The sequence below is a fragment of the Microcoleus sp. K1-B1 genome (assembly GCF_036704705.1).
Lineage (GTDB): Bacteria > Cyanobacteriota > Cyanobacteriia > Cyanobacteriales > Microcoleaceae > Microcoleus.
The window spans coordinates 1-46,465 of record NZ_JAUBSH010000052.1 but is presented as its reverse complement, the minus strand read 5'-3'; the positions used below and the strand labels follow the sequence as shown (position 1 = coordinate 46,465).

Here is a 46,465-nt window from a genome sequence, read left to right as displayed (position 1 = left end):
GCTATTTTTACCAACGGGGGATGAGGGCTATAAGTCAGATTCAGTCTAGCTCTTAGCCATCTTGTCACCCCCCCAGGTCATGACTAGAAACTAATTTTAGCGCGATCGTTATTTAGAGAATTTCTTTCAAAGTTTTAACTAAGATTTGATTCTGTTCCTCCGTACCTACACTAATCCGCAATTTGTCTTCTAATCGCGGCTGATTGAAGTATCGAATCAAGATTCCCCGTACTTTGAGTGTTTGATAAATTTTTTCTGCATCGCCGTTTGGTGGCCTAACTAACAAAAAGTTGGTTTGCGAGGGCCAAACGTCAAAGCCTAATTCCTTGAAGCTAACGGCTAGTTTTGCTCTGGAAGCCTTAATCTTTTCGGCGTTGGCTATTTTGTGGTCTCGATCGGCGATCGCAGCCGCCCCCACTGCATAGGCTAAAGCATCCACATTATAGCTGTCTTTGATTTTATTTAATTCTGCCAGTAGCGCCGGATTTGCTATGCCAAAACCCAGCCTCAATCCTGCGAGGGAATAACCTTTTGAAAGCGTTCTCAATACTATAACATTACTGTATTTTTTTGTCAATTCCAAAGCATTATTTTCTGCGAAATCTACATAAGCTTCGTCGATGACCAGAATCCCCGATAACTCTTTAGCCAGCTTCTCCAAATCAGCAACAGATATGGCTGTTCCCGATGGACTGTTTGGCGAAGCTACAAATGTCACTGCACCCTGGGCTGCTATTAGCAAATCGACTGGTAACTTGTAGTCGTCGGGATAAGGAACTTCAACAAATTCTGCATCTTGAATTGCTGCCAAAGTGCGGTACAATACATAGGTAGGCGCTGGACAAACAATCTGTTTTCCCGATTCGCCCACAGCGCGAACTATCAAGTTTAATAAATCGTCGCTGCCGTTACCTACAACAATCCAATCGTCAGCAACTCCCAAAACTTTACTAGCAGCAATGCGGAAAACTTTGCCAGTTGGATCTGGATAGCGCCGCAGCATTTCTCCGTCTATTTCCTGAAGCACTTTTAAGGCTTTGGGAGAAGGCGGATAGGGATTTTCATTAGAATTTAGTTTAATAATTTTTGTGCCTAGCGGTGGCTGTTCCCCCGGCACATAGCCAGACATTTCGTGGATGCTTTTGCGAAAGTAATTCATCTATATAATTGAGTTTTGTGGAACGGGCATCTTGCCCGTTCTTGATAATGGTGCAAGATATCAAGTTAAACAAATTATATCAAACAATTAGTGACTATCCGCGTTATACCCAAATCAAGTAACTTTTGCATATCCGCTCGATCGTCCACCGTCCAGGCCACAATGTCAACTCCCTGACTCCGGCTTTCTTGAATTAGTGCGGGGTTTTCCAGCAACACGCCGTACTGGCTGCTAATCAAATTATCCCCATGCGCCACAGCTTGAGCAAATTGAGTTTTGTATGCTTCTAGATTAGCAACAATGTGTCCGATCGCCAAATCGGCAGATAGCCGCCGCACTTGTTCCAGAAATCCATCGTTAAAAGAGGTAATAACGCATTTGTGTTGGATGTCTTCGCCCTTCAAAGTGTTGACAATATCCGCGACATCTGCATCCGACCACTCGCAGTGAGGTTTGACATCAAAGTAAAGAAATTTGTCAACATTTTTGAGGATAGCTAATGATTCTTTTAAGGTAGGAATTTTTTCGTATGAAAATTCATCGCTAAACCATTTTCCCGCATTAAGTGCCTGCAATTGAGAGAGAGTGTTTTCCCTAACTTTGCCAGAAACTCCAGTGATTCTATCTAATGTGGCGTCGTGAAAAATCACTGGTACGTTGTCAGCAGATAGCTGGATGTCAAATTCGATCGAATGAGCTCCACGGGCGATCGCCAGTTCAAAAGCTGCTAAAGTATTCTCCGGGGCGATCGCCGAAAATCCCCGATGTGCAATAATTTCTAAATTCACTGTCTTGTGCCCTCTAAAAAATCTGCCACAGTTTGATTAAAAGTTTCCGGTTGAGTCAAAAAAGACCAGTGATTCCCCGGTACTTTTGCAACAGTAAGATTTTTCAAGTATCTCTTGTATGGCTGCATTTGCCAAGCCATGCGATTTACGCCTTTTTCCGGCTGTACAAACAAAGTCGGGATCTCAATATTTTCAGTTAAACCGGCAACTTTCATCACTTCTGTAAATATCGGATTTCTGGCTGCAATCGCAAATTTACTGCCCCAATTTCCGTCGGATTTTTGTTCGATTTGCTGTTGGAATACCATTTGCTGCACATCACTCCAATCTGCGTATTCTCCCGATTGTTTTGCCGCTGCTTCTGCTTGGGCTAAAGTCGCAAACGGGCCCACACATTTGAGACAGTCTAATTTTCGGTAAACAATTGGCAGGGTGAGTTTCATCGCGGCGGGTAGTTTGGTGATGAAGATGGGGTCTACTAAAATCATACTGCAAAAGCGATCGGGATTTTGCTTCGCCCAAATCGGTGCTAGTTTTCCCGTCCAAGAATGTCCTAAAATGTGTGCGTCTGGCCAGTTGAGATGTGCCATCAAAGCTTCTAAATCTGCGATCGCACTTTCAAAAGTATAGCCGGTTTTTGGTTTGCTACTTTCTCCGTGACCGCGCATATCGGGCGCTACAATATGATAGCGGTTGGACAAGTAATTGCCCAAGTTAGTCCAGACACACGCACTATCTGCTAAACCGTGCAGCAGCAGCAAACGGGGAGATTTTTCGGACACACTTTCTGGCTGCCATTCTAGGTATGAAAGTTCGATTTCTGGTAAGTGCAAAGTCTTACGAGTTGGCATAATTAGGGTATTTTATATTTGGAGAAATGTGATTTAACTTTTTTAGGAACAGGCAAGATGCCTGTTCCACAAAGAGTGAATTTTCTTCTACTGTTTTCATCAACAGGCAAGATGCCTGTTCCACAAAAAATAAATCTTCTTGTGGGGTGGGCTTCTAGCCCGCCCTTCTGACTTAACCTTTGCCCTTCAAACTCAACAAGATAAACTGAGTTTTCTGCGCTTCATCAAAATTGTCATCGCTGACCAAAACTAGACTCTGGCTGCCATCTGGCAAGCGCGGGCCGAGGGTCATCCCCTCTAAATTGTACAGCGGAATTCCGAGTTCGCTTAAGTCTAGCAGCAACTTTTTCTTAACAGGTTCGACGGCCACTCGTCCTTTAAAACTCTGGATTCTCGAAGTATCTGTAGCCGCCCCAACTGCTACTTGATAAATCCTAGCGCTGTATCCTGACAGCCCAAAAGAACGTTCTAAACTCAGAATCTGACCGCCACCGACAGTTACTAATTCTGTTAAACCGTTCAAAATAGTCATAGGAACTTGGTCGAGCTTGTAAAGATTTTCTGAGACTAATTGCGGCGTTTTATCGACGATGACATAATGTAAAATACGGAGTTTATTTTCCTCTTCCGGGTCTAAATCTTGCATTAACGGCGCTTCCGTAGCTGCGAACAAACGAAACGGATCGAGACCGCCCGGACTAAAGGTTTCTGGGTCGATGGTTAAAGATTCAAAACCTAAATTGTCCACGACTCCTTGCTGCTGTTTTTCATCGCTGGCATCGGGAATATAGCGCTTTGGTATCGGCAAATTTCCCCGCATTTGCCCGGTTTTGAGGTCGAATTCTCCGAGAAAAGGAGGGATGCCCACATGAGTAACGCCTTCGCTGGCGACAAATACTGAGTTGCGGGGAGAAAGGGCGATGCCTTCGGGATTGATGGAACCCCAAGAGAAGGTTTCACCGTCTGCTTTTTTGAGGGAGGTAACGCCGTCAACGGTAACTTTTTTCAGGCGAATATTGCCGGGGTCACTTGATGTGAGGTCGAGTCGGAGACTGTAAAATCTCGCTTCTCCGTTTTCGCTGGGGTCGTCGGAAAGAGCGTAAAAGCGATAAGCTTTGGAAGTGACTGCACTAATACCTTTGGGATCGTAGGTAATTCCTGACAAACCGCCGACTGGTACTCCTTCAAAATTCATTTTTGGCAATTCGTACTCGCCCAAAAATTCTAGGGACATTTCTGGAAAAGAGCGGTCTTTTGCAACTGCGGGAGGGGGGGCGCAAGCTGTGCAAACAGTTAAGAGAATGAGGGCGAGACTGAATAAGCGTAAAATACGTTGGCGAAGCCCTCGAAGAGGATCGCCCAGCGTCTTTAAATCCCAATAATTGCTCAGTGCGGTAAAATTTATTTTGTTGCTCTTGTTGAACAGTTTGCTTTTGTGCCATCTTTGTGACATAATTTATACCGTTTTGTAGATATGCAAAACTTGATGTTTCCAGAAAAGATGCCGAATCGCGGCAAGCAAATGTTGAGAATGAGAAGTTCTGCGCCAATTGGGTGCTTGCTTTTCCTGTGGCTGTGTGCTGGTTCTATTGCTAGCGCCCAAACTAATCCACCACCCCTCGATCAATTTTCTCCTAATCCTCTAGAAATTACCACACCCGATCCCCTAACTCCCGCTAATGAATCTTTGAGCAGCACTCAGCGGGAGGAACTGACAGCGGCTTTGGAGGAGTTAAACTTAGAAGCAGCGACTAAACTGCAAGCTGGAGACGGCGCGGGTGCTTTTGAAATTTGGTTCCGAGAATTGCGGCTGCGGAGGTATCTGGGCCCGGCGGCGGAAATTGCTGCTTTGAGTCGGGTGGGAAGTGTTGCTTGGAGTAACGGTAAAAACCTCGAACTACAGCTTATTACCAAACGGTTGCAAACAATTCAAAAAGAAGTCAAATCCCAAGTACCACTTAATACTGAGTTGCTACCCGCCTTCGCTGCGGCTTTTCAGCAGGTGCGCGCTAAAGGCCCGACTGTAGAAGTTTACCAAGAAATTCTCGAAAATGCGCGCCAAAACCAAGATATATTGGCTGAAGGTCAGATTTTGAAGGCGATCGGGCTTATTCACATCAATTGGTTGAGTTACGATAAAGCTGCTCCCGTGTATGAGGAATTGGCTACTTTAATTCAGGAAAACCGCGATTTATTTGCTGCTAATTCTGCTGTGCAAAATTCTGCTGTTGTGGCGGGAAACGGTGCGCCGCCGCAGCCTGTAACTCCTCCAACTGAGGTAGATACCCTGAGACAGTTGGCCTATGTTTACCAACAGTCGAAACAACCCCTAAAGGCGATCGCAGCTAGGGAAAAGCTAGCATCGGTGTATCTTAACTTACAAAATCCCAGCGCTATACCACCGCTCAAAATTGCGATCGCCAGTGATTACCAAACCATAGGTCAAATCAATTTAGCCGCTCAATACTATCAGGAAGCCTACAATTTAGCCGTCCCCATTCAACAGTATGCCCAAGCTAGCGAAGCTTTGGATAAATTAGCATTACTTTATCGATCGCAAAAGCAATGGGAGCCGACTTTGCGGATTTATCAAATGCAGTTGCTGTTAGAAGAGCGGGCTTACAATTTCTACGGATTGATGAACACTTATGACAATATCGGTCAAGTTTATCAGGAGATGAAGGCTTACGATAAGGCTTTGGAATCCTATCAAAAAGGGTTGGACGTGGCTAAAAAATTGGGACACAGACAAGAGTATTTTGCTAAGAAAATTCAAAAAGTTAACAAGCAGTTGCAAAGGACTTCGTAGTTGTCAGCAGGAAATAATGACAAATTGCAATGTGAGTAATTTAAATGCAGTAAGGTGCGCCTAGCGCACCCTACAAAACTACTTTTGCCTGGTAACTTTCTCGCGAGATAGAATAATATACTACATCAGTTTCGTAATAATGAGCATTTTTTTCATATTTCATGCCAACTTTCTGCATCAGCCGCTGGGAGGTTATATTTTCTGGGAGGGCGATCGCAACTATTCTCTCCAAATTTAATATTTGAAATCCATAGTTAAGACTAGCCAAAGATGCTTCTGTCGCCAATCCTTGATTCCAATAAACTTTGTCGAGGGCATAGCCTAGCTGAACTTCCGGTGTCTTTTCCAGAAAATTCAGTCCGCAGCGACCAATCATTTTACCGTCTATTTTATGTACTAAAGCCCACAGTCCGAAGTTGTTTTCTGCCCAATGTTTGAGCATGGTATGAATGGCGATTTCTGTTTCTTCTCTAGTTTTAACTCCTCTCAAGTATTTCATTGTTTCTGCATCACTGTAGATGCGGTACAGCTCATCTAAGTCGTCTGGCGTAAATTGTCTCAGATACAATCTGGCTGTCTCTATTTCTCGCATGATTAATATAATTTTTACCACTAGATTATGATACCAGTTTTGATAAGTCTTGCTACAAACATTTAGGTTTAATTTCCTTCGTCAACTCAACTACTTTTGACTGGTAGATTTTTCGCGAGATTGAATAATATACTACATCTGTTTCGTAGTAATGAGCATTTTTTTCATATTTCATGCCAACTTTCTGTATCACCCGCTGAGAGGCGATATTTTCTGGTCTGGCGATCGCAACTATTCTCTCCAAGTTTAATATTTTAAATCCATAATTTAGACTAGCAAAAGATGCTTCTGTAACCAATCCTTGATTCCAATAAACTTTGTCTAGCGCATAGCCCAGCTCTACTTCCGGTGTCTGATCCAGAAAAGCCAATCCGCAGCGACCAATCATTTTACGGTCTATTTTATGTACTAAAGCCCACATTCCAAAGTTGTTTTCTGCCCAACGTTTGAGCATGGTATGAATGGCGATTTGTGTTTCTTCTCTAGTTTTAACTCCTCTCAAGTATTTCATTGTTTCTGCATCACTGTAGATGCGGTACAGCTCATCTAAGTCGTCTGGCGTAAATTGTCTCAGATACAATCTGGCTGTCTCTATTTCTTGCATGATGACAGTATAACCTTTAACATTAGATTATAGTACCACTTTGGCGGGCAACAAACATTTTAGTTGGGTTTCGTTCCTCAACCCAACCTGCTGTTACAAGAAAACACTCTTTGTGAAACAGGCATCTTGCCTGTTAGTGATAGTAGTGCCAAATATTCATTTTATTTGTTACAATTATTAATTAGATATCTTGTACAGTTTTTGCCATCAATGACTATTTCCTCACCAGTAGCAGACACCAAAAACAAATCCGGCCAGGAAACAGACTGGCGGTTATTCATGAGGTTGGCATCTTACGCAACCCGCAGCAAACGCTTGCTGATTATTTCGATCGCACTATTAGTACCGCTAGCAGTCTCAGGAGCAATTCAACCCATTCTCATCGGACAGGCAATTTCGGTAATTCGCTCGGAACCTACCTACGAATTCTTGCGGGGATTGTCTCTATCTGCTGCCTTGAATATTTTGGCTATTTTGCTCATGCTAACTATAACACTTAGATTAGCACTGCAATCAGTTCAAGGCTATTTAGTCACGAAAGTAGGGCAAATAATTACTACAGATATTAGAAATGATTTGTTCGCCCACGTCACATCGCTAGCAGTGAGATTTTTCGATCGCACTCCTGTCGGTAAACTGATGACTCGCCTCACCAGCGATGTAGAAGCTTTGGGAGAGGTTTTTTCTTCAGGGGCGATCGGCATTGTCAGCGACTTATTTTCAATTTTAGTAATTGCCATTTTCATGTTTACCATGCAGTGGCAACTAGCTTTAATGTTGGTGCTGATGATGATACCAATTACCGCAGTCATAGTTTATTTCCAGTACCAATATCGCATAGCAAATTACAATACCAGAGAAGAACTTTCCGATCTCAACGCACAACTGCAAGAAAACTTGACCGGTATTGGCGTAGTGCAGCTATTCCGCCGCGAAAGGTTCAATTCACAATTGTTTCGTGTCACCAATAAACGCTACATTAAAGCAGTTGACAAAACTATATTTTACGACTCAGCCGTATCTGCGACATTAGAATGGATTGCTTTAGTAGCGATTGCAGCAGTTTTGTGGATGGGCGGCCAAAGAGTTTTAGCCGGTAATCTTAACTTCGGTACTCTGTCGGCATTTATTTTATTTGCTCAGCGTCTCTTCGATCCGCTGCGGCAATTTGCTGAGAAATTCACTGCAATTCAAGCAGGATTTACCGCTGTCGAACGCATTAGCGATATTCTCAACGAACCGATCGAAATTAAAGATCCAACTAGCGGGAAGAAGGAAGAGGGAAGAGGGAAGAAGGAAGAAGGAAGAGGGAAGAGGGAAGAAGGAAGAAGGGCAGGTTATTCACCGTTGTTGATAACTGGACATCCAGAGGCCACGGCTTACAACTTGTCTCCGTTCGATCGAGAATTGGCAGATAATCATCAAAATCCCGCAAGTTCCGAATATCGTTTAGTGCCTAACAATCCCCAATCACCCCCCGCCAACCCCACCTTGCTAAGGGGAGGAGAAAATGCCAAATCGCAGAATTCTGAATCGGGAGAAATCCAATTTGAAAACGTGTGGTTTGCTTACAAACAAGACGAATATGTCCTGCAAAACCTCAATTTCACCATCAAATCTGGCGAAAAAGTAGCATTAGTTGGCCCCACTGGTGCGGGCAAAAGTTCGATTATCCGTCTTCTCTGCCGCCTTTACGAACCTAGCCGAGGACGGATTCTGGTTAATCATGTGGATATTCGGGATTTGCCTCAAGCAGAGTTACGCAGGCACATAGGCGTGATTATCCAAGATGGCTTTCTATTTGCTGGTGACGTGAAGAGCAATATCAGCCTGGGAGAAAGTTACTCGATTGAGGAAATTCAAGCAGCAGCAGAAAAGACAAATGTTGCCCGTTTAATCGAACAGTTGCCTCAAGGTTATGATACGCAATTGCGGGAACGGGGGACGAATCTTTCGGGGGGACAAAAGCAATTATTAGCGTTTGCTCGCGCCGCCATTCGCAATCCCAGTATTTTAGTTCTAGACGAGGCAACTGCTAGTTTGGATGTGGGGACGGAAGCTTTAATTCAAGAAGCTCTAGAGCGTTTGATGGTGGATAGAACGGCGATAATTATTGCCCACAGGCTCTCGACTATCCGAAATGTCGATCGTATTTTAGTTCTCAAACGCGGGCAGTTAGTAGAATCTGGTAGCCACGAAGAGTTGTTGCAGCTAGAAGGTTTGTATGCCAGTTTGTACAAGTTGCAAATGCTGGGAAGTTAATATCTGAAGTCAGGCACGACACGGATTTTGACACGGATACACGGATGAATTATCGATAAGAGGGAAAATTTTGGGAATACCCAGATACCCGACTTCTTCAAGAATTTGGGTATCTCAAAGAATCTAAAATCTAAAATCGCAAATCTCTAATCGGATCACTTGCCCGAAATCATTTTCCCCAGGGTTTCTGGCAAGTTAATTATATGTTGAAACAACTGATTTGGGCCGATGCCAAACAATAACTGCATCGTCAGCACAATTGCTGCTAAACCAATCGCTGTCCCGATGCTGGCTTTCAACACTTTAAACGCCCAATTAAAGACTAGCCAAGATACAAGTAACGAAGCAATTAAGATAATTAGTTCTATTGGCATATAACATTTTTAACTCTATTTTAACTCAACATAACTTACGCAGCAATACCACAGCAACCGGCTTTTTTATCTGTGTTAAAGGCTCAATTTCAGTATTTCCGTAAAAAACCCGTTTCTGCGTCCAAGACTACTCTACTTATTACTTTAAGCAATACTGCCGCGCTTCCGTGTTTCCTTATAAGAAATTCCGACATTTTTTAAGCCTGCCTTAATCATTTGCTGCTCTAACAAAGCGAAAAAGCGACTTCGATCGCCCCCCGTGACTACCGCTTGATTGTGAGCTTCTGCTAGCGTCACCGGATACCCGCCGCCTTTGTGTACTTGAGCCAGCATCATTCCTAATGCTAAATCTAGCTGTGCTGTATCTTGTGCTACCCATTCCGGCACTTCTATTCTAGCAATTTCTGTGCCAACGTGAACGTAACAGAAATAGACGGAATTAAGACCGTACAAATCTAAAATTCGAGCTTGGGATTTCCACAAAGGGCTTCTTTGTCCGGGCGACAGGATTGTTGCCCACAAGATGGCATCCCGTAGAGGTTCAAATTCTTGGCAAGGTGCTTTTTCGGCGAAAGAAATTGTGGCGGCAAATCCGACGTTCGGGCAATTTGTCATGCAGTCTGGTACTTCGTGGGTGCAAGCTTCAAATCGTAAAAAAGATAAGCTTTCGCTGCTGCGAGAAGCGCTTAAGTATCCTAAGAGGGGAATTCCTGCTAAACGCAACTTGTCCCAAGCTTCTAAAATTGGCAGCAAAATTTGATCGCGCGCTTCGCTGGGTAACTGTTCCAAAAACCAATAAATCAGGGAACCGTCTACCATTGCTAAAGCTGGCGCGGGCAATTTATTGTCGTTAACTTTTGCCCAATTGCAGCCCATTTCTGCTAAGGCAATTGCTTCGGAAACTGCCCGCCGGTATCCCATCCATTCTTCAGTTCTAATTCCCCACTGTCGCGAACCGTACAAGTCTTCGGGTTTGTAGAAAACCTCCGGCACGCTGTCTAAAACTGGGTGGCGGCTTTGCCCGTAGTGCAGCATGACGGTGCCGACGTTTAGGAGATAGCAGTAAGCTATTTCGTGATGGTTGGGGGAAATTTGCGATCCGTCTGTGGCAAAGACTGTGTGAGAGGCGGGGGGTGCGGTGATGTAGGTGCGATCGGACAATGGCTCGATCGGCGTGGCAGCATTGAATAAAGTGCGATCGCGCCAATTCTCTTGCAATTCCACCAATTTTTCCTGTTCCGCTGCCGCCTTTAGCAGCAAGTTATGAGCCACTTCCAAACGTTGGCGAGCCGCGTGAGCTTCCACATTCAAATGTTGGCTCATTCCCTGCATTGCCTTAGCTGCTTTAGTTAAATCGAGCATAGGTTTTAAGTCTCAATATTAGAAAGCTTGAAAGCTGAAAAATTATCAAAACACTTTTCAATTTTTTGATGCCGAAGCTTGTTTTTTTGTCAGACACGCGGTTTGATAAACTAAAATACTTCGTACCATCCCGCATAAATAGTAAACAAACCCTGTTTTTGAGGTCAAGAGTACCTGCAATAGTCTATTAAAAAAAAAAGTTTTTTTTTGTCGATATCCTTGCTTTTTTGAGGGATTTCTGTTATATTTATCTTATAATGGGATGGTGGCAAAAATAATATTTTTGCCACCATCCCATTATATTAAAATACCATATCTACGCCGCAAAAGTCAACAAAAAAGATGTAAAATTTTGTGATTTTTTTTGACTCTGAAAAGCGAAAAAAAAAATCACACCTGTCAACAAATCTAACATCAACAGTCGATCGGCAGCCAATCGGCAAAATCTCCGGCAAACTGCGATAGAGAAAGCAATTGAACTGGTGGATTTTGAGCCACAGATTCCCGTTCTGGCAAAGTATTGTAACCCCAATCAGCCAAAAATAACCTCACCTGAGATAAATCCGGCTGCTGCTTCACCGACAGCAAAGTTTTTAACCGATCTTCCACAAACCAAATAGTCGAATCTTTGCCAGACGCGGCCAAAAATTCCCGCAAAATTTGGTGTTTCGGCTTGTTGTATTCCTTACCAAAAATCAACTCTGACGGCATTTGTACGCCTGCTAGCTGCAAAAGTTCCCGCACAAAACGACCTTCCTTTGTAGTGACGATCGCCACTTTCACCGAACTATTCTGCAACGAGTGTAACCGATCGGCAACCCCTGGATAAAAGCGGTGCAAAGACAGCCACCCAGATAAATCCTCAGCAATCCAATTATCGCGCAATCCGTCTAACATAGCGCCTACCGACTGCGCTTTCAAATTATTTTCGGTCAACAAATACGGTACTATATTGGGCCACTCTAGCAAAATTTGCTCTGGAGAAATTCCTGTCAGTAGTGCGCGGATCAGCAGCGGCATTTCCCAACCAGTTTCGATGGCGGGCCGCACTCGGTAAAAACTCAAAGCTAAATCTGGATCTGGTACTGTTTCGACTGGTTTCCATATTTGACAGTAGGCACGCCAAGCGGTTTGGAAATATTCGATTAGTCCGTCACAAATCACACCGTCAAAATCAAGAGCTAGAATTGTCGGAAAGTTATTAGCCATCAATCGATTTTAGATTTTAGATTTTGGATTTTGGATTGAAGAATTGAAGAATTTGAGAATTGAAGAAAGTGATATCATATCATTTCCGGTAACACCGGAATGATGTTAACGGTTGACTGTTGACGCCGTGAACACTCAACCGTCAACAGTCAACCGTCAACTCGAATTTACTATTCCGATGCTAACGGATTTGATATCACTGATGAATCCGGGGACTGGTTATCGGATACTATTTTTGGGTTGTGCCAGGATAAAAACGGGGGCTTGTACCCTGGCTGCTTTCGGTCACTGAATTGAATAATTGAAGAATTGACTATGCAAACACTCAGCAATGATTGGTCAAGAGTCGTTATTAAAAAGACTGAACTAGCGGTTGAGCGGCAATCGATTCTAGTCCTTGGGACTGCAACAATTGCGTCCACTCGGTCGTCAGCCGCGAATCATCGGGTGCGAGGCGTCGCATTTCGGCGAGAGTAGCAAGAGTCTCGTACCAAATCCCATTTCTAGCATAAGCAATCACCTTAGCCATAGGGTCGGGATTTGCCAAATCGTTCTTGAGATTTGCCTGGGGTTCAATTCGCTGCATCCATCCTTTAACAATATAATCTCCCGAACGCTCCAGAGGATCGCAGGCTAGTGCAAACGACCACACATATCGCTTACCAACCTCAATATTTTTTGTCTGGTCTTTCTCAGAAAGGCTAACTCCAACTATTCCGGCTTTGTCATTTTTTAAGGTAGTTTCGTAAACTACTTCGGATTCATCTTCGTTTAGCAAAATAAACTCTACTTGAGCCGCCGGTTGAGAAACATATACAAAAAATGTTGGCGACTCTGTTAGCGTTAAGCCAATATTGCTTTCAGGTACTAAGGGAGTAATGAATAAACCATCCCGTAACTTACAGCCTCGATGCGTCCCCCCTTGCCGGTTGTCGGGGGCTGTTACATCTGGAGGTTTGAAATTAACATTCTGACTCAGCAGAATGGGTGCAGGCACAGCCTGCATCGGTGTCAGCAAACTCGGGAGAGTAACGACGATCGCCAATACAGTCATCACCAGTGCAGTAAAATGTATAAAACGTTTCATTTTTCCACCCACTTGTAAAAATATTTATAGAGCGCATCTCTAAAGGTTAACCCGGAGTTTTAGCCCCGGGCGCGATCGAGTAAATGGGTCAATTTTCACATCGCCATCGGCAGACCGACAAAATTTTCAGAAATAGCGAGATTTAAAGAGGCGCAACCAGTGGTTGAGCTGCAACTGATTCCAGTCCTTGGGACTGCAATAATTGCGTCCACTTGGCTGTCAGCTTCACATCCCCCGGTGTCTGGCGCCGCATTTGGGCTAAAGTAGCGATAGTTTCGTACCAAATCCCATTTTGAGCATAAACGTTGAGCCTAGTCATCGGGTCGGGATTTGCCAAATCGCTCTTGAGATTTGCCTGCGGTTCAATTCGCTGCACGAACCCTTTAACAACTAAATCCGCAGCTCGGTCTTCGGGGTCGCAAACTAGCGAAAATGACCACACGTATCGCTTACCAACTTCAAGGGATTTGTTGTTGTCAACGGTAGCAGGAATGGTAACTCCAACAATCCCAGATTTGTCTAGTTTAAATGTTTTTTCGTAGACCACTTCCTCTTCCTTGTCGTTGAGCACAGTAAACTCTATTTTTGCAGAGGTTTGAGGAACATAGACAAAAATTGTGGGAGACTCTGTTAGGGTTAAACCGATATTAGTTGGAGGTACTAAAGGAGTAATAGATAAACCCGCTGGACAAAGCTTGTTGCCGCGATGTGTTCCTCCTTGTCGGTTGGCGGGGGCTGTTACGTCGGGAGGCTTGAAATTAACATTTTGACTCAGCAGAAGCGGCTGGGATTGTGCGCGCATCGGTGCCAGTGAACTGGGTACGGTAGCTGCGATCGCAGATACGGCGACCGCCAGTGTAGCCCGATGTAGAAAACGTTTCATTTGGTTGTACCTTTCACTATAATTGCAAACACAGGCATTCGCTGATGGCGACAAATATTTTTGAGCTGTTAGTCGAGGGCGCAGATACACAATTTAAACCTTGACATATCATCAATAACATTTATTAATTCGAGCGGCAAGTGGATTCTCTGTCGGAAAAATCAGGTTGCCTAGGCCGCAAGTATCATTGGATACAGTTGCTCGTCACGCACTGTAAATTTTTGTAACAAAGTGGTCGGAGTTTCCGAGTGTTCTAAGATGGAGGAAGTCTCCAGCAGGGGGGAAATGTGAAACAACTGCTGTTCCAGGAACGAGTCAAACTTTTATGCTGGGATAGTCAATCACCGGCGCTGCTCGGAGTACCGAGACAGCGCGGGCACATAAATTGCCTAGTTGACCAGTCTAAGTGGTTCGCCCACTACGTTTAAGGTAAGTGTTGAAGTACCTACCGGAGGATGCGTGCTAGTCTTCCGCTCTAGAACTTAAAAGTTAAACAGGTGTAAGGGTTAAGCCAGTGCTTTTAAGATAGTTACCGACCTTAAACATTGACGAAGCAAACATTACCCCGTAAGGGAGGACTTAAATGTCTAATTTGGTTTTTGTACTTGATACCAAAAAACGACCGCTCAATCCAATCCGCCCAGGATTGGCACGTAAATTGCTAACTAATGGCAAAGCTGCTGTCTTCAAAAGGTATCCATTCACCCTAATTCTCAAAGTAGAGGTAACAGTACCGCAAAAACCAATTTCTCTCAAAATAGATCCTGGCTCTCGAACTACTGGAATTGCGTTAATACAAGGAGAAAACGTAATCTTTGGTGCAGAGCTAACACACCGAGGACAAGCTATTAAAGCCAGCCTTGAATCTCGCCGTTCATTGCGTAGAGTCAGGAGAAATCGCCATACCCGCTATCGTCGGGCTAGATTCTCAAACAGGACTCGCCCTAAAGGTTGGCTAGCCCCAAGTTTGCAGCACCGCGTCGAAACAACACTGACATGGGTGACTAGATTGATGAAACTCGCCCCCATTGCTTCTATTGCTCAAGAGCTTGTCCGATTTGATTTACAGCAATTAGAAAACCCAGAAATCTCTGGAATCGAGTACCAACAAGGCGTTTTGCATGGCTATGAGATCCGCGAGTATTTGTTGAACAAATGGGATAGAAAATGCGCTTACTGTGGTGAAATAAATACACCATTACAAGTTGAGCACATTCATCCCAAAGCCAAAGGCGGAGCTAATCGCATTTCTAATCTTTGCCTTGCTTGCGATGCTTGCAACAAAAAGAAAGGTACTCAAGATGTTGAGCAATTTTTGTCTAAAAAGCCAGAAATTTTGAAGCGGATTCTATCTCAAGCAAAACGTCCGTTAAAAGACGCAGCAGCCGTTAACTCAACTCGTTGGACATTATTTAATCGACTCCGTACAACTGGCTTGCCTGTTTCTACAGGTAGTGGTGGCTTAACGAAGTTCAACCGCATTCAATTAAATTTACCTAAAACTCATTGGCTAGATGCAGCTTGTGTCGGAAAGGTTGAGTCATTGAAGATTTTAACAAGCAAGCCACTATCGATCAAAGCAACTGGTCACGGGACACGTCAAATGTGCCGCACTGGCAAATTCGGCTTTCCATCTCGCTATGTTCCCCGGTTTAAGTTTGTTAAAGGTTTTCAAACGGGAGATATTGTCAAAGCGATTGTAACCTCTGGCAAGAAAATTGGTACATACGTTGGACGTGTTGCCGTAAGAACCAGTGGCTCATTCAATATTTCCGCCTCAGAATTAGTGTCAGGGATTAGCCACAAGTATTGTTCAGTTATTCACAGAAAAGATGGTTATTCGTATGCAGCATAAACCTTGCCCCCCTTTTCCTCTCACCGCTGACCTGGGTACAGGTACAGCGGGAGTCTCCAAGGGGGAAGACAGATGAGTAAAATATCTAACAAAATTCGATCGGCAGTGGCTCAATTGAGTCAAAGGTATAAACCATCACTAGCATTGGCTAAGTCTGTATTAATTGCCAGCGCGGCAGTAACATTATCCTTGATGGGGGCCAGACAGCTAGGAATACTCGAACCAGTAGAATTAAGCGCTTACGACCAAATGGTGAGGTGGCGTCCCGATGAACAGCCAGACTCGCGTTTGCTAGTTGTGGGGATTACCGAAGCAGACATTCAGAAACTGAAAGAGTGGCCAATATCCGATCGCACAATAGCTGAAATCTTACAAAAACTTGACAAAATGCAGCCGGCAGTCATCGGTTTAGATGTACTGCGAGACGTACCTTTAGGAGACGGGCGCGAGGAATTAACTAAACTTTTACAAAAAAGCGATCGAATTATCGGGGTATGTTTAGTCACCGACGGAAGCCCGGACAATCCCGGTTCTCCGCCTGCGCCGGGGCTGCCACAAAACCGGGTGGGATTTGCAGATTTCGGAGTCGATCCGGGTGGCATACTCCGCAGGGCTTTATTATTTATGAAACCACCGACAATAGAGGGCAAATCCTCGGTTCAAAAACATCTTTGCAATGACGATTCTCAAGTTTTAGCTTCCTTCAACCTCCAGCTAGCACTCCGCTACCTGCAAGGGCAAAAAATCTATCCCAAACTGGCACCCGATCAATCTTTATGGCTGGGAAAAACCCAATTAAAACAACTAGCCAGCAATGACGGAGGATACAAAAATATCGATGTCAGGGGATATCAAATATTAATTAACTATCGTTCCAAGCAGCAAGTCGCAAACCAAGTCAGAATCACCGATGTTTTAGAAGGGAAAGTTGACCCGAATTTAGTTAAAGATAAAATAGTGCTCATCGGTTACACCACAGAAACCGTTAAAGATTTCTTTTATACTCCTTACAGTGCGCGACAGCAAAAAAACCAATTCATGCCGGGGATCGTGGCACACGCACAAGTAGTCAGCCAAATTTTGAGTGCAGTTTTAGACAACAGACCGATGTTTTGGTTTTGGCCGGAATGGGCAGAAATATTGTGGATTTCGGGATGGTCAATTGTGGGAGGAACCTTGGCATCGCGGATGGCTCACCCAGCAAAGTTGACAGTGACATTCGCAGCACTGCTGTCCGGGTGCTGCGCGATTAGTTTTGGGATTTTTCTGTTGGGAGGGTGGGTGCCTGTGGCAGCGCCAGCCTTAGCATTAATCTTAACTGGCGGTAGCATTGTATCAGCAGAAAGATTTAATAAAGCCGGATACGGGAAAGCAATTAGCGATCGAGTAAAACAAGTCTTCAAAATCGAAATAGACCAAGCCAAAAAAGAGCAGCAAGTCGCAGAAATCACAGAATCTGATTTCTTTAAAGAATTGCAGCAAAAGAAAGATAAACTGAGGATTAGCAAACAAGAAACCTCTGAAAAAGCACCTTCCGAACCCCAAGAAATAATTGCCATTACCCCAGAGCTTCCCAAGGTCGAAAGTCAGAAAGACGAATACCTAGCTCAGTTGCAGGAAAAATCCAAACAGCATCAGCAGCGCGCCGCCGTGACTGAATCGGAAAGCGGCTCTCAAACAGGTGTCCCCATCAATGGGGGCGGCGGTGCTAGTTCAGCCGAAACCAAACCTGATGACGAGTTCAGCGATTTGCAAGCCAAAGCCAAACAGATGCGGCAGCGCAGGGGCGGCCAAAAGAGTATAAAAGATGAAAAAATTGATAGTTTAGCAGACAAGGAGGATTTGAGGGACAAGGAAGAATGACCGACAACTCGACTTTATCATCGAGAATTGCATCATAATGGGTTCTCCCCGTTTCTTACCCTCATACGCAGATCATGTCCAAAATCATCTCTGTCCACTCTTACCGGGGCGGAACTGGCAAATCGAACACGACAGCAAACCTGGCATCTATTATCGCTCGCGGCGGAAATCGAGTCGCCATTGTGGACACAGACATTCAATCACCGGGGATTCACGTGCTGTTCGGTTTCAGCGAGAGCAATATGGATCGCTGCTTGAACGATTACCTGTGGGGCCGATGTCCGATCGCGGATACGGCATACAATGTGAGTTCGCTGCTGCCAAAATTAGCCAGTAACGGCAGCCTCTACCTGATTCCTTCGAGCATTAAAGCAGGGGAGATAGCGCGAGTTTTGCGCGAAGGCTACGATGTGGGACTGCTTACCGACGGCTTTCAAGAACTGATCGAGGTTTTGAACTTAGACTACCTATTTATAGACACGCACCCGGGGCTCAACGAAGAAACCCTCCTCAGCATCACCATTTCCGACATCCTGCTGCTGATTCTGCGTCCGGATCAGCAAGATTTTCAGGGAACTGCTGTCACGGTAGATGTGGCCCGCAAATTAGAAGTTCCCAAGATTTTGATGACGATCAACAAAGCCCCAGAATCCCTGGATTTCCAGGATTTGAAGCAGCAAGTAGAGAGTATTTACAACATCCCAGTGGCAGGGGTACTGCCCCACAGCGACCAGATGATGCTGCTCGCCAGCAAGGGAGTGTTTGCGCTGCACTTCCCTAACGACCCTTTAACTAAGGTTGTGGAAGGGATTGCCAAACAGATTGTGGGATAATTGGTGCAGCGAATGCCGATCGCCCGCCCAGGAGTTTCGCTTTCGCTCTCAATTCTTGGGGAGCGATGTCCTCCTGCGTACCCCGAATATTTGCTTAGAGAGTCAGGAGAATGGCGACAAAATGAGATACAAATAGATTATGAGAATTTGTTAAAAAACTTTAGGAGGAGAACTCATGGATTTTGACTTCCGCATACTAATAGTATTGATGCCCGTATTGTTGGCGGGCGGCTGGGCTGCTTACAACATCGGCAGTATAGCTCTCAAACAAGTGCAGAAAATGTTGAACAAGCAAGCATGAACTAAGCATTATCACCAGTAATTTCGCAGCCGGCTGTTTTTTGAAATACAAAACAGCCGGCTGATTTGTGCATTGGCTCTGCTTAAGTGATGGCTGATTTTTTGTGGGCAATTTACGACTGCAGAGAGATGGGGCAAAAACCCAAAAAAAGTTAATTTTAAAGGTTAGGCATAAACCGGCTAGGCTCAAGCAACATAGTTTGTTGCAGCAAACGAGCCTGGGTAAAAAAACCTAGCTGTGAAAGTAGGGCGATCGTGTAAGTTCGGATTTTGATGTTTTGAACTCTACTGAGGATTTATGAGTAGAGTGCCATAAAAATATTGGGTCAGCACGTTATCGCAGAAAATATGAGACAATCACAAAAGTATTTGCCCTAACAATCGCCCTAAAAACTACGAAGTTTAACGGGTAGGGAAGATAGGTCAAATTGTCAATGTTAAATTCCTATATCTTTAGATAGATTATGCTTTTTCCCCGATCAAGTGGCATGCTACTCCACCCCACATCCTTTCCCAGTCGATTTGGCATTGGGGACATGGGAATAGAAGCATATCGCTTTGTTGACTTTTTAGTAGAGAGCGACCAGCAATACTGGCAGGTACTGCCGCTGGGCCCGACAGGATACGGCAATTCTCCTTATTCATGCTATTCAGCAATGGCGGGAAATCCGCTGCTGATCAACCCAGAACTGCTGCGGGACCAGCAATTGCTCGCAGATGAAGACTTCGCTAATTTGCCAGAATTTCCGCTGGATTATGTAGACTTCGATCGAGCGATCGCCCTGAAAGTGCCTTTGCTCAAAAAAGCTTGCGAAAACTTCAAAGCCAAAGCATCCCAGATGCAGCAAAAAGAATTCTCAGGTTTTTGCGAAAGCAAAGAGAATTGGCTGGAAGATTACGCCTTATTTATGGCACTAAAAGATCACTTTGGCGGTGTTAGCTGGAACAATTGGGAACCAGAAATTGCCCGTCGAGAGCCAGAGTCGCTAGAAAAGTGGCGCCAGCAGCTAAATGCTGAGATTTATTACTACAAATACGTCCAGTTTGAGTTTTTTCGCCAGTGGACGGAGTTGAAACGCTATGCTAATATGCGGGACATTAAAATTATTGGCGATATTCCGATTTATGTAGCTCACGACAGCGCGGATGTCTGGTCTCATCGAGAAATATTTTGCTTGGATGAAGCCAGCGGAGAACCAGCTTTAATGGCGGGAGTTCCCCCTGATTACTTCAGCAATACAGGTCAATTGTGGGGCAACCCCGTATACAATTGGGAGAAGTTGCAAGCAACTAATTTCGAGTGGTGGGTGCAGCGTTTTGAAGCGATTTTCTCTTATGTAGACGTGACTCGGATCGACCACTTTCGAGGATTTGACGCTTACTGGGCGGTGAAGCGCGGACAAGAAACTGCGATCGAGGGAGAGTGGATTAAAGCGCCTGGAACAGCTTTGTTGGATCTAATTAACGAGAAGTTTGGCAACTTGCCGATTATCGCTGAGGATTTAGGGGTAATTACTCCAGAAGTGGAAGCTTTGCGCGATCGATACGAGTTTCCAGGAATGAAGATTTTGCAGTTTGCTTTTGCCGGTGGTCCGGGCGATCCTTTTTTGCCTTTTAATTACGATCGCAACTCCGTAGTCTACACCGGCACCCACGACAACGACACGACTGTCGGCTGGTTCAATCAACTGCAAAACTACGAAAGAGATGAGGTTATGCGTTATTTGGGCTGCATCGATCCCCAAGGAATTCACTGGTCTTTAATCCGCATGGGTTGGATTTCTGTTGCTAATATGGCAATTGTGCCGTTTCAAGATTTGTTGGGTTTAGGTACTGACGCGCGGATGAATTTTCCGGGGAAACCAGAGGGAAATTGGGGCTGGCGGTATCGGCCAGAAGCTGTGAATTGGGAAGTGGGCGACCGGCTAAAAACTATGACTTACATCTCCGGGCGCGCTCCTAATAAACATTGATTGTCGGGAAGGGGTAATTGGTAATTGTTAATGGGTAATATCAAATCTTTTAACATCGGAATTATTCCTATCTCTCTTCTCTTTATCTGCGTGAATCAGCGTCAATCCCTTGTCCGGGGCGGTTCAGAAATTCTCTTTTCTTGACCGCAGATGAGGGCCGATCAACAGAGATTAACGCCGATGAATTCTCTTGATTCCGGTTGCACCATCCGTGGTTGACGGTTGACTGGATTTGACTATTCCGATGCAACCGGGTTTGATAGAATGGGTAATTGGTAATTGGTAATGAGTGCATCAAGACGGACATTCTAATTAAAATCTATGGACTGCCCGCTATTACCTATTACCCATTAACAATTACCCATTAACACTCAACCTTCATTCTTGGGCGGTGCTGAAGGCTTAATTTCGCTTGCTTTAAAAATAACTTCTTTAGCAACTCCCGGCTCTCCGAGTTGTTCGGCTTGTCCGTTATTAACAGCAACCATGACGCCGCCGGCGTTACCTGCTACCACTACCAATTGCTTTTGAGCCCCCCAGGTGCGAACAGTCCCGGTCGGCAAAATTCCCTCAAACTCTGTTTTACCATCAACTTCAACCTGCATCCACGATTCTGCTTTAAAAGTGACGCTAACCATTACTGGTTTATTGCCAGATTTATTTAAATTTTGACCGGTTCTTACTGCTTCGACAGCCTCGTAACTATCCGGTTTCTGATTTTGTGAGGCTCTTGATGCCTCAGCAGCGGCGCGAGCTTGTTCTTGCTGCCCAAGCGCTAGTTCTTCGGCTCCCGCACCGTTTTTTGCGGTAACAGAACCGCTCATCAACTGAGATAAGACATTGACAGAAAAGATAATTAGGAATGTGTAAAAGAGGTAGAGGTGCATCGGCCGCAACTGAGGCCCATCTTGCCAGGATAGCTTCGTTCTCGCTCGGGGCGGCGGTTCGATCGGAAAAAATTCGGCAAACTGATTTCCGTCCAAACCCATTGCTTCAGCGTAGCGCTTGATCAAACCCTGAGTGTAGACGGGTTCGGGAAGTTGGTCTAGTTGACCGTCCTCGATTGCTTGCAGCAGATTCCGCCGAATCATTGTTACCACGGCTACTTTGTCTAAACAAATCGACTGCTGTTCGCGGTACTGACGGAGTTGAGATCCTATTTCCGCTAGCTTCTTTTGAGCTGGTTCTGGCTCTTGGGAGTGCAGTTTCTGCTTAGTGGTTTTGAAGAATAAAAACAATAAATTCTTTGTCATATGCTGTGCTCCTGGGAATTTACTGGCACGCTTATTGATGTTAGGTTGACTAGATTCCATAAATAAATAATTTCCGCATCTTCTAGGGGTCGGCAGCAGCCTGGTGGCAATATTGGCGAACCAGACCGCTGCAATTGAATCGGGCCAATGGCTGTGCGGTGCAGGCGCACCACGGGATATCCCAACAGCTCGGCTGTTCGCCGAATCTGTCGGTTTCTGCCTTCTGATAGAATGATTTCTAACAGAGTTTGGTTTTGCGCGCGATCGATAACTTTAACTTTCGCGGGCAAAGTTTTTCTGCCGGACAAGATGATGCCCTGACGCCACGCTTCCAGTATGGGTTCCGGGGGATCGCCGCTCACCCAAACCTGATAAGTTTTGGCGATCAAGTGACGCGGATGGGTCAAACAAAATGTCAGCTTACCATCATTGGTGAGTAAGAGGGCGCCGGTGGAATCTGCATCTAAGCGTCCTACGGGGTGGATGCCTTGACCGGAGCGCAGTTGGGGTGGCAGCAAGTCGAGAACTTTTGATCGGGATCTTGGATCGCTGCAAGTAGAAACTACGCCTGCCGGTTTGTTGAGCAACAGATAGACCTTTGCGGGTCGATCCGTTGGTTTCACCGGGACTCCATCGACTTGGATGAGATCGCGATCGGGATTCGCTTTTTCTCCTAAGCGAACAATATTGCCATTAACTCGGACTCGTCCAGCTACAATCATCTGTTCTGCAAGACGGCGAGAGGCAATGCCCCACTGGGCGAGGATTTTTTGCAGCCTTTCATCAGACATGACGGGAGTGTGGAAATCCCCAACGAGCAAACGGTGGGGAGGAAACACGACACGGTTAATTAATTAACCGTACTACCAATGCTCAATTCCTGATTGGGAATAAATTATAATTCTGACCAATTATTACAGGACGCCCGGCCTGGCACAGATTGTCCTTGTGCCCGGTGCAGATTGTCCTGATGGCATTACCCTGAATGCTGTGCAAAAACTACGACGAAAAGACTCGCGGCAGGCACAGGTTTGCACCGTTGGTTTGCGGCTCGTTTGAAAGGTGTGGGTCTGACCCGACCATAAACCAACACTACCATAAATCCCGTACTGCTGGTTAAATTTATACGCTCGATCGCGAATTTTTCATCGGGATCGCACAACTCGTGAACTCAGGAAAGAGCCCAAGGGGGGAAAAGATGAGAATTTTTCTGCTTCTGGCGTTGCTGAGGCGAGATTTCTGCTTGGTTTTGAAGTTAATAGGAGTTGCGCTCATCAACCCGGTTTCTTATAAAAATATGAGGTTTACGGCAATATATCTGTGAATCAAAGGGGTTTTTGAGGCCGGATGCACAAGTTATAGTTAAATTTCTGTGCTTGAATATTAAGGTTTATATTCTGAAATTGTTTATGACTGTCGATCGAAACTCTCTTCAATTTGACAATAGAGATGGGGCTGCTGGGTCTGGTGGGACTGTTAATCTCGGCGAGGAACCCGGGAGACCTTCGCCGAGTCAAGGCAGCCGGATCGCGAGTGCGGTGCTGTCTCCGGCGGTGCAGTTGTGGCTGCGATCGCAAGTTCAGCAGGTGGACGAGTTGAAGGTGAAAATTGAGGGGAGCGATCGACAAATCTTCAGCGGTGCGATCCCCAAAGTCACGGCTGCCGCGATCGGTGCTGTGTATAAAGGACTACACCTAACTGAAGTTGCCATAGAGGGCTGCGGCATTCGCATCAACCTCGGTCAAGCTCTCAAAGGCCAACCCGTGCGCCTCCTGGAATCCGTTCCCGTGACAGGCGTTTTGAGGCTCAGCCAAGCGGATTTGAATGCGTCGCTGAAAGCGCCTTTGCTGGCTGATGCTTTGAGCGAATTTTTGCTGCCTATGCTGCCGCTGACAGATAGAGAAAAGTCGCTGAAGTTGCAAAATTCGCTGATTGCAATTGAGGCGGGTTTGTTAACGCTTTCGGCGACAATTTTGCGCGCTGGCGGTAGGCAAATTGCTTTGGTATTGCGGACTGGTTTGCGGATAACCAGCGGTCGCGAATTGATGTTTGAATCACCAGAAATTGAAATGGATGGAGAATTAAAGAGCAGTGATTTCAATGGTTTTAAAATTGATTTTGGGCCGGAAGTTGAGATAGAAGAGTTGATTTTGAGTCCGGGGGAGATTGTTTGTCGGGGGGGAATTAGAGTTTTGCCTTAGTTAGTTGACTGTTGACTGTTGGCTGTTGGCTGTTGACTGTTGACTGTTGGCTGTTGGCTGTTGACTGTTGACTGTTGGCTGTTGGCTTTAACCAGGTTCTTCGTTATAGCCTGGGAATACATTCCCAATTCCCAATTCCCAATTCCCAATTCCCAATTCCCAATTCCCAATTCCCAATTCCCACTTACCGATTAATTAAAAAAGAGTCGATCGCGGGCAACAGTAAAGTGACAAAATAGTAGACTAAGGGCGCGGTAAAAACATAACTGTCGGTGCGATCGAGAATGCCGCCGTGACCGGGGATCAACTGTCCCGAATCCTTAACGCCGGCGTCTCGCTTCATCATCGACTCAGTTAAATCTCCCAACAGGCTAGCAACTCCAATCAACAGACCAAAAGCAGCCCCAGTATACTGCCACCCCGGCCAGTGTAAATACCAAGAACCAGCGACTGCCACGGCGATGCTGCCACAAACTCCAAATACGGCACCTTCAACGGTTTTTTTGGGGCTGATGTGGGATAGGCTAGTGCGGCCGAAGAATTTGCCGACAAAATAAGCCCCAATGTCAGCGGCCCAGATGCAGAAGAAAGCCAGCAGCAACGAAGTCAATCCTAAAGATATATGGCTGGAAGTTGTCCAAGACGGCTGCGAGTAAATGTTAACCGGCAAATTGCTTGCTACTGCTTGCGAAAGTTGAGTTGTAGCAAGATTGGCTGGGTCGAGGCCGACTCGCAGCCGTACCCAATAGCTGGGCAAATAACCGCCGTAGAACAATCCTAAAACTGAGGAGGCAATATCGGCGATCGTCGATAATTTAGGTTGGAATAACAGGTAGAAACAGATTAAGGTTCCCGCTAATGGGAACATGGCATCTACGAGTTCCGGTGCTAGGGCGGCAGTAATTAATAGCCCTTGACTGACGGCTAAGGTAGTTTTGGCAGCGGGTGCAATACCTTTAGCCCTGGCTAATTGAAAATATTCCAATTGCCCTAGGTAGACGATGACCCCAAAGCCGACGGTGAAGTACCATCCGCCCATAATAATCATTCCCAAAGCAAGGGCGATCGCAACTATTCCACTCAGGATACGAGACCAAGGCATAAAATGAATTTCTCTTGCAGACGGCGGTGGATCATTCGATTTTGGATTTTGGATTTTGGATTTTGGATTTGAGATTTTGGATTTTTCTAGAGCACGAGTTGATCCCTTGCACAACTAACCCCCATCCCCCATCGGTCATCCAATATCTCAAGTCAGGCGGTCAATCCAGCTATGGTGGCCCCTATTCTTAAGTATGAAGGTTAAGTGAACTTAAAAAAGATTAAGAATTACATTTAGGAATGGGCATAGGGAAGTGGCCAAACAGGGCATTGGGTATGTATTCCCAGGATCTGCCGAGAAACCAGGTTAAAGTCAACTGTCAACTGTCAACTGTCAACTGTCAACTAACTTCTAATCCAGCTTTTCGCCGCTGAGAATAAATATGGGATTGACGGCGGCAAAGGTTTGACTGAGGCCGCGAGTCTCCAAGCGGTTGACGGCGGACTGGACTACTTCTATGTTGCGGACTTGTAACTCGGCGAACCCTTCGGAAAGGGCGTAAAGATTCTCTAAATTCGATGCTGTGGCGACAACTCTACCGTGGGGTTGCAAGTACCGCCAGACTTCTTGGAGAATGGCTTTAATGGGGCGACCTCCTTCGATGCAGACTCGGTGGGGGGGTTGGGGCAGGTTTTCCAGGCATTCCGGGGCACTGCCTTCTATGACTTCTACGTTGTTGAGCTCGAATCGATCGCAATTTCTGCGAATCAAGCTTGCTACTTCTTCGTCCCTTTCGACGGCGATAATCCGACCTTTGGGACACAGCAAACCTGTTTCTACGGCGATCGTACCAGTACCTGCACCGATGTCCCACACGACTGAATCTGCTTGCAGCCGCAGGTGGGAGATTAACAGCAGTCGGACTTCTCGCTTACTCATGGGAATTCCCGGTAAACGTTCAAATAAGTCATCCGGGATGCCTGGAGTGACGTAGGGCCAAAGCATAGTTATATTTTTGATTTTTGATTTTTGATTGAAGCAAGACGGCAGTTGGAACTCGCGGAAGAAGTAGAAATTCTCCCCATTTCCCCCAAGCCTTAATATTTACTGTCGCACAACCTTGAGAGTTTGGAGGCCGGGATCGCTGCAACCTGTGATTTTTCCGCCGGCGGCAAGGATTTGTTGCAGGTAGTCAACGGCTGCTGGGGTAATGATTTCACCGGGCATCAGGACTGGTATTCCTGGGGGATAGGGACAGATGATTTCGGCGCACAGGCGATCGACTGCTTTGTCTGCAGGTACTGTTTCCGCTGGGAAAAAGAAAGCCTCACGGGGGGAGAGGAGAGGGGGAGAGGGGGAGAGTGGGAGAGTGGGAGATTGGGCAAATCTTCCATCGGACATGGGACTTCTTCTCTCGGACTTCTTCTTTCGGACTTCTTCCTTCTTCCTGACATCCGTTACATCCGTTACATCCGTTACAGAATCCGTTGCCGAACTTCCTTCTTCCTTCTTCATTCTTCTTTCTAAAAGAGTACAAGCTTTAACTAAATTGTCAATATCTGATTCTGTATTTCCCAAGCTGATAATAAATGTTAAATGTAGGGGCATGGGAAGTTCTGCGGTGACGGCGAGTTCCGAGTGCAGAATTTCATCGGCGGCAAATCCTGTGATTCCTAAATCTGATACTTTTACTGTTAGCCTGGTGCGGTCTAATGCTGCAAAACCAGGTGTATTTAACGGTTCTAAAACTGATAAGCCGGGAATTTGACTGATGCGCGATCGCGCTTTTTCTGCTAGCTGTAAAGTTTGCGCCATTAACTCTTTGCCGTGGAGTGCGATTTGTTGGCGGGCTGCGTCTAGGGATGCTAATAATAAGTAGCTGGGACTGGTAGATTGTACTAGCTGCAATGCTCTATTTAATTTTTGGAGATCTATACGATCGCCCTTGACGTGCAGCATCGATGCTTGTGTCATTGCACCCAGGGTTTTGTGGATTGATTGTACTGTTAAATCGGCACCGGCTGATAGTGCCGGTTCTGGCAAGTTTGGATGAAAGTTAAAGTGCGCGCCGTGGGCTTCGTCTACTAATAACGGTATGTTGTATTGATGGGTAATTTGGGCGATCGCCCGCAAATCTCCGCAGACGCCGTGATAGGTTGGGTAAAGCATCATTACTGCTTTGGCGTCGGGATGTTGTTCTAATGCGGAGGCTGTGGCTTCTGGGGTGATGCTGTTGGCAATATCCCAATCCGGGTTGTACTCTGGATTGACAAAAATTGGAATTGCACCGGATAAAATTAAACCAGAAATCGCCGATGAGTGGATATTTCGAGGTAGGATAATTTTATCTCCTGGGCCGCAAGTTGCTAAGATGGCGGCGATTATTCCGCAAGTAGAACCGTTTGCCAAAAACCGAGTTGATTGGGCTCCAAATGCTTGGGCGGCCAAGTATTGAGCTTCGGCAATTGCACCTTCTGGGTTAAAGAGATTGTCTAACTCCGGCAATTCGGGCAAATCCGATCTAAATACTGCCGCACCGAATAAGTCAATTAGGGGTTGAGAGATTCCTTGTCCGCCTTTGTGTCCGGGGGCGTAGAATGGGGCGTGCGGGTGATTTGTGCGATCGCGCAAGGCATCTAATAGAGGCGTTTGTTGTTGAGAGTTTGCTGGTGACACGCTTAATCTTGAGTTGATTATTTGGAATTATAGCAACCGCCGAGGTTTTACTGGACGTGATTAATTGCTGAAACCGTTGCTGGAAATTTTGCGATCGCATCGACTGCTTCCTTTTTCCTTGCAATCGCCCACAAGCAACACCGTCTCAATTTCAAACTTCTCTAAAATGACTGAATATGGACTGCTTAAGTATGAAACCCAAACAGTTGACAATCCTGGCTACTGCTTTACTTATGGTTTGTCTAGGGGCTGTGATTTCAGTTAAAGCACAAAATCATACCACAGTCTGCGGCTATTTTTCAGCTTACTGTTGTGAGGAAGTTTTGGGCGATCGCGCACTACTGTCACACACTACCAAGACGCTTTAATAGCTTGATCCAATAGCTATCAAAGTCATGCTTAAATTCAAGGTAGATTGTTGAGTTGCGATCGCCCCAAGTTCTACCCTAATTGGTTTTGCCAATTCATAGCATAACTTTGAACCTTTTCTGCCTGGTCAGTGCCATTGATAATTTTACGGGCTTTCAAGAAATCCATACGGTTGTTTGAAATACAGTCATCCAGTTTGATACCCGTAAACACACCGAATTTCATACCATCAACCAGGATAAAGAGTGCGATATCGGCACGCATGACAAGATCGGGGTCGTTAACCAAATCTAGGCCTAACACATCAGAATATTTCCGATAATTGTAATCCCAGGTCAGTTGCACGTACCCCCGTCCGTAAAACGGATAGTAGCGCAGAGTTTTGCGGTGGTTCTCCCCTTCAGGTTCACCCAAATAATACGATTCCATTACGGGTTGGAAACTATCGGCTGTTTCATGTTCAACGGTTGCGAGAATGTAAGCAATTTGAGCTTGAGACGTAATCCCTTGGCGATGAGCTTCTTTGATAATTGCCTCCACTGTGGCTTGCTTATCACCGCCTTGCCAATCTGGTAACATTCCAACACCTGGTTTTGCATCCAGTAATGCTTTAGCGGTTGTTGGGCCTAACACATCTCCGCCATCAAGTTTACGGCTGGCTTTAAAGTTCCTTAAGGCTTCTTGGGTTTGAGGGCCGTAAATCCCATCAACAACCTCTAAAAGATGATTAGCGCGTAAGATGGTTTGAATTTCTGCACAGAATAGTTGATCTTCAACTAACACTCCAGAGTGAATATTATCAAAACGAATCGATTGCTTTTGGTCAATCACGTCTTGGAGTTTCAGACCCGATGGTTCGCCGGAAACCCCACGAGACTGTCCAGAAATTAATTGTGTCAGTTTAGTTTGCGTTACAAATCCCGCAATTCCATCAACCTGCAAGCCTTGTTCAGCCTGAAATTTTCGGATTGCGGCATCAGTTTGGGTGCCAAAGATACCATCTGTTGTAACTGAAATGCCAACGTTGGCTAAATCTTCTTGAAGTTTGCGGACTCGTTCTCCCTGCATCGGAGGTATCACCAGACGCAAATCCCCGTCTTGGTCGCTGCTATAGGGGGCTGAATCAATTCCAGGGGAAAGGAAACTCACATGAAGGTGATCGTCATGTCCCGCCCAAGGCGCTACTTGTGTAATTTCTGGATCGTTGAAGAGAATTGTCCGAATACCCAAAATTGGATTATTGTAGAATAAATCTACCAATTCTTTAGTGCGTTGGCGAGAGTATTTACTATCGTAATAGGTGAGAGGAATTTCTTCATCAGTGTTAGCAACAGGCGCAATATCAACATCGAGTCCGTGTTGATGAGTGCTATGGGGTGGCATCGGCCCTCCGTCTGGAAGACTAATATTTCCAATGCCAATCCGAGGTCCATTGGGATAGAGTTTTGCCCACTCGGTACAGATGTATTGGAGAGCCTTAAGGACGTTTGAGTGACCATAGCACTTGTCAGGGAGTCCGTAACATTCATAGCCAACTCCACTGGCAGGCATTTGTTCAAAAAGACCTCGCGTTCCCCAACTGAATTGCTCGATTTCTTCTGCGGTGAAACCAATAGGTGCCGTGCAGGCAGTATGGTCATGGTGCAAACTTTCAGAGCGTAAATTGCGATTAATTTCTAATACCATTGTTTATTGCCTTTTTAGAGTGTGTTTTTCTGTTGCAAGATCGCTTTTTAGGAAGGCGATCTTCGCCAATGCCAATGGCAAGGTAACGGAAGGGTTAACATAATGATTCTTGAGTGTTTGGATGTGATTAAAGTGGAATATTTTTTGCTATCGCTTTTACTGGATTCCTAAACGTACCTATTTTGAGGTTTTTGGTTTAGTGACATAGTTTGACCTAGTTGGATTCTCAACGGGAACAAACTCATAGTCATAGCCGGAACGAGATTTAGAAGTAGGCTTAACTATCTTGACGAGTTCGATAAAATTTCCATCGCGATCGCCCGATGGTAAAAACTGTACTGGTTCGATTGCCCCCTGAGCAGGAAAGGTATTGGAATGGAGAATTTTAGCGATTTCTTTGCGGTCGGGATTTTGCTTGATAGCTGCAATCAAAGCTTTTGCTGCATCGTAAGCGGTAACAGTTCGCCAGTTAACATCTCGATCGCCCCAAAGGTTTTTAGAGGCGGCCGAAAAGTGTGACTCACGATTATTTTCAATATGCCAAGGAATTGCAAAAACTATACCGCTCGCCTGTTTTCCAGCTTTTTCTAAGATGGTAGACCCATAGATATCGTCTCCCGCTAAGATAGGCAACTGCCCTTTATTGGCTTTTAAAATTTCAAAAGATTGATTAAATTTGCTGGGATCTGCTAGTAAAACCAGTACGGTATTGTGATCTAGTCCTTCAAGACTCTTTGTAGCATCAAAATCAGGATTGGATAAGTCAATTTCTTTCAATATCTGTCCTTGTCGTTTTTCCGCAGAAGTGGCAGAGCTAGTTCCATACTTGGAGCTGTCACGCTCTAATTGTTTTCCTCTTTCTCCAGAAAAAGCAGTCGTAAATTCGGATGCGAGGGAGCAGCTATACTCGCTTTGGGAATTATAAAACAAGACAGCTTTCTGCTTCTTTAACGAGTTAAGCGTATAATCAGCTAACTTTTCCGCAGCTACTTTGTCATTAGGGACAGTGCGAAAGACGTATTTACCAAGGACATCTGATAATTGCACAGAGGTACTGACTGGAGAAATTGCCACCAATTTTTTATCATTGTAAACTTTGGCTGCTTCCCTGGTGACACTGCTGGAAAAGTGTCCTACTACTCCAAGAACATCGGGATTATTAGCAAGTTGTTTTGCAATTTCTTGGGAGATTTTCGGATCGTTGCGATCGTCAGCAATTAACACTTGTATTGGTATGATACCCTGTTGTGTCTTTGCCCAGTTGTTAAAGTCATCTTGAGCTTGAGCTACTCCCCGCAGGATTTCTAAAGAACCGTTGATATCACTAATAGGAACGGATACTGCGATCGTGTAGGATTTTTGATTGCCAATTCGAGCATTGTTTAAGTAAATTCTGGCTTCTGGGTCGTTAGGGTTTTTCTTCTGGTTCAGGTAGGATGTTAGGGGCGTTATCGCTTGCTCAAAATCACCAGCAGCGATCGCCTCTACTCCAGATTGCTTGTCAGGATCGCTAAGGGTTGATATCAAGATTTTGTCACCCATACTAATTGCTTCAAAATTACAGAGATGGCTCGCGTTGTTTTTCTCATCTAACGTCGCTAGGTAATCACGCGCCCAATTGCAACCAAGCTCTATCAAATCCTCCAATTCTCCAATTTGCCACAATTTAGCAGTACCATCCTCTCCTACAGTTGCCAGTAAGCTGCTATCAGGACTAAAATTAATGCTTTTTATTTGACTTTGATGTCCTTTAAATTGTGACAATAATTTTTCACTTTTCCAGTCCCATAAGTAAATATTACCATCATTATCTGCTAAAGCTAATAAGTTACCATCAGGACTAAAAGTGCCTTCTTCCCCAGCAGTATCTAATGCTTTTAATTCTTTATTATTTGATTCGCTCTTGAAATTGGACACTGTAATTTTTCCACCGCTGGTTTGATCCAGAGAAGCTATTACTAGCGTACCCTCACTAAAAGTAAAATCAAACGCTTCCGTTGGTCCTACTAAAACTCTACCTTTTAAATTCCACAAAAATACTATTCCACTTTTTCCTTCTGATCCATAAGATTCAAAACCAGCCAATTGTTGACTATCTGGGCTGAAAACCACTTTACTTTCACTAAACTTTTGATTAGTTTTGTCTTCATAGATTTTCAAAGTAGAAGTTATATTTTCATGATCTAAGCTCAACAAATAGATACTTTTGTCACCTCGATCGTTTTGTTGTACAACCGCCAGTTGCTTGCTATCGCTATCGGGACTAAAACTAACATTCATAACTTTACCCTGAATCTGTTTTAATTCCTTCAAGGAACTATTATCCCAGTTGTGTAAACGAACAATACCGTCTTCTCCTACAGTTGCTAACTGCTTACCATTAGAGCGAAAACTGATATTTATGACTTTGTTTGGAAGTTGCTTTATTTGATTAAATTCTTGGCCATGATAGTTCCACAAGAAGGTAATACCATCTTTTCCTACAGTTACTAGGTGCTTTCCATCGGGACTAAAACTCAGCTTACTAACTTTCTGAGTAAGCTTGGTTTCTAATCCTTTTAACCGTTTATTCTGCCAGTCCCATAAGCGAATAATGCCATCGGCTCCCTCTGTTTTAAGTTGCTTGCTATCAGCGCTAAAAAGAAGATTGTTTACTACACCTTGATGACCCTGTAACTTTAATAACTCTTGATACTCTACACTTTGATTACCCAGAACACTTTGATTAGTCAGATCTAGTATACGAATCTCGCCTTGAGTGCTTCCTGTTGCTAATAGTTTATTTTTATAAAACCTGCCAGAATTAACAAAATTGAGGGGGTAAGATTTGACTTCATTGCCTACCAATCTCCATAAATGTGAAGTTATAAAATCTCCCTCGCAAGCTTGATTATAAACAACCATTAATGACTTTCCATCAGAACTAACAATCACTTTCATGATGGCCGCCATATATTCCAAGCTTTTTGATTGATTTTTTATGTCTTCAAGCACTTTATTTTTTACTAAAGGAGCGACCGAGAGAAGATTTATCTCTTTATTTAATTTCGGTAGATTTATTGCACACATTTCATTGGAAATAATTAATTGCCTATCATAAATCTTTTCTCTAAAAAAAGAACTTATAATTGTGTTTGAGCTTGATTCGATTTGATTACGTTCTTTGATTTCATAAACTATTTTTCGCAGTGTTTTTAGCACTTGAGGCTGTAGCTCATTATCTGTTTGAAACAAGAAAGGAATCTGAGCATCTGGCTTAAACCAAGACAAATACCAAGGCCAGTCTTTTAGGGTTTTTGCTGCCTGTAAACTGTTTATCAAGGCATTTAATTGTTGATTTGAAATAAAGTTGGCTTCCGAGGCTTGCTGAGAAGCTCTAATTTGACCAATTCGTGCATTTCTCTGACCGATTAGAGAGGCAATCAAACCCGCGCTTAACAATACTATGACCACAACGGCTCCGATCATAAACCGACGAGCGATCAAGGTTTTTCGAGCGATACTAAGCTGCACAAACTCTGTTTCTAACTTGTTGAACCACTTATCATCAGATTTAAGTTCTTTTTTCAACAAATCAAGACGTGGGTTATTATGCCAAAGATAGCCTTTGGCTTGCGATCGCTTAATTTTCCACTCAACAGCCGCAGGTGTTAATTGCCGTTGTAAAATTAAATTTTCCTCCTCCTCTTGTTTCCACTTCAACAACCTTTCCCATCCCCGCACTAAAGCATCATGGGCAGGCTCAACATAAGGTTTCTTTTCTGTATTTTCTCCTTCCACAAGCAAACGTGCATCCACAAATGTCTTAACTACCTTAAGCACTCGTGTATTTTCTGGCTCTGGATATTCTAGTTCAGATTTTAGCACCCGTCGGCGAGCTAATTCACCGCCCCCAACTGCAACCATTCTTAGCATTACACGGCGGATTGTTTGCTCGTAAGCTTTATCCTGGTTAACTAAATTCTCATATTCCTGCTCTGCTTTTTGAGTCAGAGAGCGCCCTACTCCCCCTAGCTTGTTATAATACTCCTCAGTAATCCCCCTATCATCTTTGTCTCCATCGTTAATATCTTCGATAAATAGGCGGTAAAGCTCATTTAACGTAAATGAAAGCAAAGGTAAAGTTCCAGGCATCCCTGCTACCTCATACACCAATTTATCTATCAGCTTGTCCGGCACAAAAAATATTGACCTTTTTGACGCAGGTTCCGTAATTACCTCCCGCAATTCAGCAGTTGTCATTTCTTTAATATGAAATCTGGCTTCCTCTTTCCAATAGTCTTTCAAATCGGTGTCTTGGAATTGAGATTCAAAGTCAGAGCGAATAGTCAATACAATCCGCAACCGCTCTCCATACTGAGACATTACCTGCGGCAACCATTTTAAAACCAGTTCTTGCTGCGTCTTCTCTCTTTGCTTTTCTTCTCTTTTCTTTTTTGGCTTTTGTTTTTTATTTTGTTCTTTTTCTTCCTGGCGAGGTTGGAGAGTGATCAGTTCTTCAAACTGGTCAATTGTAAGCATAAGTGTACTACCTGAGTTCTTGTCAAACCAGTTTTTAAGGTTCTGAGAAAGGAACTCAACTTGTTTCTCAAGCGGTTGGTTTTGTTTTGCTGTGTTCGACTCTCTTCTAATCCCAAACCAACTAAGAATTTTGCTAAATACTTTTGGTTCATTGGCTTGGGGTTGCTCAGAATCCGAGTTGGAATCTATAAAGTTAAGCTCTTGTGAAAGACTATTTGTTAATGCCGTTAGTGGAGATTCACCAAGTCGGATTGGCTTCAAAATCTGCCATGTTTGTAAATTGGAGTTTACCTCTGAGCTCTGCTCTATTATAAATGGAATTAACCCAGCTTTTACCAAGCTAGATTTCCCTGTTCCCGAAGCTCCCAGCACTACTGTCAAGGCTCGGTGATTGGAATTATTGACTTTTTCATATAGCTGTTCAATTTGTTCCTTTCTACCGAAATATAAGTCTTTGTGTTCTTTTTCATAGGATTCTAATCCTCGATAGGGACTATCTTCTACGCGCAGTCGAGGTGCATCCTCTAAATTAGGTTCACTCTGCAATAGAAAAAGATATTCTCCATTCTCGTGTAGTTTAAGCGGACATATACCAGGAGTTTGTGCTTTATATTCTTCTGTTTCTACTGCAACTGCTTTTCGGACAAAGTTAAAGAGATCATTGGCTGTAATAATGCCATCATTATCCAAGTCGGCACCCTTATTTAAAGCATCAAAAAGATGTTTTGCAAAGGGAGAATGAACCTTTGAACCCACTATTACTTTACCTCGGGGAGGAGAATCTATGGCTGTTTGCTTATCAGAGGTTGAGGTAATAACTTGCCAAGCCCGATATTTGATGTAGTGGTCGTAGACTTGTTTATACAGTTTAACTTTCGGAACCACATCTCGATTGATGCTTGACCAGTAAAATGCTCCTGAAAAGCAGCAATCAAGAATGACCAATAGATGCCGACAAGGAAGTTTTAGCAGTGCATCGTGGAAGTCCTGCATTTTCAAGTAAGTATCAGGATTATCAGTAGCATCTTGAGGAATTAAGTAGCCAACTGGCCCCTCTTGTTTTTCTTTAGCGTCAAAGGCTTTTCCATGTCCGGCAAAATAGAGTATGATGCGATCTTTATCATTAATCTCTGGATTTTTTCCAAAAGGTATTTTTTTATTACTGAAGCAGTCAATCAGTTGTTTTAGCTTGTTCAGTGTAGCATCTTCATTAAGTAACAAATGAACTTCATACTGATACCGCTCTTGCATAAGGCGAGCAAATTCTTCAGCATCTGGGACTGCTGTCTCTAAGCGAGGAACTTCATTGATGTAATCATTAATCCCGATAATGATAGCGATATTACGGTGAAAGTCGTGTTGAGACTTAGACATTGATGCACTCCTATTTAAAATAAATGACAAGGTGAGAAAGGCAACAGCCATTGAGAAAATTACTGTACCTTTTTAAAATTTTACTGTTGTTGAGTCAACGCTAAACTCAACGCCTTCAAACCTTCTGAATCATCGAAATAAGTCAAATGATCGCAAGCCACTTCTTGAATCATAGGAGCACTTTTTCTTCCTTCTGGAAGGCTCTTAATGCTCTGCACAGTCACAGCAATATCATTCAACTGACCCAGGAAGGGAAATTCTACAATTTGACTGCATAATTTTTGCATCAGCCGCTTTAATCGACTCGCTTCTTCTCCTTGTCCTTGCATGGCTTTGATAGAAGTATTACCAGCAAGAACTGAATAGGAAATACCTGGATCTTTAGGACTCGCAGCCAAGGATTTCAGAAACTCAGAACCCGGTTTCATCTGATCTAGGGCTACATCCACAGCTTCTATGGCACTGAGTAAACACCCCAATACTTTCACAGGCCAAGCAACGGTGGAAAGACTATTAAGCCCAATTCCCAAAGCGAAAGTAGCCCATTCTTGCACCGTTGGCCAAGGAGAACCTGCATTTGGTGTCCCCAACATGATTAAATGTTGAACCAACTTATTGCCGCCTTCTCGCTCAATCAACCAACGGGAAACTAACCCCCCCATTGAATGAGCAACAATATGCAAAAGTTTGCCGTGATTAGCTTTCAATCCTATTTCTTCTAGGCGTTTTTTTAACTTACGAGCATTATCTTCAATTGAAGTATTAATATTCTCGTAGTCAAAAGCCAAAACTAGATCGTAATGGTCTTTGAGAGGACATAGTTTCCCATTCAATTTAACTTTCGCTCGTTGAACGCTCTTGACCATATTATCGGTATCGCCGAGAATGCCGTGAACATAGAGCAAAATTCGCTTGCTCTTCGCTACCAGTGCTTTTATCTGCGTTTGATCGGTGACATAGGTTATCGTTTCATCTGACGCTACCTTAGCCACTCTCAGAAGCGGATATTCAAACTCTAAACCCAGCGGTTCCAACAACACCTTTTGAAATAGGATTTTGATCGAGCCTTGTACGCTTCTGTCCTGATTGAATGGTTTTGGTAATCGCTGTAGCTGAATTTCCGTTTTGCCGTCTTTAGTTTTTTGACCTCGACCTAACGGTAGGAAAAACTCACCATCATAGCCAACAGGTAAGAGATGTTCATTTTCTCCTAATGTTGTGTCAACTAACAACTTTAAAGGCGAATCAGGGGTAACAACTGTATAGTCTTCAACTTGACTCAATTCCAGTACACTTAAACCTGGATCGGTTCCGCGACTGTTCGTGAATTGAAAAGTTTGAGTGACTTGAGGATCTTCTCGCAAAATAGGAGGCAAGATCACATTTCCTAAATCCCGACTCACTTGAGGAATTGTCGTTAAACGCACATTTGCTTGTAAGCTAGGATGCGCTTGTAACTTGACTCCTGCTGCCAGTTCTTTTTCTGCTGTGGGTGAAACTCGAATAGCATCTAAGGGTCGAACAGTTGTAATTGCGATCGAATCTGTGAACCAATCATCATATTTTCCTTGACTTTTGGGTTTGATAGTACGACTTTGCACTCGATTCATCAAACGATTCAGGGAACTTTGATTTGGGGAGGAAATATCTCTTTCGATAGGTCGGGGAAAATCCAGTTCTTGTTGAGTCAGTAACCGAGCATCAAACTCAGCCGTACAAACAATCAACTTAATAATGTCTTTAAACTCGGTAATTCCTTGCTCCCATAACTCATCAGGTACTTCTACTTCTAATTCTTCTCGATCTAAAGCCCAAGCTTCTTCTCCAGGTTTGAGAGCTACACTTCCTGTGTCAAAAAACGGAGAGCTAATGGCAAAATAATCTGTTAGATTGACTAAAGCGCAGTAAAGTTTTTTCTGACTTTTATTAGTCAGTTTTATCCGAAAACGAGGAGGTTCCCACTGATTATCCTTGTGGTTATATTCCAAACGCATCTGCCCGGATTGAGAAATGTTTGGATCATTAAAGATAAGTTTCATTTCCACATCCCCAACTTTAATTAGACCATTACCTGAACTGGGGAGTTCTGCGATCGCATTCCATCGCGCAATATGCTCTAATCGTTGAATCGCTGTTTCGGCATTCTCTGGCGTATAACCCTCAATTTGAGCTACTAAGGGGCGATCGTCAGCGGGTCGAGCAATCAAATATTGGTCATTCCGACATAGCAAGCGAAATTGAGCTTTGGTGAGTTCCTGTTCTTCGCGAACATAAGCAGAGGGTTGGTTGTTCAGTCCTGCTGACTGTATCGCTTGACGTGCTAACTTTACCCCCGCTTCCTCTCCCTCAAAATAAACACCTAGAGGTGGCAGAGGTAAACTGGTAATAACAGCTTTAAACGTCTTATTCTCGTCGGAATTTAGGTTTTCAATTCCACTGATACTGACCTGACTTAGCTGGGGCAAAACCTGAGTTACTTTGGCTTCACCGACAGACTTTGATGGTTCCCGCAAGTCTTCAGCATGGCTGTCAAAGGGAAAGAGTGCTAGTAAAGTCGTTTCGCCGTTAGAAGGACTTTGAACGCCGTGAACAGCACCCCCATCAATGACCCAACTATACTTTTTATGATAGCTAACTGTGAAGTAGGGAGTCCGTTCTGCGATCGCGCCATCTAAGAAAAATTGATTATCATCTCCTGGATGATTTATTTCAAGTTGGGGAGACTGATCTAAAACTCGACTACCAATTATAGCTTTTGCTCGGTTGAACAAATCCCGATAAGTCAACTTGCCATTAGCTTGTTGCAACGTATCCATCAAAAAGTAGGAAAAAGCACCCCGTTTTTGACCCCCTCCATTATATTCCTTCGCCAGTTGACTATCTTGACAACCCCCTAAGAGAATGTGACGACCTTTAGGAAGCTTCAGGCCAATGGAATTCAGTTCACCGTTACTGGAATTAGAGAGTTTTTCTAACTCTTCAAGTTTAAAGATAAAGCTATCTATTGGGCGCTGGCGCTTGTCTGTGGAAGCGAGACGGACTCCTGTTTCTTGGAATAGATTTTTACTGCCAGAACCGGAATGACAGCAATCAAGAATAATAGTAATGTGTGGGTTTTTAGCTGAGACTTCAGAAATCAGTTTTGCCAATTCTTTATCTGCTAAATCCCAGCCTCCTTCCTGGCGACTGTCATAACAGACCAATGTTTCATTATGTCGGTCTGGCTCTACGTGCCAAAATTCCTCTGGTGCTTCTTCCTGAGCGCCATGACCACTATAGTAGAAAAGAACCACATCATTGCTTTGAGCATTACATAGATGCTTCCGAAATCCATCTATAATCGCTTGACGGGTAGCCTCTTGATCCTTGAGGGTTTGCAAATGTAGTTGATATCCTTCTTTGGCAACCCGTTCATTTAGATACTGCGCGATGGCTGTAAGGTCATTAATACAGCCTTGCAACGGAGGAATTGGATCTTCATATTTGTCAATTCCAACTAATAGTGCGTAGATGTTACGAGTCATAAGCGTTTAGTTTATAGAGGGAAAAAGGGTATCCGCTCAATAATTCGGGGCGGACTACGCACTCAGAAACGATTTTACGTCATTTCAGGTGCATCGTTGAGCGATTTACCCCGGATTATTGAGCGGATACGAAAAAGGCAAAATTGAAAGCTGTTTCGAGTTTAGCTTAAATTTCTCGATCGTCAAATAGTTCGCTGCACATCAGATTGTAGGATTTGACATTCAGCCGCTTGAAGAGACGATCGCCAAAGTTGACATCTGCACGATTGATCGGGACTTCCACCTCTGGGAGTCGCACTTAGAGCCTCATCAAGACTTTCTAAAGAAGCCGATCTAGCCGTTGGAGCTCTCGCTATTTCTTGAACTCTGATTCCAAGCTGCGCCTTTAGACTATCTTCATCAAGCTCTAACAATACTCCGGACAGTTTTTGGAACGAGACTACAAGCTTACGCGGCGCAAGGATCATAAATAAAGTCCAATTAAATGCAACGAGCGGGGTGGAGCTGACATTGATTTAATTATCCACAGTGGCTCAAAGTCCTACAGAATAAGCCATTGGGCCATATAAAAACTGTCCGGACTATTGCTCTAACAGCTTTTGATATAATTTATCACTCTGTGTCATAAAGCTTAATTTTAGTTGTTGAATTTCAACTAAATTTTGGGGCTGGTCGTGGTTTGATTCTAAGAGAGCAACCCCTAAAAAGTTCCTAGCTTTTAGTTGAGTCTTAAATTAGCCAAAAGGCTAGCTCCTAACTAGCCGTAAGTACAGGACAGAACCTGTACTTTTGGCTAGGTGTCGTCCAGAACTACAGGCGGGCAAGGCTTTTCGGAGGGCGATCGATTTTATATTTTAGATTTTAGATTTTAGATTTTAGAATTGCTTCCACGGGCTGTAGCGATCGCACGTGATGAGTACGCTACACTTTTTTCAAGGGTCTACGGCCTGTACCGGGGGGCTGTGACCAAATTGCTTTCGGTCAGCATAAAAAATCAAATACAGATAAATCCGGTTGCTGTCATCTACTCCAAAAAGCTGATTAAAAATGGTGCAAAATATCAAATTTAATAAATTTTAACTATTTAGATAGATGTCGTAGTTTGAGTTTTTTATCTAGCATGAATCTATTGAGTTATTAATAGAATTGCCGTGATTTTTCCCAACCCTACTCCATTTCCAGGCCCGCAGATTCCCAGTACCGAACCGGGGCTGCCGACTATACCCGCATCGCCACCAGTGCCGGGCCCCGTTCCCGAACCAATTCCCGGCATTGTACCAGAACCGGTACCTGCACCAATTCCGCAGCCAATTCCCGAACCGGTGCCGGAAACTGTACCCTCTCCAATTCCTCAGACAGTGCCGGGGCCAATTCCTCAGACAATCCCTGAACCTGTGTAAATTATGTTTTAGTCTATCGCGAAATTTAAGATTGTTTGTCAGGTCGATCGCAAAAACCGGGTTTCTCCAAAGTCCCCAATCTTGTTGATGAATATCAGACTTGAAAAAACTCGGTTTTTGCCTAAATTATCAATTAATTGAAGTTGAGCGCAGTCTCTTTACAAAGGTCAACAGCATCCAAATCAGTGGATTTGCCGTCCTCGTATTCGGCCCTGACATCGAAAATACAGCCCGCATCCGAGCCCCCGTAGTCAGCTTGATTCCACTCAAAATCTGCCTTTCCCCGATCGGCAATCGGGGCCTCTAGCTCGTTTTCTCCCCAAGTATCCTTATCGGGAGGAGACATATAAACGGCTGTCATCGTCTGGCCGCTGTTGTTAATCACGGAAATTTTGACCACCTCAGCGAAAACGCTAGCTGCTGTCAGCGCTAACAGGGGCAGCGACAGCCCCGCAGCTATCGTTACTTTGCTTAACCACTTGTTAACCATTTAGCCATCTACCTCAAGTTAGATATTTATTCAAGCTTAGCTTTAGAAGTTAGAAGGCACAAGTCAGATATATTGCTATTGCTTATGATATTTTGAAACAGTGATATGTTTCTAAATAGCTATGCTTACTGCCGGAATTGTCGGACTGCCTAATGTTGGCAAATCTACTTTGTTTAATGCTCTGGTTGCTAATGCCAAGGCGACTGCTGCTAATTTTCCTTTCTGTACGATCGAGCCAAATACGGGTATCGTGGCAGTGCCAGACGAACGGTTGAAGGTGCTGAGCAATATTTCCAATTCCGCGCAAACTGTGCCGACGCGGATTGAGTTTGTGGATATTGCGGGTTTGGTGAAGGGGGCGAGTCAGGGGGAAGGACTGGGAAATCAGTTTTTGTCTCACATTCGGGCTGTAGATGCGATCGTCCATGTTGTCCGCTGTTTTGAAAATGACGACATCATTCACGTTGCGGGTTCTGTCGATCCGATCCGAGATATTGACATTATCAATCTCGAATTAATTTTAGCAGATTTAGCTCAAATTGAACGCAGGCTCGATCGCACTCGCAAGCTGGCCCGCAACAATAAGGAAGCTCAGGCAGAAGTGGATGTACTCGAAAAATTGGTCGCGGTTTTGAATGCCGGGAAACCAGCGAGGCAGTACAATTTCACAGATGAAGAAGCTGAATTAGTTAAAGGTTTGGAATTACTGACCAACAAACCAATTATCTATGCTGCTAACGTGTCTGATGACGATTTAGGAACAGGAAATAACTATGTCGAACAAGTGCGGGAAGTAGCAGCTAAAGAAAATGCTAAGGTTGTCATAGTTTCGGCGCAAGTTGAGTCAGAATTGGTGGAGTTATCCGAGGAAGAACGAACGGATTTCCTAGAATCTCTGGGGGTCAAAGAAGGTGGCTTGAAATCTCTGATTCGAGCTACTTACGAATTATTGGGTTTGCGGACTTATTTTACTAGCGGGCCAAAAGAAACTCGCGCTTGGACGATTATCGCTGGAATGCTAGCACCGCAAGCTGCGGGGGTGATTCACTCTGATTTTGAACGGGGTTTCATCCGGGCCGAAACTGTAGCATATGAAGATTTGGTTGCTACGGGCGCGATGAATGCAGCTAAGGAAAAAGGCTTAGTTCGCAGTGAAGGAAAAGAGTATGTTGTACAAGAGGGGGATGTGCTGTTGTTCCGATTTAATGTTTAGCTTTTTTAAGGAGATGAACACATGGATATCGTTTCGCTGGCAATTGCTTGGCTAGTTACTTCGGTGAGCTTTTTTATCATTTCCAAGTTGCCCATCGGGGTGGACATTGACACTTTTGGAAAAGCGATGATTTCGGCTGCGGTTTTTGGATTGCTGAATGCTTTGGTGCGGCCGCTTTTTGTGGTTTTGGGTTTTCCATTGGTGTTGGTAACTTTTGGTTTGTGGATAATTGTTATCAACGCGATTATCTTTGGATTGGCGGCTTGGCTAGTGGATGGATTTCGCTTGCGCTGGGGAATTTGGAGTGCTTTGCTGGGGGCTATCGCCCTCGGTTTTATCAACTCTTTGCTCTATGAGCTGTTGCGGACTCTGCCTAGTGTAAGGTAGATCCGGGTAATGCGGGGGGCGGAAGGAAGGGGCGGGTTTATTCATCCTGTTAGTTATCGCAAATATTTCAGGTGAAACCCGCCCCTAGGGCAAATATTTTAGATTTAATTCCTCGATATCAGGTATTTGTTTTTTGGTACTGGTTGAGTTATTAGCCTTCGCAGTAATCGATAAATTGCTCTGGAACTAGGCGCAATTCGCCCGATCGAAAGCGATCGATCGGCATCCAAAATGCAGTATGTTCCCCATCTCCGTCTGCAAAATCCAGACTCTCCAATTCATAAAATTTGGAATCAACAAAATCGCACTGGTATAGTTGTATTAGTTCGTGTCCGGCTTTGCCATTATAAACAAAGAAGTTTTCCAAACAAGTCAAATATTTGATATTTGTTAACTCGGCTTTAATTTCTTCTTGAAACTCTCTTTGCAAAGCGTCGATGCTGTGTTCTCCGAATTCTATGCCACCGCCCAGAGCTCGGTAAAATGTGTCTTGTTTGACCGGATCTTCGCATTCTGACACGAAGATGCGATCGCCCGATCGAATTAATCCTAAAACAATTACACGAATTGTACCTTTTTGCATAATTAGTTATCAGTCATTAGTCATCAGTAATTAGTCATCAGTTAACTGCTTCCTAGGCTCTGCCTAGGAATCAATGTCCAGAGGCTCTGCCTCGCTTTCCAAGAAGGCAAATATGAGGCAGAGCCTCCGGATATGTGTTACCAAGCTCTTCCTAGTAATCAGTAGAATCCGCCCCTAATGAGTAATCACTAATGACTAATTATCAGCAGCAAAAGACTCTCGACGGCGACTGGTGTCAACGGGCCAGTCTGTATTTTCCCCGCCAATAATGAGTTTTTCAATCGTTACGAATTCTTTGCTGAGTTGCTGGAAAACATTAATCAAAACATCGAGGCCAATTGCATCGCTAGTGCCCAAATCAAACCAGCAGCGAGCCCAAGAACCTTGATACTCCATTTCTCCCATATTGTGCATCAAAGCCATCATGCTTTGGTCGGCTAGATTAACATCGTAATTCATCTGACTGATATCTAAGCCTTCATCTTGAACTTGCAAATTTTCCGCATTAAATCCTCCGAGTTTTCCCAAGAAAAACCAAGAGTCAAACACTTCTTCAACATACTGTTTTTCACCATTTGAAGGCACGTTGCTGAACTTCAGCCAAATCCAGAGGTCAAAGGGGTTAAACTCGCGAAACTCTACTTGCATCAATTTTTTCAAAGAAAGGGAATGGAATTGCAGGAATTGGATTGCAGGAGAGAGGAAAATTGGGAGAGAGGGAGACAGGGAAAATTTTCCTCCTGACTCCTGACTCCTGACTTCCCCTCTGACTCTTTTTATAGTGGTGGTAAGGCCGCCGGCCCCCAGACTCCATCTGCATCTCTAATTTTATCGCGCATCGGGTCGCAGGCGCGAGATTTGCTGTCGAGACGGTTGCGGGTTCTGCACTGCTGAAAGAAGATTTCGGCTACTAAACTGCGCGGCAGTTGGTCGGGTTTTGCTAAGGCTGCGTCGAAGTTTTTTCGGGCTTCCTCAAGTAAGGTTTTGTTGCTGTCTTTTCCCTGGGATTGGGAAAACAAAATTTGTGCTTTTAGATAGAGAACTTCGGGATTATTGGGTGTTTCTGCTAGGGATTTGTTCGCAAATTCTAAAGCGCGATCGTACTTTTTCAAGTCTCGATAGCCTACTGCCATGCCGCGATAAGCTAAGTAGCGGGGAGAGGCTTTTTGTTCGAGTCTTTGAATTGCTTCGTTGGGGTTGGAGAAGGGCAGGTTTGTGGCTAGCATTAAGTCCATGTAGCCTTTTAGCAGGTTGAGTTCGGGGTCGTTGGGCGCTATTTTATCGGCGGCTTCTAGGTATTGAAATACTACTCGCAGTTTGTTGAGTGCTTGGGGCGCGCCTTTGGTTGTTCCTTCTTTTGCTATAATGTTTGCCCCTTCTAGAAAGTGACCTGTTGCTGTGTAAATATTGCCGCGCAATGGATTAGTTTTAGTCAGTTTTTCGCCGAATTCGCGGGTTTTTTGCGCGTAGGAATTCATCGAGTTTAAGTCCTGCTCGATGTATGAGAGGGAGGCTGCCAGTGCATAGGCTAGCGGCTCGTTTGGTTCGGCTGATAGTGCTTGTTGAATTTGAGTTTTTGCTTGTTTGTAGTTTCCTTGCTGAAACATTGTTTTGAAAGCGGTTTCGGTGTTGGGCCCGATCGCCTGCGGGTTGCTGCTGCGAAAGGGATCGCCCGCTACTGCCGAGTTAATGCAGATGCTGAGGGCGATCGCTCCTGCACTGGCGATCGCCCGCACTGTCTGTTTAGAACTTAACATTTGCTTGCCCAGCGATGCTAAAGGGGTTTTCGTCATCGTCAATTCTCTCAATGTAATATACTGTAAACTAGAAACAAGAGAGTTAAATTTTCAGACTTTCGGGCCGCGACCAAAAAAAGAGTGAAATTTGCTTGATTTTTTGTGGTTGTTGAGGTATATTTTAATAATGGGAGTGTGGCTTATAATATATTAAAGGACAGATTTCCATTATTAAAATATACCATGAAAAAACATAAAAATTAAACGCTCATCCTGAAAAAAAAGGAAATTTTTGTTAAGATTTATGTAAAATAATTGTGTGCGATCGGCCCCAGCCAAAAACAGCCTTAACTATTATCAATAGCACAACCAGAAGTTCCCCGCTCCAACAATAACAATTTTTCTGATTGTTGACTGTTGAGTGTTAACAACTGCCAACTAACAACTGCCAACTAACAACTGCCGTTAATGCTTTATCTAAAAAACTTAGTATATCATCCTACCGCCTGTCCTAATCCTATTCTGAAAAATATTAACTTAGAACTGGCCTCGCAGCAAATGGGGCTGATTGTCGGCCGCAGCGGTTCAGGCAAAAGTACCCTATTAGAAATATTAGCAGGTTTAGCGGAAAAAACTAGCGGCGACATCCGCTGGCGGGAACAAGAATTAACACCGGAACACTTGCAACAATTAGGAGGTTTAGTGTTCCAGTTTCCAGAAAGGCATTTTTGCGGAGGCACAATTTTAGAAGAATTGCGACTGGGACATCCTGAATTGGGACAAGAACAAATTAACTCAGCAATGGCAGAAGTGGGGCTCGGACATTTGCCGCTGCGCGCTTCCCCCCACGCTTTGAGCGGTGGACAACAGCGGAGGGTAGCCCTGGCGGTGCAGCTAATTCGGCAGCCGCATTTGCTACTTTTGGACGAACCGACGGCGGGTTTGGATTGGTCGATGCGGCGGCAGTTGGTAAGCTTGTTGAGTAAGTTGAAAAGTCACTGGACTTTGTTGATTGTAACTCACGATGCTAGCGATTTGTTGAGCGTGGCCGATCGATTTTGGACTTTAGACCACGGGGATTTGCAAGAGGTCGATCGCGCTAAATTAGAGGCTAAGGAAACGAGTTTTGTTAAGTAGGTCGGCGCAAAAAAACCGAACTATGTTAAGATAAGTAAACAAAAAGAATATATCTACTGAGGTAACTCA

37 protein-coding genes are annotated in these 46,465 nt (G+C 44.3%); 12 read left to right on the top strand and 25 right to left on the bottom strand.

Annotated features, from left to right (window positions below):
* Positions 1 to 112: 112 nt before the first annotated feature.
* The 4 genes from hisC to QUA83_RS18910 form a co-directional block, all read right to left on the bottom strand.
* Positions 113 to 1,159 (bottom strand): histidinol-phosphate transaminase, encoded by a 1,047-nt coding sequence (gene hisC, locus QUA83_RS18925; protein WP_333295070.1) that lies wholly within the window; start codon positions 1,157 to 1,159, stop codon positions 113 to 115.
* A 74-nt stretch (positions 1,160 to 1,233) separates the two neighbouring features.
* Entirely contained in the window at positions 1,234 to 1,947 is a 714-nt protein-coding gene (locus QUA83_RS18920; protein WP_333295069.1) for a glycerophosphodiester phosphodiesterase family protein, read from the bottom strand.
* Positions 1,944 to 2,798 carry an alpha/beta hydrolase gene (locus QUA83_RS18915; protein WP_333295068.1) on the bottom strand — a complete coding sequence of 285 codons (855 nt, stop codon included), beginning with the start codon at positions 2,796 to 2,798 and terminating at the stop codon, positions 1,944 to 1,946. Before QUA83_RS18915 ends, QUA83_RS18920 begins: the two co-directional genes overlap by 4 nt.
* Positions 2,799 to 2,970: 172 nt before the next feature.
* Positions 2,971 to 4,251, bottom strand: coding sequence for an esterase-like activity of phytase family protein (locus tag QUA83_RS18910; RefSeq protein WP_333295067.1), 1,281 nt, complete (start codon positions 4,249 to 4,251; stop codon positions 2,971 to 2,973).
* A gap of 33 nt (positions 4,252 to 4,284) precedes the next feature.
* Here QUA83_RS18910 and QUA83_RS18905 point away from each other — a divergent pair, with 33 nt between their 5' ends.
* Entirely contained in the window at positions 4,285 to 5,607 is a 1,323-nt protein-coding gene (locus tag QUA83_RS18905) for a tetratricopeptide repeat protein (protein WP_333295065.1), read from the top strand.
* Between the two features lie 70 nt (positions 5,608 to 5,677).
* On the opposite strand, the gene QUA83_RS18900 is transcribed toward QUA83_RS18905, so the two are convergent.
* Together QUA83_RS18900 and QUA83_RS18895 are read right to left on the bottom strand one after the other, a co-directional pair.
* On the bottom strand, positions 5,678 to 6,199 hold the full coding sequence (locus QUA83_RS18900) for a GNAT family N-acetyltransferase (protein ID WP_333295063.1): 522 nt from the start codon (positions 6,197 to 6,199) through the stop codon (positions 5,678 to 5,680).
* Between the two features lie 52 nt (positions 6,200 to 6,251).
* Positions 6,252 to 6,803 (bottom strand): GNAT family N-acetyltransferase, encoded by a 552-nt coding sequence (locus tag QUA83_RS18895; RefSeq protein ID WP_333236927.1) that lies wholly within the window; start codon positions 6,801 to 6,803, stop codon positions 6,252 to 6,254.
* Positions 6,804 to 7,013: 210 nt separating this feature from the next.
* On the opposite strand from QUA83_RS18895, the gene QUA83_RS18890 reads away from it, so the two are divergent.
* A complete protein-coding gene (locus QUA83_RS18890; RefSeq protein ID WP_333295062.1) occupies positions 7,014 to 9,065 on the top strand; it encodes an ABC transporter ATP-binding protein in 2,052 nt (683 codons plus the stop codon).
* Positions 9,066 to 9,220: 155 nt separating this feature from the next.
* Here QUA83_RS18890 and QUA83_RS18885 read toward each other — a convergent pair whose 3' ends face one another.
* From QUA83_RS18885 to QUA83_RS18865, 5 genes are all read right to left on the bottom strand, one after another.
* Positions 9,221 to 9,439 carry a hypothetical protein gene (locus tag QUA83_RS18885; protein ID WP_333295061.1) on the bottom strand — a complete coding sequence of 73 codons (219 nt, stop codon included), beginning with the start codon at positions 9,437 to 9,439 and terminating at the stop codon, positions 9,221 to 9,223.
* A 144-nt stretch (positions 9,440 to 9,583) separates the two neighbouring features.
* A complete protein-coding gene (locus QUA83_RS18880) occupies positions 9,584 to 10,801 on the bottom strand; it encodes a DNA double-strand break repair nuclease NurA (protein ID WP_333295060.1) in 1,218 nt (405 codons plus the stop codon).
* Positions 10,802 to 11,215: 414 nt separating this feature from the next.
* Positions 11,216 to 12,010: an HAD hydrolase-like protein gene (locus tag QUA83_RS18875; protein WP_333295058.1), complete on the bottom strand. Its 795-nt coding sequence runs from the start codon at positions 12,008 to 12,010 to the stop codon at positions 11,216 to 11,218.
* Positions 12,011 to 12,362: 352 nt separating this feature from the next.
* Positions 12,363 to 13,097 carry a DUF928 domain-containing protein gene (locus QUA83_RS18870; protein ID WP_333295056.1) on the bottom strand — a complete coding sequence of 245 codons (735 nt, stop codon included), beginning with the start codon at positions 13,095 to 13,097 and terminating at the stop codon, positions 12,363 to 12,365.
* 142 nt (positions 13,098 to 13,239) lie between these two features.
* Positions 13,240 to 13,980 carry a DUF928 domain-containing protein gene (locus QUA83_RS18865; RefSeq protein ID WP_333295054.1) on the bottom strand — a complete coding sequence of 247 codons (741 nt, stop codon included), beginning with the start codon at positions 13,978 to 13,980 and terminating at the stop codon, positions 13,240 to 13,242.
* Positions 13,981 to 14,563: 583 nt separating this feature from the next.
* Between QUA83_RS18865 and iscB the strand changes: the two genes are divergently transcribed.
* The 5 genes from iscB (at position 14,564) to malQ (ending at position 20,804) form a co-directional block, all read left to right on the top strand.
* Positions 14,564 to 15,835 carry an RNA-guided endonuclease IscB gene (gene iscB / locus QUA83_RS18860; protein WP_333295052.1) on the top strand — a complete coding sequence of 424 codons (1,272 nt, stop codon included), beginning with the start codon at positions 14,564 to 14,566 and terminating at the stop codon, positions 15,833 to 15,835.
* A gap of 72 nt (positions 15,836 to 15,907) precedes the next feature.
* Positions 15,908 to 17,698, top strand: coding sequence for a CHASE2 domain-containing protein (locus QUA83_RS18855; protein ID WP_333295050.1), 1,791 nt, complete (start codon positions 15,908 to 15,910; stop codon positions 17,696 to 17,698).
* A 74-nt stretch (positions 17,699 to 17,772) separates the two neighbouring features.
* The gene (locus QUA83_RS18850) at positions 17,773 to 18,531 is read left to right on the top strand and encodes a MinD/ParA family protein (protein ID WP_333295048.1); all 759 of its coding nucleotides are present in this window, start codon (positions 17,773 to 17,775) and stop codon (positions 18,529 to 18,531) included.
* Between the two features lie 175 nt (positions 18,532 to 18,706).
* Positions 18,707 to 18,832, top strand: coding sequence for a photosystem II protein Y (locus QUA83_RS18845; protein WP_333179230.1), 126 nt, complete (start codon positions 18,707 to 18,709; stop codon positions 18,830 to 18,832).
* A gap of 463 nt (positions 18,833 to 19,295) precedes the next feature.
* Positions 19,296 to 20,804 (top strand): 4-alpha-glucanotransferase, encoded by a 1,509-nt coding sequence (malQ, locus tag QUA83_RS18840; protein WP_333295047.1) that lies wholly within the window; start codon positions 19,296 to 19,298, stop codon positions 20,802 to 20,804.
* A gap of 371 nt (positions 20,805 to 21,175) precedes the next feature.
* Here malQ and QUA83_RS18835 read toward each other — a convergent pair whose 3' ends face one another.
* Together QUA83_RS18835 and QUA83_RS18830 are read right to left on the bottom strand one after the other, a co-directional pair.
* Positions 21,176 to 22,057, bottom strand: a complete 882-nt coding sequence (locus tag QUA83_RS18835; protein WP_333295045.1) for a RodZ domain-containing protein — start codon at positions 22,055 to 22,057, stop codon at positions 21,176 to 21,178.
* Positions 22,054 to 22,848: a pseudouridine synthase gene (locus tag QUA83_RS18830; protein WP_333295072.1), complete on the bottom strand. Its 795-nt coding sequence runs from the start codon at positions 22,846 to 22,848 to the stop codon at positions 22,054 to 22,056. Before QUA83_RS18830 ends, QUA83_RS18835 begins: the two co-directional genes overlap by 4 nt.
* Positions 22,849 to 23,466: 618 nt before the next feature.
* Between QUA83_RS18830 and QUA83_RS18825 the strand changes: the two genes are divergently transcribed.
* On the top strand, positions 23,467 to 24,258 hold the full coding sequence (locus QUA83_RS18825; protein WP_333295044.1) for a DUF2993 domain-containing protein: 792 nt from the start codon (positions 23,467 to 23,469) through the stop codon (positions 24,256 to 24,258).
* Here QUA83_RS18825 and QUA83_RS18820 read toward each other — a convergent pair.
* The 8 genes from QUA83_RS18820 to QUA83_RS18785 form a co-directional block, all read right to left on the bottom strand.
* Complete coding sequence (locus QUA83_RS18820; RefSeq protein WP_333295043.1) at positions 24,255 to 24,428, bottom strand: hypothetical protein; 174 nt, start codon at positions 24,426 to 24,428, stop codon at positions 24,255 to 24,257. The two genes, QUA83_RS18825 and QUA83_RS18820, sit on opposite strands and share 4 nt — an antisense overlap.
* A 14-nt stretch (positions 24,429 to 24,442) precedes the next feature.
* Positions 24,443 to 25,360, bottom strand: coding sequence for a phosphatidate cytidylyltransferase (locus QUA83_RS18815; protein ID WP_333295042.1), 918 nt, complete (start codon positions 25,358 to 25,360; stop codon positions 24,443 to 24,445).
* Positions 25,361 to 25,711: 351 nt separating this feature from the next.
* Positions 25,712 to 26,305, bottom strand: coding sequence for a precorrin-6Y C5,15-methyltransferase subunit CbiT (gene cbiT, locus QUA83_RS18810; protein ID WP_172184729.1), 594 nt, complete (start codon positions 26,303 to 26,305; stop codon positions 25,712 to 25,714).
* A 99-nt stretch (positions 26,306 to 26,404) separates the two neighbouring features.
* Entirely contained in the window at positions 26,405 to 27,976 is a 1,572-nt protein-coding gene (locus tag QUA83_RS18805) for an aminotransferase class I/II-fold pyridoxal phosphate-dependent enzyme (RefSeq protein WP_333295041.1), read from the bottom strand.
* A 441-nt stretch (positions 27,977 to 28,417) separates the two neighbouring features.
* The gene (locus QUA83_RS18800; RefSeq protein ID WP_333295040.1) at positions 28,418 to 30,031 is read right to left on the bottom strand and encodes a penicillin-insensitive murein endopeptidase; all 1,614 of its coding nucleotides are present in this window, start codon (positions 30,029 to 30,031) and stop codon (positions 28,418 to 28,420) included.
* Between the two features lie 177 nt (positions 30,032 to 30,208).
* Positions 30,209 to 35,977, bottom strand: coding sequence for an nSTAND1 domain-containing NTPase (locus tag QUA83_RS18795; protein WP_333295039.1), 5,769 nt, complete (start codon positions 35,975 to 35,977; stop codon positions 30,209 to 30,211).
* A 29-nt stretch (positions 35,978 to 36,006) separates the two neighbouring features.
* Positions 36,007 to 39,450 (bottom strand): caspase family protein, encoded by a 3,444-nt coding sequence (locus QUA83_RS18790; protein WP_333295037.1) that lies wholly within the window; start codon positions 39,448 to 39,450, stop codon positions 36,007 to 36,009.
* A 166-nt stretch (positions 39,451 to 39,616) separates the two neighbouring features.
* On the bottom strand, positions 39,617 to 39,748 hold the full coding sequence (locus QUA83_RS18785; RefSeq protein WP_333295035.1) for a hypothetical protein: 132 nt from the start codon (positions 39,746 to 39,748) through the stop codon (positions 39,617 to 39,619).
* Positions 39,749 to 40,601: 853 nt separating this feature from the next.
* On the opposite strand from QUA83_RS18785, the gene QUA83_RS18780 reads away from it, so the two are divergent.
* Entirely contained in the window at positions 40,602 to 40,850 is a 249-nt protein-coding gene (locus tag QUA83_RS18780) for a gamma-aminobutyric acid A receptor, epsilon-like protein (protein ID WP_333159819.1), read from the top strand.
* Positions 40,851 to 40,983: 133 nt separating this feature from the next.
* Here the strand turns inward: QUA83_RS18780 and QUA83_RS18775 are convergent, their stop codons facing one another.
* Positions 40,984 to 41,340: a hypothetical protein gene (locus QUA83_RS18775; protein ID WP_333295034.1), complete on the bottom strand. Its 357-nt coding sequence runs from the start codon at positions 41,338 to 41,340 to the stop codon at positions 40,984 to 40,986.
* Positions 41,341 to 41,461: 121 nt separating this feature from the next.
* Between QUA83_RS18775 and ychF the strand changes: the two genes are divergently transcribed.
* Positions 41,462 to 42,553, top strand: coding sequence for a redox-regulated ATPase YchF (gene ychF / locus QUA83_RS18770; protein ID WP_333295033.1), 1,092 nt, complete (start codon positions 41,462 to 41,464; stop codon positions 42,551 to 42,553).
* A gap of 21 nt (positions 42,554 to 42,574) precedes the next feature.
* Positions 42,575 to 42,940, top strand: a complete 366-nt coding sequence (locus QUA83_RS18765; protein WP_333030414.1) for a phage holin family protein — start codon at positions 42,575 to 42,577, stop codon at positions 42,938 to 42,940.
* A gap of 151 nt (positions 42,941 to 43,091) precedes the next feature.
* Here the strand turns inward: QUA83_RS18765 and QUA83_RS18760 are convergent, their stop codons facing one another.
* The 3 genes from QUA83_RS18760 to QUA83_RS18750 all read right to left on the bottom strand — a co-directional run bounded on the left by QUA83_RS18760 (position 43,092) and on the right by QUA83_RS18750 (position 45,316).
* Positions 43,092 to 43,523: an NUDIX hydrolase gene (locus tag QUA83_RS18760; protein ID WP_333295032.1), complete on the bottom strand. Its 432-nt coding sequence runs from the start codon at positions 43,521 to 43,523 to the stop codon at positions 43,092 to 43,094.
* 195 nt (positions 43,524 to 43,718) lie between these two features.
* The gene (locus QUA83_RS18755; protein WP_333145525.1) at positions 43,719 to 44,171 is read right to left on the bottom strand and encodes a DUF3531 family protein; all 453 of its coding nucleotides are present in this window, start codon (positions 44,169 to 44,171) and stop codon (positions 43,719 to 43,721) included.
* Positions 44,172 to 44,299: 128 nt separating this feature from the next.
* Entirely contained in the window at positions 44,300 to 45,316 is a 1,017-nt protein-coding gene (locus QUA83_RS18750; RefSeq protein WP_333295031.1) for a Sll0314/Alr1548 family TPR repeat-containing protein, read from the bottom strand.
* A gap of 411 nt (positions 45,317 to 45,727) precedes the next feature.
* Here QUA83_RS18750 and QUA83_RS18745 point away from each other — a divergent pair, with 411 nt between their 5' ends.
* Positions 45,728 to 46,396: an energy-coupling factor ABC transporter ATP-binding protein gene (locus tag QUA83_RS18745; RefSeq protein WP_333295029.1), complete on the top strand. Its 669-nt coding sequence runs from the start codon at positions 45,728 to 45,730 to the stop codon at positions 46,394 to 46,396.
* Positions 46,397 to 46,465: the final 69 nt, after the last annotated feature.

What these genes read in the sequence shown, in the direction of transcription:
- hisC (WP_333295070.1), bottom strand. Translation starts at nt 1,159, where the DNA reads ATGAATTACTTTCGCAAAAGCATCCACGAAATGTCTGGCTATGTGCCG.
- QUA83_RS18915 (WP_333295068.1), bottom strand. Translation starts at nt 2,798, where the DNA reads ATGCCAACTCGTAAGACTTTGCACTTACCAGAAATCGAACTTTCATAC.
- QUA83_RS18910 (WP_333295067.1), bottom strand. Translation starts at nt 4,251, where the DNA reads ATGTCACAAAGATGGCACAAAAGCAAACTGTTCAACAAGAGCAACAAA.
- QUA83_RS18905 (WP_333295065.1), top strand. Translation starts at nt 4,285, where the DNA reads ATGTTTCCAGAAAAGATGCCGAATCGCGGCAAGCAAATGTTGAGAATG.
- QUA83_RS18900 (WP_333295063.1), bottom strand. Translation starts at nt 6,199, where the DNA reads ATGCGAGAAATAGAGACAGCCAGATTGTATCTGAGACAATTTACGCCA.
- QUA83_RS18895 (WP_333236927.1), bottom strand. Translation starts at nt 6,803, where the DNA reads ATGCAAGAAATAGAGACAGCCAGATTGTATCTGAGACAATTTACGCCA.
- QUA83_RS18890 (WP_333295062.1), top strand. Translation starts at nt 7,014, where the DNA reads ATGACTATTTCCTCACCAGTAGCAGACACCAAAAACAAATCCGGCCAG.
- QUA83_RS18885 (WP_333295061.1), bottom strand. Translation starts at nt 9,439, where the DNA reads ATGCCAATAGAACTAATTATCTTAATTGCTTCGTTACTTGTATCTTGG.
- QUA83_RS18880 (WP_333295060.1), bottom strand. Translation starts at nt 10,801, where the DNA reads ATGCTCGATTTAACTAAAGCAGCTAAGGCAATGCAGGGAATGAGCCAA.
- QUA83_RS18875 (WP_333295058.1), bottom strand. Translation starts at nt 12,010, where the DNA reads ATGGCTAATAACTTTCCGACAATTCTAGCTCTTGATTTTGACGGTGTG.
- QUA83_RS18870 (WP_333295056.1), bottom strand. Translation starts at nt 13,097, where the DNA reads ATGAAACGTTTTATACATTTTACTGCACTGGTGATGACTGTATTGGCG.
- QUA83_RS18865 (WP_333295054.1), bottom strand. Translation starts at nt 13,980, where the DNA reads ATGAAACGTTTTCTACATCGGGCTACACTGGCGGTCGCCGTATCTGCG.
- iscB (WP_333295052.1), top strand. Translation starts at nt 14,564, where the DNA reads ATGTCTAATTTGGTTTTTGTACTTGATACCAAAAAACGACCGCTCAAT.
- QUA83_RS18855 (WP_333295050.1), top strand. Translation starts at nt 15,908, where the DNA reads ATGAGTAAAATATCTAACAAAATTCGATCGGCAGTGGCTCAATTGAGT.
- QUA83_RS18850 (WP_333295048.1), top strand. Translation starts at nt 17,773, where the DNA reads ATGTCCAAAATCATCTCTGTCCACTCTTACCGGGGCGGAACTGGCAAA.
- QUA83_RS18845 (WP_333179230.1), top strand. Translation starts at nt 18,707, where the DNA reads ATGGATTTTGACTTCCGCATACTAATAGTATTGATGCCCGTATTGTTG.
- malQ (WP_333295047.1), top strand. Translation starts at nt 19,296, where the DNA reads ATGCTTTTTCCCCGATCAAGTGGCATGCTACTCCACCCCACATCCTTT.
- QUA83_RS18835 (WP_333295045.1), bottom strand. Translation starts at nt 22,057, where the DNA reads ATGACAAAGAATTTATTGTTTTTATTCTTCAAAACCACTAAGCAGAAA.
- QUA83_RS18830 (WP_333295072.1), bottom strand. Translation starts at nt 22,848, where the DNA reads ATGTCTGATGAAAGGCTGCAAAAAATCCTCGCCCAGTGGGGCATTGCC.
- QUA83_RS18825 (WP_333295044.1), top strand. Translation starts at nt 23,467, where the DNA reads ATGACTGTCGATCGAAACTCTCTTCAATTTGACAATAGAGATGGGGCT.
- QUA83_RS18815 (WP_333295042.1), bottom strand. Translation starts at nt 25,360, where the DNA reads ATGCCTTGGTCTCGTATCCTGAGTGGAATAGTTGCGATCGCCCTTGCT.
- cbiT (WP_172184729.1), bottom strand. Translation starts at nt 26,305, where the DNA reads ATGCTTTGGCCCTACGTCACTCCAGGCATCCCGGATGACTTATTTGAA.
- QUA83_RS18800 (WP_333295040.1), bottom strand. Translation starts at nt 30,031, where the DNA reads ATGGTATTAGAAATTAATCGCAATTTACGCTCTGAAAGTTTGCACCAT.
- QUA83_RS18795 (WP_333295039.1), bottom strand. Translation starts at nt 35,977, where the DNA reads ATGGCTGTTGCCTTTCTCACCTTGTCATTTATTTTAAATAGGAGTGCA.
- QUA83_RS18790 (WP_333295037.1), bottom strand. Translation starts at nt 39,450, where the DNA reads ATGACTCGTAACATCTACGCACTATTAGTTGGAATTGACAAATATGAA.
- QUA83_RS18775 (WP_333295034.1), bottom strand. Translation starts at nt 41,340, where the DNA reads ATGGTTAACAAGTGGTTAAGCAAAGTAACGATAGCTGCGGGGCTGTCG.
- ychF (WP_333295033.1), top strand. Translation starts at nt 41,462, where the DNA reads ATGCTTACTGCCGGAATTGTCGGACTGCCTAATGTTGGCAAATCTACT.
- QUA83_RS18765 (WP_333030414.1), top strand. Translation starts at nt 42,575, where the DNA reads ATGGATATCGTTTCGCTGGCAATTGCTTGGCTAGTTACTTCGGTGAGC.
- QUA83_RS18760 (WP_333295032.1), bottom strand. Translation starts at nt 43,523, where the DNA reads ATGCAAAAAGGTACAATTCGTGTAATTGTTTTAGGATTAATTCGATCG.
- QUA83_RS18755 (WP_333145525.1), bottom strand. Translation starts at nt 44,171, where the DNA reads ATGCAAGTAGAGTTTCGCGAGTTTAACCCCTTTGACCTCTGGATTTGG.
- QUA83_RS18750 (WP_333295031.1), bottom strand. Translation starts at nt 45,316, where the DNA reads ATGACGAAAACCCCTTTAGCATCGCTGGGCAAGCAAATGTTAAGTTCT.
- QUA83_RS18745 (WP_333295029.1), top strand. Translation starts at nt 45,728, where the DNA reads ATGCTTTATCTAAAAAACTTAGTATATCATCCTACCGCCTGTCCTAAT.